We start from the raw sequence: 45001 nt of genomic DNA, 5'->3' as shown, positions 1-45001 counted from the left end.
TTCGAAAGAGCCGGGCTTTTTTACGTCTATAGAAAAGTAAAATTAAGCATTTCTCTCTCTAAAGCGCAGCGTCTCTTTGTGAAAAGTGTTTTGGCTATCGAATGGATTGGCCATGATAGTACCCCATTCCACTGTGACCTTCCAACGCGGTGAGCCCTATGGCATTGCAAAGCTCCAAATAAGAAAAACCCGTTACAACAATGTGATGGGTCTTTGGCTGTTTGGACTAAAGTAGATAGATTAAACCAAGCCATATTCGCTCATCTATTTCATCATAACTACTAAATACATAACATAATTAGATGTAGAGTATTGCCCTAGTTAACTCCATATTTCTCAATTGGACTAAATGCAGCAAGGTAATAACGTGTATGGTATTAAAAATAGAGCGCCTGTTTTAGATGCTCTAATTTAGATTTCAACACGTTCCTTATATCTATCATCGACTCTTAATAGTTATTGATTTAAGCTAATTAAAATTTAATCGTGCGTACTACGTTTTAAGAGTATGCCTAATATAAAAATAACAAAGGCTTCAATATGGACAATTATCCACAAGGTATTTTTTGCTGGTCAGAGCTATGTACACATAACTGGAAAGAGGGTAAGGCTTTTTATATGTCTTTATTTGACTGGGGTAATGATGATCAACCTATAGGCGATGATCTATTTTATACTATGTTACAAAAAGAGAATGACGACATTGCCGCTATGTATGAAATGCCAAAAGAGCAAATTCAAGAGGGTATTCCAAGCAGTTGGTTAACATATATTGCGGTAGACGATGTGGATGAATGCGCATTAAAAGCGAAACAATTCGGAGCTGAAATAATTGCAGGTCCTCATAATGTTATGAATGCTGGCCGGATGTTAATGCTTACTGATCCGGGGGGAGCAACCGTTGCATTATGGCAAGGAAAAGATCATAAAGGATGTAAACGTTTATCAGAGCTATCAACGCCTTATTGGCATGAGTTAGCTACACGCAACAGTAAAATTAGTAACGAGTTTTATTGTGCTTTACTGGGATGGAAAAGTGAAATAAAACCAATGGATGGTATGGATTACACATTATTCATGGTGGATGGTAAGCCTGTTGCTGGAATGCTTGAAATGAATAATGAATGGCCTGAGGAGGTTCCTCCTCATTGGATGATTTATTTTTTAGTTGATAACTGCGATTCAACAGCCAACAAGGCACAGGAACTAGGAGCTCAAGTGTGTGTACCTTCTACTACAGTACCTGAAGTTGGTCGGTTTGCTGTTCTTTGCGATCCTCAAGGTGCTGTTTTTTCCGTGATCCAAGCGCAAGATTAACGCGTTTATGGCGTATGAGTGAGTGCATGCGAAGACTAACTTGTACTGAACTACTTTGGCTATTAGCTTTAGCGTTTAATTACTCGTTATTTTGCTATAATGCCAGTCATATATAATATCTATGCATGTTGAGCAGACAATGGAATTTGAACAAAATAGCAATTTAACCCTTCCTTTATTTCTATTAAATGAGTCTTTAAGTGATAGAGATTTAGAACAGCCTGATTTTGAAATATTAATACCACTTGATGATGATTTACTTGCTCAAATTTGCCAAAACCCTTCAGAGGATAGCAGCATAGCTATTACAGTGACAGATTATGAATTATTGATTACAGACCCTGCTTATACTCCTGTGTTAGAGCAACCGCACAGTGCGCAAATAACATTAATTCATGGTCCTGTTCTAAGTGTTGTACTCAATACTGAGAACCAAGATGTATTTATATCTCCGCAAATGGATATGATGCCGACCTTTGATTTGGGTGATGAAGACGAATGAACAAACTCATAGGTATCGTTATATTAGTTATTCTCAGTGGTTGTGCGTACTTAGGTAATGCTCATTACAATGAGATATTTGGCACTGAACAACCTCAGCGGAGAATTGTTTCTCATAATACAGGCGAAGGGGCTAATTTTTTACAAAATGTAAAACCTGTGCTTGATACTCGCTGTGTTGTTTGTCATGGTTGTTACGATGCACCTTGTCAGTTAAAACTATCATCCCCTGAAGGGATAGATAGAGGTGTAAGTAAAAACCTTGTTTATGATGGTACTCGTTTACTTGCTACAACCCCAAGTCGGCTATTGTTTGATGCGACAACCACGCAGCAATGGCGTGAAAAGAACTTCACCCCTGTTTTAAATGAGCGAGTACAAACTGAGGAAGCTAACTTAGCTGGTAGCGTCTTGTTTAATAGTTTAGTACTGAAACAAAGCCATGAATTGCCTGCAAATGAAATATTAGGTGATGAGTTTGATTTTTCGCTGAGCCGCTCTCAAACCTGTGCCACTATGGGAGAATTTGATCAATTAGCGGGTGAGCAGCCTCATGCTGGTATGCCTTATGGATTACCGGGCGTATCCCGTGATGAATTTAATCACTTGCAGAAGTGGCTCAAAGCAGGCGGTAAAATGGCGCATATTGACCCGCCAACAGAGTATGAACTTGAGCAGGTAAAGCGTTGGGAAGCATTTTTAAACCAAGATGATTTGAAGTATCAGTTATCGGCTCGCTATATATACGAGCATTGGTTTTTAGCTCACATATATTTTGGCCAAAAGACCCCAGATAACTTTTTTAAGCTTGTTCGTTCGAGCACACCTCCAGGCGAAAAAATAAAATTAATAAGCACACGTCGACCTTATGACGACCCTAAAGTTAACCGTGTTTACTACCGATTTTTGCATGATCGCAGCACTGTTTTATCTAAAACTCACTTACCTCTTAAGCTAAATGATGAAAAGTTGACGCGCTTGTACCAACAGTTCATTGCACCAGAGTATACGGTTAAAAGCATGCCAAGCTACAAGGCAGAGTCTGCATCTAATCCGTTTAAAACGTTTGAAGTGATCCCTATTGATTCTAAATATCAATTTATGCTTGATGAAGCAGAGTTAATTATTATGGGCTTTATTAAAGGGCCAGTATGCCGTGGTCAAATTGCGTTAAATGTGATTAACGACCACTTTTGGGTTGCTTTTGCTGACCCCAAAAAGGTGGCAACCCCAGCGGTTGGACAAATGATAATGCAGCATGAGGACGCACTTGAATTACCCGCCGCAGAGGAAAGTAATGCATTTCCTATTGCTAACTGGGTTAAATACTCAGCTCTGGAGCAAAAATATTTAAAAGCAAAGGTCAATTTAGCTAATGAGATGTTTAAAGGTGGCGAGCATTTAACAACAGATCTATTGTGGAAAGGAGATGGCCACAATAAAAATGCAGCACTGACTATATTTCGTCATTTTGACAGCGCCACCGTGGTGAAAGGTTTTATTGGTCAAGAGCCAAAAACAACTTGGATTTTAGATTATGCCTTATTTGAGCGAATTCATTATTTGCTGGTTGCTGGTTTTGATGTTTACGGCAATATTGGGCATCAACTGGTAACGCGTTTGTATATGGATTTTTTACGCTTAGAAGGAGAGCAAAACTTCTTAGCATTATTACCTGAAAGTAAACGAGATAAAATTAAAGGCCAGTGGTATCGAAAATCACCCCCAAGCCTTGCTGAGTTTTTTAAAAATAATCGTGAGTTTAGTCAGCCAAGCGGTATAACTTATAAAACAAACAATCCTCAAAAAGAGTTATATGCACTAATTAAAGAGGCGCTAAGCCCAGTGCTAAGCGAGCACTACGATTATAAACAAGTACCTAAATCACTAAGTGCCATTAATGCTATGCCTGCAAAAGCAGTAAACTTACTACCGCAGTTATCGTTTGTGTTAGTAAAGCAAGATGACGATAGCCATAAGGCTTACACGATTATTCATCATAACGCACATTACAATATTTCGAGCTTATTAAATGAAGACGGTCAACGAGCTTTTGACGAAGACACGGCAACAATCGTCCCCGGTTTTATAGGTGACTACCCAGCTTCCATTTGGTATTTGAATAATGAACAACAGGTTGAGGCTTTTGCTGAACAGTTACCTATGATGCAAGTTGAAGCTGACTACGCAGCTTTAAAAACTAAGTTTGGTATTAGACGTTCTCATCCACAGTTTTGGCAATACAGCGATATTTTGCACGCTACAGCAAAAAAATACCGTGGTATTGAATACGGGTTGTTCGATTACAATCGTTTAGAAAATAGATAGTAAATCCTCTTATATAGCCCAGCTTTGAGTTGGGCTTTTTTATATTTATAGATTAAGCATAGATATTGATGTAATTGGACTACACTTAAACCAAAAAATTAGGCTAACTATGTTTGAAGTTGTTGCAAATATTCGCCTACGTAATCGGTGGGCATTAATCGCTATTGCGCTATTAATTAGTGTTTCTGTATCACTAATGCAGTACTTTTTTTCAGTACAAAAAAATGATGCAAACATTATTAACATTGCTGGTAAACAGCGAATGCTGTCGCAAAAAATTGCATGGCATGGTGATAAGTTATTAACCTCGCAAGTACCTAGTACAGATCATCAGCAGTCTTTAGATGCATCGCTCAGCCTATTTAAAGCAAACCATCAATATTTATTGTTAAAAAACGATAATGGTCAATATAAATACCTCAGCCCTGAGCTTATCAAGTTATATATACAATCACCTATTGAGCTAGATTTGCGCGTGCAAAAATTTATCCAGCGGGTAGAAGGGCTACTGTATAAACAGGAAAAAATAGACCCCAATGTGTTTTCTGTTAAGCGAATGGAAGAGTTACTAAAGTATTTAGATCAAGCTGTTGGCTTATTTGAAAAAGAGTCCGTAAAAAAAGTGGCGTGGGTGTCTTCAGCCGAGCTATTTTTTTGGTTGCTAACTATGTTATTGCTTATTGGTGTATTACGCTTTGTGTTCATACCGATGGAAAAGCAGATCACTAAGGCGTTATCAAAGTATCAACAGCAAAAAGATTTTGCGCAGCAAGTGAGCAAAAATAAAGAACACTTTATAGCTCGAGCAAGTCATGAGTTTAGAACGCCTCTACAAGGCTTTATTGCCTCGATTGATTCGTTAGAGGTCAGTAATAGCCAAAAATCGATTAAAACACAGGCCTCTTATTGCGCATCAAGAATAATAGCAATGCTTGACGAGCTACAAGATTTACAGGCGCTTAGTTTAGGTCGTTGGGCATTGAAACCGTCAAATGAAAACTTACTTCAGTCATTCAATAAAGTGCTTTTAGGGTATGAATTTGGTTACAGTCAAAAAGGCATTACCTTAGTTACAACTCTTGATTCGACACTTGATCAAGCTATAAAACTAGATCATCAACGCTTTCAGCAAGTGTTAGCTGAGTTAGTTGGCAACGCATTAAAGTTTACAGAAGAGGGGGCTGTTACTGTTAAGGCTTGTGTTAGCAATAAGCAATTAACAGTAAGAATCACGGATACAGGTTCAGGATTAACCAAGCCAGTCAGCAAGTTAACTTTTAATTCATCTAACCAAAATAATCACTTTCAAGGGTTAAGAACAGGCCTTGCAAGGGTGCAGTACATTGTTGATGCTTTTGACGGAAATATTGTGTTTGAAAATACATCGCCAAATGGGGTGCGCGTTACGCTGAAAATGCCCGTTGTGATTGATGAAAGTGCACCTTCGTTAAGTGCGCTGTTACCTCAAAATCTGCATTGTTTAGTTGTTGAAGATAACCCGTTAAACATGCACTTATTAACGCGAATTCTTTCACAACTTAACTATAGCTATGAATGTGCAGAAAACGGAAAGGTCGCCTGCGAGATGGCCACTAAAAATGAATACCAGGTTATTTTTATGGATTTAAATATGCCAATAATGGATGGCTTTGAGGCTATTAAAAAAATACGCATTTTTGACGCTAATACGCCTATTATTGTGGTTACCGCTAATACATCTACAGAGGATATGAAGTTAGTTTATGAGTATGGCGCCAGTGGGCATATTCATAAACCAATTGGTAAGCAAGCAATTGTCGATGCGCTAGTTAATGTATGTATGAGCAGTGAAATAAATTAAAAATGTGTAAAATACGCTGACTTACATAATTAGCCTGATGTTAACTTGGCAGTACAGTAAGTGCTATGATGTAGGCAAATCGACACTGTTTGCAGTGCTAATTGATAAGGTTAAATTAGTACTGCAAGCATAGAAGCACCTTACCCAAATGAAGTTATTGCTACCTGAGATACAATTTTTTTAGGTTTTAGAATGTTTTTTATATTTTTTATTAATACTTTCTATTGCGTAAATAATAATTTCGATCACAAGAAGTAAAGAAGCAATGATTAACCCACCACTTGGTTTAAAGTGTCCCTCTTGATAGTAATATATTCCACTTATAAAAAGCATGGAGAGAAAAAATAAAATCTCGAATTGAATACGTTTCATAATCCACCTAAATATTATTAGCTTACGCAGGGTAACTATTTACGTAAGCTTTATTGGAGTTCTTAGTTTTAAAGACGAGTAACACTAAAACCTTTGTCTTTTAGCTGCTTAATTAAGCCATGTTGCTCTGGTAAGTGCAGTGCACCTACCGCAATAAATAGTTTTTCGTTACTTAAGCGAGGCACTAATTGCTCAACCCATTTATTATTGCGATTAACCAGCATGACTTGCTCGCTTATTTCACCGTAATTACTATCGTCAAAGCTCATATTGTAGTACTCGGTAAGCGTATCCATATCGCCATTTTTCCACGCGTTTACTAGCTTAATAAAGTAAGTATTAATGTCGGCAAGCTGCTCGAAGGTTTCTTCAATCATTTCGTTACTTAATAGCGCCATACCATCAAACATTTGTAACTGCTGCTCTAAGGTTTCTAGTTCGCTTATTTTTATATTTTGCTCTTTAGCGTAAGCAAGTACTTGCTTGTCTATGCCTGTTTGATCAGAAAATCCTGCATTTTGAAATTCAATTTGCATCATAGTTACCATTACAGCCCACGGTTTGAAGGTGTTAAACATGGCAATATCAATCGACTTTTTTGCAAAGTAATCTTTAAGCTTTTTGTAGTTTTGTTTTGATAGTTCTGTTTGTAATGTTTTGCCATTTTTTAGCATCATTAATGGCATAGAGCGCTGTTGCATCTCAAATGGAGTAAGTTTACTAATATCCACTTCCACAACCACTTCATTACTTTGTTCAATGGCTTGAGTTATATTTTCAGGCAAGCCTTTCATACTGGCATCACCTACGTGAACAGTGCCAAATAAATAAGATGTTGTGCCGTTTTTTTCTACTTTATATAAAGCTGGTGTTGCAAGGCTATTAAAGCTTAGTACTGTAAGCAGCACCATAATGAAAAAGTAACTAATACGAGGTATCGGTTTCATGGTTTGTCCTTCAAATCCTGTTGTTGAGTTAAACAAATACTAACCTAAATTTGCCTATACAGCAGTGCTAAATTCAGTATTTATCAAACGTCTTTTGTGAGGGTATTGGTACTAATGTGCGCTGAGTGGAGTGTCTGTTCTATTTACGTTTTTTGATTTTGTACAGTCGCAAGCCATAATCATTAAAACTATTCGGAAGAGCTAAATACTATCTGTATAAAAAAATTAATTTAATTTTTACTAAAACTCAAAAATTAATCAAACCATAAATGGGGAATATAAGAATAGTGAATTTCTATACTTTAAATTAAAACATAAAAATTCCTTTACGGTTGTATTTAGTGAATTTTAAAACCACTTAATTTGGGTTTTAGTGCTTTTTTTGAATTGAGTTTGGTGTTGACTTAAGCCGCTCAGCGCGGTACTAATACATAACAGAGCGAAAGATGAGCTTTCGCAACAGATTATTTAAATTTGGTGTTAATTACATGCTTACAACTGCACTTAAACTAGTCCTGATTATTATCGTGGTGATTATTCCCGCGAGGGCTTTGTAGTGCTGTAAACTTGAGCATTAAAAAGCCCTCCGCACTTAACAGTTCGGAGGGCTTTTTAGTTTTAAGGGTAAAAATTAATTAGGTTGTCACTGAAGAATGAGGATTTATTAATGACAGGCGCAGAACTCACAATCGACTTATTAGCCAAACACGGCGTAAAAGAGGTATTTGGCTACCCTGGTGGAGCCATTATGCCAATTTACGATGCGCTGTATGGTGCGCCAGTCAAGCATTACCTCACTCGCCACGAGCAAGGTGCTGGTTTTGCTGCTGTAGGTTATGCCCGCAGCACAGGTAAATTAGGCGTATGTTTAGCAACATCAGGCCCTGGGGCAACTAATCTAATAACAGCACTTGCCGATGCAATGATGGACTCAGTACCATTATTAGCAATTACTGGCCAAGTACCTACTGCAGCTATTGGCTCTGATGCATTTCAAGAAGTAGATGTGCTAGGTATGTCACTTTCGTGCACAAAACACAGTTACATGGTAGAGCGTCCAGGAGATTTAGCCGAAATACTGCAAGAGGCTATGCACTTAGCCCAAAGTGGTCGCCCAGGTCCTGTACTTGTCGATATTCCAAAAGACATTCAAATGGCGCAAGTGCCTTTTAAACCTTGGCTCGCCGCTGATGAATACTTACCACAGCTTGATTTAAACCAAGTTGCTATTGCAAATCAGTTATTAAGTGAAGCAAAGCAGCCAGTTGCATATGTTGGCGGCGGCGTGCAAGCCGCTGATGCGCAAAATGAGTTAATGCAGTTTTTAAATAAAACGCAAATGCCAGCAGTATCAACACTTAAGGCATTAGGCAGTGTATTACCAGATTACGAACATTACTTAGGTATGCTAGGTATGCACGGTACACAAGCCGCTAATATAGCCGTGCAAGAGTGCGATGTATTAGTGTGTATAGGCGCTCGTTTTGATGACCGCGTAACGGGTAACTTAGCTAAATTTGCAGCCAAAGCAAAAGTAATCCACTTAGATATAGATGCAGCTGAAGTAGGTAAACGAAAACCTGCTAAGGCCTCGTTAGTTGCAGACTTAAAAACATCATTACCGGCACTTGAGTGCTTTGTAACCCCTAAAGCATGGTGCGATACAAATAAGCAGTTAAGCGTAAAACATGCGTGGCGCTACGATTACCCAGGCGAAAAAGTATTTGCCCCGTATTTATTGAACCAATTAAGCCTGCGTATGCCAAAAACAGGCGTAGTGTGCTGTGATGTGGGTCAGCACCAAATGTGGGTAGCGCAACACATGAAATTTAGCCACCCGAGCAACCATTTAAGTAGTGGTGGTGCAGGCACAATGGGCTTTGGTTTACCAGCAGCCATAGGTGCACAAGTAGCGCGCCCGGATGATTTTGTAATAACGGTCTCGGGTGATGGTTCAATCATGATGAATATCCAAGAACTCGCCACTATTCGCCGTAACAATTTACCAGTAAAAATACTGATATTAGATAACCAACGCTTAGGTATGGTTCGCCAATGGCAGGAGCTATTTTTTGAAGGACGTTACTCTGAAACAAACCTTTCAGATAACCCTGATTTTGTTCAGTTAGCCGCTGTATTTGGTATTCCTGGGCAAACAATTACACATGCAAATCAAGTTGATGATGCAATAACCGCATTAGTTAACAACAAAGGGCCGTACATAGTACATGCCTGCATAGACGATAAAGAAAACGTATGGCCACTTGTACCACCAGGGGCTGCAAATGACGAAATGATTACGGAGAAAGCACAATGAAACACAGCCTAACTATTGCATTAAAGAGCCAAAGTATAGCGGTCGAGCGTTTTTTGCGTGTAGTGCGTCACCGTGGTTTTGATCTTACGCATTTTCAGCTCAATATGGATGATGGCCACTATAATGTAGCGATGACAGTAGATAGCGATAAACCAATCCACCTTTTAACAAGCCAGTTAAATAAGCTGGTGGACGTTAAAGAAATCACTTTACAAAATTTACAGCAACAAGCTGTGTAATTGCTAACAACACAAATTTACGAGTAATTGAACAACAGTTACTCACCAATTTTTAGAATGAGGAATGCCCGCTTACAGAGCGGCAAAACAGAGGTAACTATGGCTAAATTAAGAAGTGCAACAACAACTGAAGGACGTAAACGCGCAGGTGCACGTGCATTATGGCGCGCAACAGGCATGACCGACACAGACTTTGGTAAACCAATTATTGCTGTAGTTAACTCGTTTACGCAATTTGTACCAGGGCATGTTCACCTTAATCAGCTTAGTGAGCTAATGGCTGAAACAATCACTCAAGCGGGTGGTGTACCAAAAGAATTTAATACCATCGCTATTGATGACGGTATCGCTATGGGCCACGGTGGCATGCTCTACTCACTCCCATCACGCGACCTAATTGCCGACTCGGTTGAGTACATGGTTAACGGCCACTGCGCCGATGCGATGATCTGTATTTCTAACTGCGACAAAATTACCCCAGGGATGATGCTTGCAGCGCTACGCTTAAACATACCGGTTATTTTTGTATCGGGCGGACCAATGGAAGCGGGTAAAACAAAACTTGCTAACATTGATATCAAATTAGATTTAGTCGATGCCATGGTTAAAGGCGCTGATGAGTCAGTAAGTGATGCAGATTCAGAGCAAGTAGAGCGCTCTGCATGTCCTACTTGTGGGTCGTGTTCAGGCATGTTCACTGCAAACTCAATGAACTGCTTATTAGAGGCTATTGGCCTTGCACTACCGGGTAACGGTACAACGCTTGCAACTCATAAAGATCGTAAGCAACTATATGTAGAAGCGGGTGCGCGTATTGTTGATTTATGCCGTGAGTACTACCAAAAAGATAATCAAGACGTACTGCCTCGCGCTATCGCTAACAAAACAGCGTTTATGAACTCTATGGTTGTTGATATTGCCATGGGTGGGTCATCTAATACGGTATTGCATTTATTAGCTGCGGCACAAGAAGCCGGCGTCGATTTTGACATGTCGCACATTGATGAGTTATCTCGTAAAACCCCATTTTTATGTAAAGTTGCCCCAGCAACAGCGCAGTACCACATTGAAGATGTGCATCGCGCTGGTGGCATGATGGCTATTATCCGTGAGTTGGGTAAAGGCGGTTTAGTTGATTTATCGGTAAACCACGTGGCGGGTATGACCATGGGGGAGCTTGTTAAAAAGTGGGATGCGACAGATCCAACAAACGAAGCCGCACAAAAGTTTTACCGCGCAGGCCCTGCTGGTATTCGTACTACAAAAGCAATGAGCCAAGAATGCCGTTGGGATGAAGGCGATAACGACCGTGAAAACGGTTGTATCCGCAGTGTTGAGCACGCTTTTCGTCAAGATGGCGGCTTAGCTGTGCTCTCAGGTAACTTAGCGGTTGACGGTTGTATTGTTAAAAGCGCAGGCGTAGTTGACGAAATGCTACATTTTGAAGGCACTGCAGTGGTGTACGAATCACAAGATGATTCAGTAGAAGGCATTTTAAACGACGAAGTAAAAGCCGGTGACATTGTTGTTATCCGTTACGAAGGCCCTAAAGGCGGCCCAGGTATGCAAGAAATGCTGTACCCAACGAGCTACTTAAAATCAAAAGGCTTAGCTGAAAAGTGTGCATTGATCACCGATGGACGTTTCTCAGGTGGTACATCAGGCTTATCTATTGGCCACGTATCGCCAGAAGCGGCAAGCGGCGGTGCCATTGCGTATGTTGAAAATGGCGACAAAATTATTATTGATATTGCAACGCGTGAGATTACGCTTGCATTAAGCGATGAAGAACTTGAAGCGCGTAAGCAAAAGCAACTAGCACGTGGCAAGCTGGCGTACAAACCGGTTGATCGTGAGCGCTATGTATCGTCGGCATTAAAAGCGTATGCATTACTTGCAACCAGTGCAGACAAGGGTGCAGTGCGTGACTTAGAAAAGTTGGAGGAGCTTAGCTAATTATGGTTTCTCAAGAGCTCGATTATTTTCGTGCAATTATTCAAGCAAATATGGAGCCCTTGGCTAAAGTCACTGAGGTCAGTAAAATGCCCGACCTCAGTGCGAAGTTAGGTAATCATGTTTGGTTAAAGCGTGAAGATCAGCAGCCGGTGTATTCGTTTAAACTACGGGGCGCTTTCAATAAACTTAATAAGTTGCCCAAAGGCTCGGTTGTCATTACGGCATCGGCGGGTAACCATGCTCAGGGTGTTGCATTAAGCGCTTCGCATTTAGGGCACAAGGCAACGATTGTGATGCCTGTTACAACGCCAGAAATAAAAGTTAACGCCGTACGTGCTTTAGGCGCAGAGGTGGTATTACATGGTCATCAGTTTGATGTAGCTAAAGCTCATGCGCTTGAACTTACAGAGCAGCGTAATGGCATTTTTGTTCCACCATTTGACGACCCCGACGTTATTGTTGGCCAAGGCACTGTAGCACGAGAGCTAATGCAACAACTCAATGAGCTTGATGCAGTATTTATACCTGTGGGTGGCGGTGGTTTACTGGCAGGCATGGCTGTTTATATAAAGTCACTTCGTCCTGATATCAAAGTTATTGGCGTTGAAGCCGATGAGAGCGCCTGTTTACAAGCTGCACTTAAAGCGGGTGAACCGGTAGAGCTTGACCGAGTTGGCAGTTTTGCCGATGGAGTCGCTGTTAAAATTATTGGCAAAGAAACATTTCGCTTGGCTCAAAAGTTTTGTGATGAAGTGGTGACTGTAACCAGTGATGAAATATGCGCCGCCATGCAAGACATCTTCGTATCTACACGCGCTATTGCTGAGCCTTCTGGCGCTCTTGCAACAGCAGGGCTAAAAAAGTGGAGTCAGCAATCAGGTCTTAAAGGGTTAAATTTAGCAGCTGTACTTTCGGGTGCTAATTTAAACTTTGATCGTCTTCGTTACGTAGCAGAGCGCACTGCGCTAGGTGAAAAAAACGAAGCGTTATTAGCCGTTACCATTAAAGAAGAAAAAGGCAGTTTTAAACAGTTTTGTGCGTCTTTAGGTGGCCGTGCTATTACTGAGTTCAACTACCGTTATGCAGGGCCTGGTGAAGCGCAAATTTTTGTAGGTATTGCACTGCGTCAAGGAGAGCAGGAACTCAATGAGCTTAAACAAGATCTAACTAAAAATGATTACGCGTTTTGCGACTTATCAGACAACGAGCTCGCTAAATTGCACGTACGGTATATGGTTGGTGGTAAAGCACCTGAAAAACTGCATGAACGGTTGTTACGTTTTGAGTTTCCCGAATATCCCGGTGCATTAGCGCGTTTTTTAGATACACTTGGTAACGATTGGAATATCACGTTATTTCATTATCGGAGTCAAGGTGGCTCAATGGGCTATGTTTTAGCTGGCTTTGCTATTGAGCCTGAGCAATTTGAGACCTTTAACGAGCATCTAAATGACTTAGGTTATAGCGCGCAAGATGAAACGCATAACCCGTGTTTTACACAATTTTTAACGACGCAATCTCTCTCAGACAAAACCGCAAAGCTCGCTTCAGTTTAACAGCGACTCAACAGCAAGCCCCTTACAAGGGGGCTTGCTTTATCATTTGTTTTACATATAGTTACAGGTAACCACTATATTTTTGAGGAAACTTGGTTGCTACTTAAAGGATTAATACTTGGATTGTGTTGTTTTTGTTGCCAAATCGCGGCGCAAGAATCGGTCACTTTACAATTAAAATGGACACATCAGTTTCAGTTTGCTGGTTACTACATGGCCAAAGAAAAAGGGTTTTATAAAGATGTGGGTCTTGATGTAACCATAAAGCCCGCAGATCTAACAATACCTGATGCGTTTAGTGCTGTGGCTAATGGCCAAGCAGAGTTTGGTGTAGGTCACTCGGGTATTTTAAAAGAACGTATAAACGGCCAACCTTTCGTAGCAATGGCGCCTATCTTGCAATATTCACCTTATTGTTGGATGGTAAGAGACACTTCTGATATTTTTCATCCTCGTGATTTTGTAAATAAGCGCATTAGTAAAGTGAGCCACAACGATAGCAATGAGTTAATGGCTATGCTTACTCGCAGCGGAGTAAATACGCGCTTGCTTAGCGTATATAACGGTGACAACCCAAGCCAAGCCTGGACTGAAAATAGGCTTGATGCAATGCAAGTTTATTTATCTACTGAGCCCTACAATATGACTCAGAGAGGTATATCACATCGCCTAATATGTCCTCAGCGTTACGGCATAGACGTCTATGCAGATATCTTATACACCACCAGGAAAATGTTAAACACATCCCCAGAAACGGTCGAAAGATTTTATCAAGCCAGCCTTAAGGGGTGGCGCTACGCAATGATGAATATGGACGAGGCCATTGCGGTAACCCAAATACTTTACGCACCTAACAAAAGTTTCCATGAATTAGCATACGAGGCTGAAATGCTAAAAGAGTATATTATGCCAGCAACAACCAGTTTGGGGCATATGTCTATTCCAAAGTGGCGCCTAATTGCAGACTTGTACGGTATTCACCAAACTGAGTTTGACAAGGTTAAAGCCAGTTTTATTTATAAATATCAGCGGCCGGAACAAATGGAGCTATCATGGATGTTAATTGCAGCGATGATTGTGAGTGTTATTTCTATACCTCTGTATTTGCGTTTAATGTTTAGTAAAAAAATAACCGTTTAATGGCTGTTAATGTTACTGATACAATTGGCCGCCTTTTAATAAATTAAGCTGTTATGACGTTAGCCGAGCAATTTACTTCACTTGATTCTATTTTAAAGCGGACTCGCGCCTATTGGCAGTGCACCGCTTTTGACTTTGATGCGATCCCTTGGCCTGAACTGCAAGGCATATTAAACAGCCTAACCGATGAGCAAGTAGCGACACTTGATACCAAGCAGAATGAATTAATAGATTTTTTTAATCCGCATATTAAGTTACTTGATGAATTACAGCTATTATGTGAATTACCCCAAGCAGATACCCGCCGATATGATTACCCTTTTTGGATTAGTAATGGCATAAAAGGGCGTAAGTTCGAACAACTTCAAGACTTTGTGTCTGCGTTGCCAAACACAAAATTACCGGTATTAGAATGGTGTGCGGGTAAAGGGCATTTAGGTCGCATGCTGGCATTCAACGGTGCTACACATATTAATAGCCTTGAGCTGCAGGCAAATTTATGCGAACAGGGTCAAAAAAGCGCAAAGCAACAAGGCTTGGCGATGCAATTTAGCCAAGTAGATGTATTACATGATGACACTACATTATTCTTTAATACTGATATGCATGCTGTGGCGCTTCATGCATGCGGCGCTTTACATCAAGCTATGATACACAAAGCAATAGCTGCAAACGTAAAGCAAATTAGCTTCTCACCTTGTTGCTATCATTTATTCACACCGAACGATTACTTGCCAATGAGCGAGCTTGCCAAGCAAAGTCAGCTTAGGTTAACTCACCGTGATTTAAAACTGGCTCTGCAAGAAACAGTAACAGCACCATCTCGAGTTGATAAAATACGAAAAATAGAACTTGAGTGGCGATTGGGCTTTGATGCGCTGAGGAGGTCAATTACCAATGAGCCGTACTACGTTAGTGTCCCCTCAGTTAATAAGGCGGTATTCTCAGGTTCATTTAAATCATTTTGTGAGTGGGCGGGGGATAAAAAAGCATTAAAAATACCGCAAGGTATTGATTATGGCCGTTTTTTATCTGAAGGCGTCGCTCGAAAAAAGGTGACTGACAGAATTGAACTGGTTCGACATGTGTTCAGAAGAGCAATTGAGGTTTGGCTTGTGCTCGATCGTGCTTTATATTTGCAACAGCATGGCTATCAAGTAAGTATTAAAACCTTTTGTGAAAAGCAGTTAACGCCTCGGAATATTTTAATTCTTGCCAATAATAACCCTTCCACCCAATAAATAGTCGTTTTGGCTTAATAAGAGATGCAATGAGAAAATTAAAAAATTTGTTCGATAATAATAAAAATTGGGCTGCGCGGACAAGCGAAGCGAACCCAGAGTTTTTTAAAATTTTGTCTATGCAGCAAAACCCAGAGTACTTATGGATTGGTTGTTCAGACTCTCGTGTACCAGCTAATCAAATAGTTGATTTATTACCGGGTGAGCTATTTGTACACCGCAATGTCGCCAATGTAGTTGTACATACTGACCACAATTGCTTATCAGTGATGCAATACGCAGTCGAAGTTTTAAAAGTTAAACACATTATGGTCGTTGGCCATTATGGGTGTGGTGGTGTTCAAGCGGTCCTGAACGATGCAAAGTTTGGCTTTATTGATAATTGGCTTCGTCATGTTGGCGATGTAAAAGAAAAGCACATAGAGCAACTCAACAGTATAAATGAAGAACAGCGATTAAGCCGCTTGATAGAGCTTAACGTAATAGAGCAAGTTCGTAATGTATGTCGAACCAATATTGTGCAAGATGCATGGGAGCGAGGCCAAGACTTAACGATTCATGGATGGGTTTATGGTTTAGAAAACGGCCATTTACATGACTTAGAAGCGGTTGTAACGTGTGCAGAGGAAGAGTCAGACAGTTACAAACGTGCAATCCAACATGTATTTAAAAAAGCAGGTTGTGAGTAAATAAATGACGAAAACGGCGGTTGTTATTGGCGCAACAGGTTTAGTAGGATCTGAGCTTTTGACGGCATTACTCAGCTGTGCTGAGTATAGTAAAGTTGTTGCTATAACACGCCGAGTGTTACCACTTTCCGATAAAAAGTTAACTAACCATATTATTGATTTTGAAAAGCTGACTCAATACAGTGAGTTATTTAAAGGTGATGTGTTTTTTTCATGTTTAGGTACGACACTTAAACAAGCAGGCTCTGTTGAGGCACAGCGTAAAGTCGACTTTGATTATCAATTTATTGCCGCGCAACTTGCTTCATGTAATGGTATGAAACACTATTGCTTAGTGTCATCAAGTGGTGCAAATGCAAACAGCAGCAGTGCTTATTTAAAAATGAAGGGGCAGTTAGAGCAAGCGGTTATGCCTTTGGCGTTTAATAAAACGAGTGTTTTTCAACCGTCACTGTTATTAGGGGCGCGGGATCACTTTAGGCTAGCTGAAAAAATAGGCAGTGTTATTTTACCATTGCTTACAAAAGTTGGCGTTTTAAAGCGTTATAAACCCATAACAGGCAAGCAAGTTGCTGTAAAAATGTTATTGGTGAGTTTAAAGCAAGAAGAGGCGCATAAATATTATGTGCTTGATGAGCTATTTGAATAGATATTAATTTCATGTATACATAATAATGTAAAAAAAGCAGCTTAGGCTGCTTTTTTATGCGTTAAATTAATTATTCAACGTCTGTTTTTTCGCTTAGTTGCTGTTCAAGAACTGCCACTTTAGCTTCTAGCTCAGTTAGTTTTTCGCGTGTACGGATAAGTACTTGGCTTTGAATATCAAATTCTTCTCGGCTAACAAAGTCCATCTCAGCAAGCTTGTTTTGTAAAACTTGCTTTGTTTTACCTTCTAGCGTGTCTGCTAAATTTTTTACACCTTGTGGCATATTACTCGTAATTTGCTTAGCAATTTCTTCTAGTTTTGCTGGGTTGATCATAATTGTCCCTTCGGCATTGCCTAAAATGATAATAACTAATATTACCTTATACCCACTTCATTTAACACATGATCATGTTTGCGTAATTAATTATGGCAATCGCTATGCCTGTAGTAATGGTTACGTTAAAATTGCGCGTCTTTTAAATCATTCTGGTCGTTATGAAACTTAATCCAAAACAAGATGAAGCGGTAAAATATATCAGTGGCCCATGCTTAGTTCTTGCTGGTGCTGGCTCTGGAAAAACCCGCGTTATTACAAATAAAATTGCTTATTTGGTACAAAAGTGCGAGTACAAAGCACGTAATATTGCGGCTGTTACCTTTACTAATAAAGCGGCTAAAGAAATGCGTGAGCGCGTATTACAAACGCTTAGTAAGCAAGAGGCTAAAGGGTTATGGGTATCGACGTTTCATACACTGGGTTTAGAAATAATAAAAAAAGAATTGAGCACACTCGGCTTTAAACCTGGTTTTTCGTTATTTGACGATCAAGATACCAATCAGCTGTTATCGGAACTCACCGAAGATGAATTAAAAAAAGACAAAGATTTACTTAAGCTGCTAAAGATGGAAATTGGTAGCTGGAAAAACGAGCTAGTGCTGCCAGAGCAAGCAATACGTGAAGCGCGTGACGCGCAAAAATCGTTATTTGCACAGCTTTATGCCCGTTATCAAACCCAATTGCGTGCCTATAATGCATTAGATTTTGACGATCTGATTATGATCCCCACATTACTACTTACTAGTAACGCAACATCTCGTGAGCGCTGGCAGCAACGCTTTAAATACTTGCTGGTGGATGAATATCAAGATACCAATACCAGCCAGTATCAGCTTGTAAAGCTACTCGTGGGTGAGAGAGCGCGTTTTACTGTGGTGGGCGATGATGATCAATCTATTTACTCTTGGCGTGGTGCGCGTCCGCAAAATCTTGTTCTTTTGAGTAAAGATTACCCCGGACTTAGGCTTATAAAGCTCGAACAAAACTACCGAAGTGCACAGCGAATACTTAAATCTGCCAATATACTCATTGCCAATAACCCGCACGATATAGAAAAAAAGCTATTTAGTGAGTTAGGTTATGGTGAGCCGATAAAAGTGATTGGTTGTCGCGACGAAGAGCATGAGTCAGAGCGTGTAGTTGCTGAAATTATTTCGCATAAATTTATGAAGCGCACAAGCTACAAAGACTACGCTATTTTGTATCGTGGAAATCACCAAGCACGCGGCTTTGAAAAATCATTAATGAGCAACCGTATCCCTTATAAAATAAGTGGCGGCATGTCGTTTTTCGCGCGTTCAGAAATTAAAGACATAATGGCGTACTTGCGCTTACTCGTGAATCAAGATGATGACAATGCTTTTTTAAGAATTGTGAATACCCCTCGTCGAGAAATAGGCACAGTAACGCTCGAAAAGCTGGGTACTTTAGCCAACGAAAAACATCAAAGTTTGTTTGCTACCTGTTTTGATAACGACCTAGGCTACAGATTAAAAGGGCGAGGTTTTAACGCTTTAGCTGGGTTTGCTCGATGGATTGTCGAATTGTCAGACAACGCGGTACGCAGTGATACGTTAGAGGCGGTGAAAGATTTAGTGCGTAATATTAATTACGAAGCTTACCTTTACGAAACATCGCCTAGTGCTAAAGCAGCCGAAATGAGAATGAAAAATGTCTCTGAATTGTATCGTTGGATCACAGACATGCTAACTGGAGACGCTGATAACGAGCCGATGACGCTTGCCGAAGTGGTTAGTAAACTGACACTGCGCGATATGTTAGAGCGTAATGAGGAAGAAGATGAATCCGATGCTGTTCAGTTACTTACATTGCATGCCTCTAAAGGTTTAGAGTATCCGTATGTGTTTATGGTTGGTATGGAAGAGGGGTTGCTACCTCACCAGGTTAGTATTGACGAGGATAACGTAGACGAAGAGCGTCGACTCGCTTACGTTGGTATTACTCGTGCGCAGCAAGAGTTAACACTTACATACGCAAAGATACGCCGTCAGTTTGGTGAAACCTCTGAAACAGAGTTAAGTCGATTTGTGCAAGAGTTGCCGCAAGATGATTTGGCATTTGAAAACAAAAAAGCGCCAAGTTCTCAGGCAGAGCGAATGGAAAAAGGGCAGGCCAGAGTCGCAAATTTACGAGCTATGTTTAAAAAACCTGAGTGAAATCAGGCTTTTTTATAACCAAAGCTGGGCTTAAACTGATTGACTGACGTGTTCTGGCTGTGACTCAGGGCAAGCTAATGTGTGTTGTTTACCAACAAAAAATGACAAACCATGTTTATCTAATAAAGCTCTAAAATTAAGTATAGAAGGCCCTTTCGCTATTACCTTTATTTTTTTGAGCTTAGTGATAGGAAGCACACCTTGCAGTTGCAGATCGTAGCTTTCTTGCTGCAGTATACGTTTACTGAAGGTGGAGCTAAGTAGTAGATAGTCAAAGTTAACATCGGTTAATAAATTCAGTTCACATCTGTCTTTAGCAAAATTATTTAGGCCGACTGAGTACCCTAACAACGATAATTGCTTAAGGTTTTCTAGCTGGGTAGCACATGCATGGCGAATCTCTTGCTCATCAAAAAGTAAACAAAGCTGGCTTGGGCCACGTTGTTTGTTTAATACATCAATAAATAAAGTAAATTCGTGTTTTTCGAGTAATAAGGCAGAGCAGGGTACTAGTGCCATTGCCACATTGGCGTTTATGGCCTGCGCATAAGCACACTCTAGCAGTTGTAACTCGACTTTGAGGTGCTGCTCTTTGTCGGTGGCAAATTTTTTCAAAACCTCAAAACTGGTAAACCCTAAAATAGGGTGTTCACCAAATGCTTCAAATAGCGATTCAGATTGTTGTTGCTCATTTAAAGTAATAATTTCTGAGCTTCTAAAACTCATCGGCATTACATCAAGATGATGCAATGCTTTTTGCCCTACATCAGCAATCGATTGAGTGAGTAGCGGATGAAATAACTCGTAACGATTTTTCCCTGAATTTTTTGCATGGTACATTGCGGCATCGGCATCACGAATAATTTCATCTGTGTGTTTATAGCTTTGTTTAGAGTAATTTATACCAATGCTCGCACCGCTTTGCAGTAAAGTACCTTTAATATTAAAAGGCTTTTTCATTAAATCGATAATGCGATTAGCCACATCTTCGGCTTGTTGTGGTTCGGTTAAATGCGTTAGTAAAATAACGAATTCATCTCCACCCAAACGGGCTAATAAATCGTGCTCACGAATACATTGTGAAAAAAGTTCACTCACATTAATTAAGAACTGATCGCCAGCCTGATGGCCGAGTTGGTCGTTAATATCTTTAAACTTATCCAAGTCGATAAATAGCACAGCAAAGTGGCGGTCTGGGAAACGTTGAAAGTGCTGAAGTGTTTTTTCTAACTGAGTTAAAAATAAACTGCGGTTTGGCAAGCTTGTTAACGAGTCGTGATGGGCGTCGTGATAAAGCTGTTGCTCTATTTTTTTACGTTCTTCAATTTGCATTTGCAAATGCATATTGGTTTGTTGCAGTTCTTTTGTTTTTTCGTTTACTCTAAACTCAAGCTCTTGATGGCTTTTTGCAATGGCCTGATTAGCTAGTTTAGTTTGCAAAACAGCCGCTATTTGGTGCGATACAAAGGTAATTAATTCGTTATCGTCTTGACTGAAAATATGCTTATTATTATATGCCTGGCACACAATAAGACCAATAACACCCTGCGATGTTTTTAAAGGTGCGCCTAGCCAGCTTGTGGCTTTTTGTTTGTTAGGAACGGGGGCTGAACGTTGTACTACGCCACTGTTTAATAGCGCTTGTGCCTTATCAGGATTTATAAGCTGCGTTTCTTCTGTACTTATTACTAATTCGCTGTAGCCTTTGGCAAACTGACGGGGCTCAGTGTTTTCTTTGTATTCGTCAACACAGTAAGGGAATGTTATCCAACCTGAGTCTCTATCATATAAAGCAATATAGAGGTTTTCTGCGTAGGTAATTGTTTTTATTATGTCATGTATTTTAACGTAAGCGTCATCAAGGTTTTTAGCTTGGGTAGCAATTTCAGATACTTTAAATAAAATTTGCTGACGTTGAAGTGCACGTTTGCGATTGGCAACTTCAAGATTAAGAGCATCGTTACTTTGAGTGAGTGCGCGTGTACGAATTTTTACTTCTGACTCTAAATACTCACGTTTTTTTACACGCTCTATTGCCGTCGCTAAATAAAGCGACATAACTTCAAGAAGTTGTATTTGCTGAGAGTTATAACTTTGATTTACATCATAGCTTTGCGCGGCTAACACACCAATAATATTTTTTTCTTGGTACACAGGTACCCCCACCCAATGCTCAGCGGGTGTCCCTAAAGCTTTGAATAAACCATCAGCGGCTGCGTCTTGCATTTGTTGTTTTGTAAAGTAAGTGGTTTTACCTTCTTTAAAAACGTAACCGGTGGCGCCTTCATCAAAGCTATTAGAGTGATTTAGTGGTACTGCAATGCCATCTTTTTCGTCTGAAAAATAAGAAAGCTCTAACGATTGGCATTGTTGGTTTTGTAAAACAACATAAAAGCTTTTACTAGGCACATACTTTTGTAAAATATCGTGTATAGCGGGATATAATAAGGTTAGCTCTGCAACGGTGCTCGCGCGCTCAGATAATTGGATAAGCGCATTTTGCAAATGGTGTGATTGCTTGTACTTTTCGAGTAGCGTTTTGAGGCGTTTATTTTGGTACGCTAATTTACTCAATGCAGGGAGTTTATCTTCCAATGATGTAACCGATATTATTATTGTATAGTTATTAGGCTTATACTTTCACTTTTAGTGCTTAGCGTCAAGCTGATATTCCAATAAAAATAATGGTTAAAGCCGTATTTTAGGTATAAAAAAAGGCTTAACAAGTTAAGCCTTTTTTTATGTACAACGGATAATTATTTTGCTGTCATGAAATCGATTGCTGCGCTTATTTCATCGTCAGAACAATCCATACATGTGCCTTTAGCAGGCATTGCATTAAAGCCGTTAATAGCATGCTCAAGTAGTGTATCTTTGCCTTTGGCAATACGCGGTGCCCAATCGTCTGCAGATTTAGGTGCTCCTAAAGCTCCTGTACCATGACATGCAAAGCACGCAGCCTGATAAACTTGCTCGCCAGAACGAGGCCCTGTAGGCGCAGCAGCTACTGCAGCTTTATCACCTTCAAGGTATACAGCACCAACGGGTGCGAGACGTTTTTTGATTGCATCTTCAGTCATAGAGTTATCATATGGCTGTGCGTATGCTGTAGTTGCTAACACTAATAATGCTAATGCTGTTAATTTTTTCATTTTGCCTTGCTCACTTCGATTTGAACGTGATCAATCACGATATAGATGACGGAAATTACGCCGATTATAACTCTCTGAGGCAATTTATAAAATGCTAAGAGGTATTTTTATTACTAAAAACTGACTACTTTTTGCGTTAGCTCAATAAATACCAGTGGCTTAGCGCAATTTTATTACCCATTGAGCTTGTTCAAATAGTAAGTAAATGCCCATCACGACTATAGTCAGTTTATTTCTAATACGCGATTAACGAGCTTAGCGATCCCGGCATCGGCTTCAATAATTGATTGAGCAAGCATATAAGCAGGTGTAGTCACAATTTTATTGTGCTGGTCAATCACAACGTCATCAACGTCACAGTTTAAATGTGTTGCGCCAAGCGAAGTGAGTGCGGCAGCCGTGTCATTATCATTGCCAATAGTGAGCTTTGCATTATCGTAAATAAATGGAATTAACGCAGGCGCAATACACATATAGCCAGCTGGTTTATTAGCAGTAGCGAATTTTTTACACGCGTTTAATACGTCACTATTAATAGTCGCTTGCGCACCTTTTACAGCAAAGTCACACAAGTTTTTTGCAGCGCCAAAACCACCTGGAACTATTAACGCATCAAACTCATCAATATTGAGGTGGTTAAGCGCTTTTATATCGCCTCGGGCAATACGTGCGGCCTCAACTAATACGTTGCGTTTTTCACTCATTTCCTCACCCGTTAGGTGATTAATAGTGTGAAGTTGCTCTACATCTGGAGCAAAACACTGGTAGGTTGCGCCGTTTTTAGCTATGTGTAAAAGCGTTAAAATAGCTTCATTAATTTCAGCACCATCGTAAACACCATTTCCAGCTAATAACACTGCTACTTTTTTCATGCTTTTGTGCTCCTTGATTAAATTTATTCAGCCTATAGTTTGAATTTTAACACGAGTTAAATTGTCTCTTTAAATTAATTTTTGTGTGAAAATTATCCGCGAAGTAAGTTGCAATGCGGTATATGCCATTTCACAATTAACACCAATAAAAAAAAGTATAAAGGATCGCTATGATCTTCGATCCATTATGCTAGAATACTCCTCCGGTTATTTAAATGGACGAGAATAACTAAAGTAGGTGATGGCATCAGCAGCCATAAAAAACCTTTTTCCACATTGGTTTAAAAATAATAAAAAAAGAACTTCGTATTATCTTTTTTAAATTAAAACATATAGTTAATTATTTTTCTAGGCGTTTAAATATGCTTTGGAAGGATTGTTTGTGTCTGTTATCTACATACTTATCCACAGCTTGCTCTTACTTAAATAAAATACCTAGCATTAATTGATAGTCGTTTTATTTTAACCCTTGTGGCATGCTTACAATTATCATAATTTTTAGCATTTAGGATCCAATTTCACCATGGCTCAGATCCCCGAAAACCCACTTATTTTAGTTGATGGTTCGTCGTATTTATTCCGTGCTTATCATTCTCCTCCGCATCTAACTAATTCTAAGGGTGAGGCTACGGGCGCTATTTATGGCGTTATTAATATGCTTAAAAGCCTGATCAGACAATATGATCCTTCGCATATGGTGGTTGTGTTTGACGCGAAAGGTAAAACATTCCGTAATGACATGTACAGCGAATACAAGGCTAATCGTCCTCCTATGCCTGATGATTTACGCACGCAAATAGCACCTATTCACAGTATTATTAAAGCAATGGGTTTTCCGCTTATTAGTATTGAAGGGGTTGAAGCCGACGATGTCATTGGGACCTTTGCGCGAATTGCATCTGAACAAAAACGCCATGTACTGGTTTCGACCGGTGATAAAGATATGGCTCAGCTTGTGAATGAGCATGTGACACTTATTAATACCATGACTGACAGTATTTCAGATCCTGACACTGTGGTTGAAAAGTTTGGTGTTGGTCCTGAACTGATCATTGATTACCTGGCTCTTATGGGCGATAAAGTTGATAACATTCCAGGCGTTGAAGGCTGTGGCCCCAAAACAGCCGTAAAATGGTTGCAAAAATATGGATCTCTGCAAGGTGTAATGGATAACGCAGGCGAAATTAAAGGCAAAATTGGTGAAAAATTAGCAAATGCATTAGATCATTTACCTTTAAGTTATGAGTTGGCGACCATTAAGTGTGACGTTGAGGTTGAATCAGATCTTGATACGTTTAAATTACAAGAGCCAAATAAAGACGAGTTAATTGCGTTATATGGTGAATGCGAATTTCGTCGTTGGTTAGCTGAGCTGCTAGATAACCCAAGTGATGCACAAACTCATTTAGCGGTTCCATCTGATGAGACAGAATTACCAAAAGTTGAAGAGGCTCATTACGAGACTATTCTAACAGAGGCGCAGTTTAATACGCTAATAGAGCAGCTCAATAGCGCTGAGCTTTTTGCATTTGATACAGAAACAACTAGCCTCGATTACATGCAAGCTCAACTAGTAGGCATGAGCTTTAGCGTTAAAGCAGGCGAGGCGGCATATTTACCGGTCGCGCACGATTATCCTGATGCGCCAGAACAACTAAGCCTTGAATTTGTGATGCAAAAGCTTGGACCAATTTTAGCTGACCCTAATAAAGCAAAAGTAGGACAGAATCTTAAATACGACAAAAGCGTATTAGCCAATGCTGGCTATGAACTTAATGGTATTAAATTTGACACTATGCTTGAGTCTTATGTTTTTAACAGCGTAGGTACGCGTCATGATATGGATTCGTTAGCACTAAAATACCTAGGCCATAAAAATATTAGCTTTGAAGATATTGCAGGCAAGGGTAAAAAGCAGCTAACATTTAATCAAATTGAACTCGAAAAAGCAGCGCCTTATGCAGCTGAAGATGCAGACATAACACTTCGCTTACACGAAGTGCTATGGCCTAAAATTGAGGCGGATGAAAAGCTTAAATCAGTATTTGAAGATATTGAAATGCCATTGGTAAGCGTCATTTCAGATATTGAGCGAACAGGGGTTGCGATTGATAGCAACATGCTTGGCGCGCATAGCCAACGCTTAGGTGAGCGCTTAATTGAACTTGAAAAAGAGGCGTTTGAAATTGCAGGTGAACCTTTCAATTTGAGTTCACCAAAACAGTTACAAGTATTATTGTTTGAAAAACTAGAGCTGCCAATAATTAAAAAAACGCCTAAAGGTGCACCTTCAACAGCTGAAGAAGTACTTCAAGAGCTCGCTCATGATTATCCGTTACCTAAAGTGATTATTGAGCACCGTGGTTTATCAAAACTTAAATCAACATATACCGATAAACTACCCCTTATGGTTAATGAGAGAACGCAACGTGTGCATACGTCATATCATCAGGCTGTAACAGCAACAGGGCGTTTAAGTTCTACCGATCCTAACCTGCAAAATATTCCAATTCGTTCAGAAGAAGGTCGCCGTATTCGAGAAGCCTTTATTGCAGCCGATGGGTATAAGATAGTTGCAGCAGATTATAGCCAAATTGAACTGCGTATAATGGCGCATCTTTCACAAGATAAAGGTTTACTTAATGCTTTTGCGAATGGCCTAGATGTTCATAGTGCGACCGCCGCAGAAGTGTTTGGTGTTGATTTAGATGACGTAACAACAGATATGCGCCGTAAAGCAAAAGCCGTAAACTTTGGTCTTATTTATGGTATGTCGGCTTTTGGTTTAGCCCGTCAGTTAGATGTTCCACGCCATGAAGCTCAACATTATATTGATAAATACTTTGAACGTTTTCCTGGCGTATTAGAGTACATGGAAACAACACGCGAAAAAGCAGCAGAAAATGGTTATGTTGAAACAATATTTGGACGCCGACTACATTTACCTGAAATAAATGCGCGTAACGGAGCCCGTCGTAAAGGCGCAGAGCGCGCAGCTATTAATGCGCCAATGCAAGGCACCGCTGCTGATATAATTAAAAAGGCCATGTTAAGTGTTAATAAGTGGGTGTATGAGCAATCTCCAAATACTGTTAAGTTACTCATGCAAGTGCATGATGAATTGGTATTTGAAATCAAAACTGATTGTGCAGAGACTTATACTGCAAAAATTTGTGAGCTAATGTCACAAGCTGCTTCACTCGATGTACCGCTAATAGTAGAGGCTGACGAAGGTGAAAATTGGGAACAAGCCCACTAAATTCTATAAACAATAAAAGCGCCGATAGGCGCTTTTTTTATGTGTATTAAAAATATGAGTAACTTATTCTTCAATTTTTTATAAACAGAATTTAGTTAAAAATAGGTTAAAATAGGTAATTATTTATGCTAAATGGTTACATGTTCGTCAATTCTAACTATTAATGCAGAATATGATTGTATTTTTATGCGTGCTTTTGTTAAAGTCCCGCCCGTCCTACTCTGTGGGACATCCTGTTGATGATGCGTCTGTAAAGATGCAACAAATTGTTAGCAACTCCCCAGTTTGCTATATCGGCCTAATAACCTTTTATTAGGCCGTTTTTTATCATGCGCTTTTCAGTTTTCTTGCTTCATTCTAATGTGATCATTCTTATGCTCAAATGTCGTAGTTATATCGGGTATTAATTGCGATATTGTAATCTCATGTTTTAGTATGGTTTAAGCTATTTCTAAATGATAGTATCCAATGAGATTTCTCTTGATTTATATATTTAAAGGAGTGCGTTATGTTTAAAGCGTTAGCTATTACAGGCCTTTCGTTATCAAGTTTATTTATGTCTAATTTTACCTGTGCCAATTGGCAGTTAGACAACGATAAAAGCCAGATAAGCTTTGTTTCTATAAAAAAAGACACCATTGCTGAAGCTCATCACTTCACTGCGATCGAAGGAAAGCTTAGCGACGAGGGTGAGTTTAATATTCATATAGATTTAGCATCGGCAGAGACGTTTATACCTATCCGTAATCAACGGCTTACAAGCCTGTTATTTGAAGTAAATACTTTTCCAGAAGCCGTACTAACAGCTAATTTGAAACAGTCGTTATCAACAATTAAAAAACCGGGCAGTTACGTGCTAAAAGGAATTAGTGCTGAGCTTGATTTTCATGGCAACAAAAAATCACTCGTAATTGATGTGCTCGTAAATAGCAACAAAAGTGGTGATTTGACGCTGGCTTCATTTACGCCAGTTATTATAAATAGTGGCGACTTTGGTGTGACAGAGGGGGTTAAACAATTACAAGAACTTGCTGGGTTACCTTCTATTGCAACCGCTATCCCCGTTACATTTGCATTAACACTTAAAAAACAGTGATTTCGCTTAATGAGCTCAGTAAACAGTTAAGTGAGCAGAGTAAGCCCTTTGATAGCTGGCAACCCTCGCATTGTGGTGAGTTGCCAATAGTTATTAACGACCAAGGTGAGTGGTTTTACGGTGGTAGTAAAATAACAAGGGCGCCTATGGTTAAGTTGTTTGCTTCTGTGTTGTGCAAAGAAGATGAATATTTTTATTTAAAAACACCTATCGAAAAAATTAAAATTACAGTAGTAGATGCGCCATTTATTATTGTTGACTGGTTTTTAGAACAGACATCTGAAGGCGAGGCATTATGTTGTATTGATAATTTAGCCAGGCAGTGGGTTGTTAGTCAGCAGCAGCCTCTGCAGGTAAAAAGTTATAAAGGCGCTAAAGTGCCTTATTTAATTTTACCTTTTGGCTGTAGTGCACGCATTTCAAGAAGTGTATTTTATCAGTGGGCTGAAAAAGCCAAGTCTGATGAGCTCGGCTATTTTATTCGATCTTCGGGTGAGGCGTTTTACTTAACTTAGCTTGCAGTACGGGTGTCTGAACTACTTTCGTCAGATGCTTTGTCTGCTGGCGGTACTGCGATCACGGGTCCTAAAAACCACTCGTCTAGTTTTTTCGCAACTTCTGGTAATCCAGTGCCTTTTAAGGACGAAAAAGCATGAACAGTAATATCGCCATCAAGTGCGCTTAGTTCACGTCGTACCTGAAGTACTTGGGCTTTGCGCGCACCTTGTTTTAGTTTGTCTGCTTTAGTTAATAAGGCTAATACAGGAATCTCACTGCCTATTGCCCAGTTAATTAAGTCTCGGTCTAAATCTTTTAACGGATGACGAATATCCATTAAAACAACAATCCCTTTTAAGCTTTGGCGCTTTTGAAGATATTCACCTAGTGACTTTTGCCACTTTTTTTTCATTTCAATTGGTACTTTAGCAAAGCCGTAACCGGGTAAATCTATTAACCGCATGTTGTCAACGTCGGCTAACTCAAACGTATTAATTAATTGAGTTCGGCCAGGGGTTTTACTTGTACGTGCTAATTTTTGATCGGTTAATGCATTTAGCGCACTTGATTTACCTGCATTAGAACGACCCGCAAACGCAACTTCAATTCCCGTATCAGCAGGTAATTTAGTGATGTCTGGAGCGCTTGTAACGAAAGACGCAGTATTATATTTGATACGAGATTTGAGCACAGGCTCTCCTAAAACTTTAAAAGTAACGTTAAGTAAACCAAATTTACTTAGGGTGCGTATTTTATACTATAAAGTATGTATTAAAAAGCGTATTTGAGTACCTAAAAGCACTGGCTGTGGTACATTTAAAGCATATTAAAGCTTCACCTTAGTCAAAACCCTGTAAATTATAAGCTTAATATGTGTAGAAAACGTGCCAGAGAATTTATTATCGTGTAGAATATGTGTATTGCAACATCATGATTGTAGATGATACAGGGTCGGGAACAGAGAATTCACCATGAAAAAAATAGCACTATCTTTAACAATACTGCTTGGTGCGTTGTCAGCAAGCAACGCAACAGCATTTGATGGCGATGTAAACGCAGGTAAACAAAAATCAGCAACGTGTGCGGCATGTCACGGCCCAGACGGCAATGCGCCGGTTAATATTTACCCTAAAATTGCAGGCCAACACCCAGATTATATCCTCAAGCAATTGCAGGAATTTAAACTAGGTATGACTTCAGGCGGAAAAGAAGGCCGTATGGATCCTGTTATGAGCGCAATGGCAATGCCATTAAGCGAACAAGACATGAAAGATCTGTCAGCTTATTTTTCGTCATTAAACATGTCAGAGGGTTCAACACCTAAAGACGTCGTTGAAGTAGGCGCAATGCTTTACAAAGCGGGTGATGCAGAGCGAGGAATTCCTTCATGTGCTTCATGTCATGGTCCTCGTGGTAACGGTTCATCGTTAGCTAAGTTTCCAAAAGTATCTTTTCAGCACCCAGAGTACATCAAGTCTCAGCTTGAAAAGTTTCGTAATGGTACTCGTAATAATGACCTTAACGGTATGATGGGTGACATAGCTAAAAAGCTAACAGACAAAGACATTGAAGTGCTTTCTAAGTACTTAGGTGGTTTACACTAAAGTCGTATTTATCTAAATTTAGATACCAACTACAGTGTAATATGAAAAAAGCAGCCTCGGTTGCTTTTTTTATGTCTGAAATTGGCGATATTGTCTTTTACTTTGTGAGACATTGACCATGCCAATGTATGGTAAAAGTCTTATTTTAAACGTCTTTTTTTTGTTAAGTTATTGTTATTTATATAGGCTTTTATTTGAACATAGGTGCAATGTAAGAAAAAAGATATAAACCAGTTGTAACAAAATTATTAACGAGTAAATTAACACCTGTCGCAAAAAACAATAAAAAAATGGAAACAGCTATAAGGACAGTAGCGCGGCACGACTACATAGCACAATGATAGTGCTACTAAAGGAAATACTACAAAAGAGTCAGGATGACCGAAAATAATAAAATAACTCATGGAAGTTTAATAATAAAAACAAAATGGAATGAAACAAGGAACGTAAAAATAATAACAATACGGACTGATAATAATAAAAATAACAAAGACTAAAAAGTCGAAGGGAGAAGTGTCCATTCAATGGCGCTCAGATTAGTAGGCGGTAGAGATGTTTTCTCTACCGCCTTTTTATTTGTCCTGTTACAATACCCACCGTTTAGCAATTTGCTAGTGCGTAATTTTAAAGAGTAGCCCAACCTCTTAAGCGCAAACTGAATTCTTCTGGCTTTGCCAGCATTGCGATGCCTATTAATTTGCGCCTCGCTCAAAACCTCTTAAGTGAGATGATCAAGATATGAGTAGAAAGAAAAAGTCACGTAAAATCCCATCAAATGGACCTGTTCGCTTAAGCCAAGATAAGCTTAAAGAAATGCGTGCGTTAAAAGAGCAGCGTGTTAAAAAAACCAAAGGTGCTAAGCCCGGTTCGCGTAATGCGCCAGATTTGCTTGAAGAACAAAGCCAAGCATCGCATTCAAGTTCAAGAGATAAGCGCATTGGTAGTAAAAAGCCGGTGTCTTTAGTGCCTGTTGCTGCTGAACCAAAAGTAGAAATGAAACGTAACTTAAAACCAGCTGTTGAACTTAAGAAAGTTATTCAACCAGAGCTTTCGCCAGAGCAAGAGCTTGAAGAGCTTGAAAATGATGTGCGTTTACTCAAGTTAGTGGAGCGTCATGAAGGCGGTGAGATGCTGACTGGTAAAGATGCGAAGTACTTCAATAGCCGCATTGCTCGTCATCAGGTTCTATGTAAGTTATTAGGCCTTGAAGACGAAGATGAGTTTGATGATGAAGATGCTTTTGGCGAAGAGAGCAATTCAGACTTCGACCAGTATTTATCAAATGATCTTGCCAGTGAATGGTTAGACGATGATGAAGACGAAGATAAGTAATTAAGGGTATTTAATGAGTACTGCAGTTATCGTGGCTTTATGTTTAGGCGCTATCATTATAGCTGGTTTGGCATTTTATGCGGGTCAGTTGTTATATAAGTTAAGTGCGCAAAAAAAGTTAATAGCTAAAACACAAGCTGAGCAAAAGCAAAAGCTTGCAGCGTCTCGTTTAAAGCGAAATGCTAAGCTTGCCGACAGTATTCATTTAATCGCACGTGCAATGAATGAAGAGCAGTGTGAGTTTTCAGAGGGATGTTTGCGCGTTTGGGTGCTTATGTCGCAATACGGTTTTGAAGACGAACGAGATTTAACCACACAGTATCCTGGTATTTATAAAATGTACCAAGTGGTAAAAGAAATGCCGACACACGACGCACGTAAAAAATATTCTAAAAAAGAAATTTTTAAGCAAGACACTGCGCGCTGGCGTGCAGAGGAAAGCTACAGTGATGAGATTAAGGCCGATTGCGTTAAAATTATTTCTGAGTTCAAAGCTGCCCCAGGTAGTGAAAACGTGGTATTTAATTAAAGTAGCGTAAAAAACATAAAAAAGCATACCTAGGTATGCTTTTTTTGTGCCCATATTATACCAATCCGCAATAATACTTAATCATTTTACGGGGCTAAACGTGTCGTTAAATGCGGTAAATAATTCTTATTTATAACAACTAAATAGCGAGTTTTTTGCCTAGCTATCAACACGTTTTTCCAGCCTCAAAATAGATCGCTTAATTAAGCGAATTGGTATTATTTGATGAGTGGATTAAATCACCCTGGAAAAACGCGTTGCGTTGATTTGATTTTGTAAGTGAGCATCAAAGCACATGCAAATGATACGAATAAATAAGTTCCCCCTTGGTGTGACACGTATGTGGTTGTTTTCAATAATCACCATTTTATCGTCTATAAGTGGTTTAAGTGAAGTCAATGCGCCTGCAAAGTAGCTATCAAACTCAATATGATACTTGTTAGCAAACTCATCTATATTTAGCTCAAACTGACAAATAAGCTGCTTAATAGCATCAGCTCGAATAACATCATCATGAATTAAATGCATGCCTTTACTAAGTGCGCAGCCGCTTTGCGTTTCAATACTATGGTAGTAATGCTTCAGCTCTTTTTTATTTTGCAAAATAGCCGTGCCAATTTGTGAAATAGACGATGCACCTAACCCTAATAAATCACAATTACCATGTGTGGTATAACCTTGAAAATTTCGATGCAATTTGCCTTTATTTTGTGCGACAGCCAGTTCGTTGTCTACTTTCGCGAAGTGATCCATACCAATAAACTGATAACCCGCTTTTGTCATCTGCTCTAAGGTATTTTTAAACATAGTTAGCTTATCGTGCGCATCTGGTAAGTCATGCTCTTTAATTTTGCGTTGTGCGGCAAATCGCTCTGGTAAGTGAGCATAATTAAATACCGACACACGATCAGGGCTAAGCTCGATGAGTTGCTCTATTGTTTGTTTAAAGCTGTCGGGTGTTTGCAGTGGTAAGCCGTAAATCATATCGGCGTTAATTGATTTAAAGCCCAATTCACGTGCCTGAGTAATTAACTGTTTAACGGTATCTGCATGTTGAGGACGATTAACTGCAAGCTGCACGTCGTCATTAAAGTCTTGAATCCCAAACGACACTCGGTTAAAGCCAAGCATTCTTAAATCAACCAGCATATTTTCAGCAAGCGAGCGTGGGTCGACTTCAATACCGCGCTCAGTTGTGCTGGTAAAGTTAAAATGCTGTTCAAGTAGCGTAATTAAGCGCTTCATTTGTTGGGGTGTTAAAAAAGTCGGGGTACCTCCACCTAAATGCAGTTGCTCAACGCTGTAGTGCTTAAATAAAGGTGCGTGTGCGGCAATTTCTTTTGCTAAAAAGTCTATATAAGTATCGGCTTTTGATTGGTGGCGAGTAATAATTTTATTACAACCACAGTAGTAACAAAGCTGACTACAAAATGGAATATGGATATATAAAGAAAGCGAACGAGATTGAGATGACTCTACGGCGCTGATTAAATCGTGTTTATCGTATCCTTCACTCAGAGATAAAGCGGTAGGATAGGATGTATACCGCGGACCAGATACATTGTATTTATTAATGAGAGCTTGGTCCCATTGAGGAAGTTTTATCATCACGCACACCTGAGTTTTAAGTAGAGCCGTGATTATAAAAAAGTAACTGAGGGGGGATGTTGATCTATAACAAAAAAGGTGCCAAAGCACCTTTCAATCACAACGTATTACACTTTAATACGTGACAGTATGCGCATCTTTTAAATACTGAAAAAGCTCTTTATAGCCTTTACCTGGCTTTTCAGCTTTTACTTCTTTTGCAGCATTGCGCACTAATTGACGCATTTTTTGACGATCTAGCGAAGGGAACTGCTCAATAGTTTCGTTTATCAGGCTGTCGCCTTGTTCTATTAAGTCTGAGCGCAGTTGCTCTATTTTTTTAACCAATACTTCAGCTTGGTTATTTTTATTAAGCATTACATCGATAATAGCTTTTATATCTTCAATGTTTTCTACTGTGCGAAGCGTTTTTGCGATGTAATTTAAGTGACGGCGGTATGCATCACTTTTGTTGCTAATTTTATCAGCAACAACCATTGCTTCTTTTAAATCGTCATTTAATGGTAGGCGCTCACGCTGCTTTTTACCCATTTTGGCAATTTCAGAACCTAACTGATGAAACTCTTGCGCTTCGCGCTTGAGCTCTGTTCTTGATACGTATTCAATTTCTTCTTCAATTTCAGCAGGCTTGCCTTTTTTCTTCGCCATGGGGTGCTCTTAAATAAAAATAACTGGCGCCATTATACGCGATTCTTTTAGTGATTAATATTAGCTGATGTGGTGCAGTGAGTGTGTTAGCATTTAACTATAAGAAATGCATGCATTATGCCTCTAAGGCTCAGGACTTAATTTATGAAAAGCCAACAAAACGATCCAATTTATTCTCAAATATCGCAGGTTAAAGATGCGGTAGCCGAAGTACTCGAACATGCTAAAAAATTAGGAGCTACAGCAGCTGAAGCTGCAATGTCTAGCACGTCGGGTTTATCGGTGAGTACACGAATGGGTGAAGTAGAAACCATTGAGTTTAACCAAGATGGTGGCCTGGGCATTAGTGTTTATGTTGGCAATAATAAAGGCTCTGCCTCAACGGCTGATTTAAATCCTAAAACATTGCGCACAGTAGTAGAAAAGGCCATTGATATTGCAAAGTTCACATCAGACGATCCATTTAATGGGGTTGCCGATAAAGAGCTACTTGAGTTTAATCCACAAGATCTTGATTTATACCATCCGTGGGATGTTAGCCCAGAACAAGGTATTGAGCTTTGCCATACTGCCGAGCAAGCAGCTTTAAATGCTGATGAACGCATTGTAAATTCTGATGGCGCCAGTTTTTCATCGCATCAAGGGCTTCGTGTTTATGGAAACAGCCATGGTTTAATTGCTGGCTTTCCGCGTACTCGTCACAGTATCAGCACCATGGTGATTGGTAAAGATGGCGAACAAATGCAACGCGATTCAGCATACACGGTTGCCCGCGATCAAGCAGGTTTAACTGATGCTGCGGCAGTCGGGCTTGAAGCTGCATCAGAAACATTGGCTAAACTAAACAGCCAAAAATTAGGAACAATGAAAGTCCCTGTTGTATTTAGGGCTGATATTGCAAACTCATTATTTGGCCATTTAGTGTCAGCGATTGGTGGTGGCGCACTTTATCGTAAGTCGAGCTTTTTACTCGATAGTTTAGGAACACACGTATTTAGTCATTGTGTAAATATTGCTGAACGTCCACACATGTTAAAAGGGTTAGCTTCATCACCGTTTGACAGCGAAGGTGTTAAAACGGTTGATCGTGAAATAATCCAAGGTGGTGAGTTACAAACTTATTTATTAGCAAGTTACGCCGCGCGTAAAATGAACATGACCCCTACAGGTCATGCAGGCGGAATTCATAATTGGTTAGTAGAACAAACGCATAACGATTTAAAAGCAGTGTTAAAAACAATGGGTACCGGCTTGTTAGTTACCGAGCTTATGGGGCAAGGTGTAAACACAGTAACAGGTGATTACTCTCGCGGTGCTGGTGGTTTTTGGGTTGAAAACGGAGAGATTCAACATCCCGTTAGTGAAATTACGATTGCCGGCAATTTAAAAGATATGTTCAAAGGTATTTCTGCTATTGGTGGCGATATTGAGCGCAGAGGTGGTATTCAAACTGGCTCTGTTTTAATTGAGCAAATGCAAATAGCAGGTGCTTAATACCTAATTTACGCTTACTTATGGGCACACTTATATTTACTGCAATGCCGCTAAATTTAAGTGTGTGAATAAGTACGATTTGAGATGTTTAATGGCTAAAGATAGATACGCACCAAAACCACTCACCGATATTATGGCGGGCCTAAACAACCGTCTGTCGGCTTATGCTGGTAAAAGCCAAGCTCTCGATACTCAGCAAACTTTACTTAAAGACTTTTTAGGCCCTAAATTAGGAGATAAATGTCGCGTAAGTAATTATCGCGATGGCACGTTGATGATTGAAGCGGTATCGGCCCCGATAGCGCTTAGGCTTAATTATTTAAAAATGGATATGCTATCGCACTTTAGGGCCGCAGGTATGGCTGAACTGGGGCAAATTAAAATTACAGCTAATCCTCAGGCCACTCAGCGATTAAGTACGTCAAACAAAACAGCTTCAGCCGCCGTCACCAACTCGCGTAAAATGAGCGAACAAACAGCCGATTATTTAAATGCGATTGCCGACTCAGCACCTCCTTCATTAAAAGAGAAGTTACAACGTTTGGCCTTACACGGTAAAAATAAGAGCTAATTACCAACTGCTTTATTAAGCTATTGATAGGGTAATTTAGAGTGCTCATCTCATTCAAAATACTTTGTTACATATTCTATTTCAATGTTCTCAAAATCAGGTTTATTATAGCGCTATTGCACTCAATGATAAGTGTAAGTTGATGCCCATTCCATTAAGTAAAAGCTGACTGCTATCTTGTTAAAGAGCTTAATGGAGTTGGTATGAGCAATTTATAACATTGACTAACAAATGGATTAATTATGAATAAAGTAACAATGGCCGCTGCGAGTATTGCACTTGCGCTTGGCTTAGTAGGTTGTGGCGAAAAACAACAAGAAACTCAAGTAGCCGACACTCAAGCAGCAACAGCACCAGCAGAGAAACCGTTAGAGCTAGGTATTGAATTGGCTAATATGGACAGCTCAGTTCGTCCGCAGGATGACTTTTACTATCATGTAAATGGAACTTGGTTAGCAACAACTGAAATCCCAGGTGATAAGTCTAACTATGGGTCTTTTTCGCAATTATACGATGAGTCGCAAAAAGCGATGAAAACGGCGCTTGAAAACGCAGCGGCCAATAAGTCGGCTGAAAAAGGCAGCGACGAGTATAAAATTGGCGCATTTTATAAAAGTTATATGAATAAAAATGCCCGTAATGAGCTAGGTGTCACACCGCTGCAACCGTCGCTAGATAGTATTGATAGCATTGAGTCTAAATCTGACTTAGTTGGCCTTATGGCGTCTATTCAACAGCAAGGTGGCACTTTACCGTTTGGTTGGTTTATTAACAACGATGCTAAAAATTCAAGCGAATACGCATTGTACTTATCGCAATCAGGTCTTGGCTTACCTGATCGCGATTACTACTTAAAAGACGATGAGAAGTTTACTAAAATTCGCGCCTCTTACGAGCAATACATGACTGATGTGTTGGCTAAAGCGGGTGTAAAAGAGGCTGCACAAGCTGCAGTAAATGTACTTGCCTTTGAAAAAGCCATTGCTGATGCGCAGTGGAGCCGTGTACAAAGCCGTGATGCAACTAAGTCGTATAATAAAATGACTGTAGCCGAGGCGAATAAATTAGCCGGTGAGCTTGATTTAGCTGCGTTCTTTAAAAATGCAGGTGTAAACACCGCTGATATTATTGTGCGTCAGCCTAGTTATTTTGAAGCGCTGGGTAGTATTTATCAAAACACGGACTTAGAAACGTGGAAAAACTACCTTAAGTTTCATTTTGTAAGTGGCTATGCTCAGTTGCTAAATGATGATTTAGTTGATCTTAAATTTAACTTTTATAGCACCACTTTACGTGGCGTAGAAGAGCAAGCGCCACTTTGGAAAAAAGCCGTTGATGCCTCTAATAGTGTGCTAGGTGAAATTTTAGGTAAAGTATACGTTAAAGACAACTTTCCGCCTGAAGCTAAAGCGCGTATGGAAGAGCTGGTTGATAACGTAATTAAAGGTTACAGCGTTGCAATTGAAGGTCTTGAGTGGATGGGACCTGAAACAAAAATTGCAGCACAAGAAAAGCTAGACAAATTTATTCCTAAAATTGGTTACCCTGATAAGTGGAAAGACTACTCTGAACTAGAAATTAATTCAGACGAACTGGTAGGTAACTACATTCGTTACAGTCAATGGGCATATAAAGATATGATTGCCAAGCTTGGTCAGCCTGTTGATCGCTCTGAATGGTACATGACACCACAAACGGTGAATGCGTACTACAACCCGGTAAACAACGAAATTGTATTTCCAGCTGCTATTTTACAACCGCCATTTTTTAACTTAGAAGCCGATGATGCTGTCAATTACGGTGCAATTGGTGCAGTTATTGGGCACGAGCTTGGCCATGGTTTTGACGACCAAGGTTCTAAATACGACGGCGATGGTAACTTGCGTAACTGGTGGACTGAAAGCGACCTTAAGCAGTTTGAAGAGCGTTCAGGTGCGTTAGTTGATCAATTTAACAAGTACAAGCCGTTTGACGATGCGAATGTAAACGGCGAGCTTACGCTTGGCGAAAATATCGGTGATTTAGGTGGGTTAACTGTCGCGTATAAAGCATATCAGCTATCATTAGGTGACAATAAAGCACCAGTTATTGATGGTTACACTGGTGATCAACGCTTCTTTATGGGGTGGTCGCAAATTTGGCGTCGTAACTACCGCGATGAAGAATTACGTAACCGCTTAATGACCGACTCGCATTCACCAAGTCATTACCGTGTAATTGGTATTTTGTCTAATATGCCAGAGTTTTACGAAGCGTTTGATGTAAAAGAAGGCGACAAAATGTATATCAAACCAGAAGACCGCGTAAAAATTTGGTAATTGGTATTCTTTTTGGCTAACTTAGTAAAAACCAGCAAGTGTTTAGCTTGCTGGTTTTTTATACTAATAACATTGCTGCTATTGCATGAGGGTTTTATACATCCAGCTTTCATTACTTAAAATGTTTTTATATAAAGCCAGTTGGTTTTGAGCCCGCTCTAAATTATGCTCTGCATGAGCGGTTTTAAAGTACACATCGTTATTTAAGTAATCAGTTAAAAAACGCACGCTAAGCATCAAAGGCATAATTTTAGCACCAAGCAACAAGCTTGATTGCTCTGTATTACTCATAAGAGGCTGAAGGGGAGCGAGGTAACCCTTAACGAGCGCCTCAAAAATCTCTTTTCGAATAATAACCTTATCAAGATTCGTCGAATCCTCTGCTTCTGCAGAGCAAAATGTACGTACCATATCGCCAAAATCATACAGTAAAAAACCAGGCATGCAGGTGTCTAAATCAATAACAGCTTTCGCTTTATGGGTTTTACTGCAGTACAGCATATTATTTATTTTAGTGTCGTTGTGGCAAACGCGAACGGGTAAATGTTGAGTTATGGTTTTAAGTTCGTTCACTAAGTGCTGCTGCGATAAGCAATATTCTATGTCGTTTTTACAGCGGTTAAGCCTTCTTTTATTACTATTCGTCATTGCTGTATTTAGCTGCTCAAAGCGCATTGTCAGATTATGAAAATCATCAATAACAGTATGTAGTGTGGCTGTATCAAAGTCGTGTAAGGCGCTTGCAAAAGTACCAAAGGCTAAAGCGGCTTGATGTGCTTGCGCTGGATTTTTAACCACATCTTCACTGTAACTGTGCTCAATAAAGTTAAGTACACGATACGGCTCTTCATTAAGCATGGTTAAATATTCGTTGTTGCATGTATTGATGTGCTTAACAATATCGAGTGGATAGTTATTTTGCTGCTGCTTAGTATTCAGATGTTGCTCAATAAGTTGTGCGTTACTGACAAGTTGAGCAGGGTGTTTAAATACATGGGTGTTAAGTTTTTGCACAATAAATCGCTGATCAAAATGTGTTAGTAGCCATGTGCTGTTGATATGGCCGCTACTTATGGTACTCAACTGAGTTGATTCAGGGTTGAGTTTTAGCAGTTTACTTAACGTATTTTGTACAGTGGTATTCATTGTAACTCACTTAATCAGGCGTATCGAGATTGCAGTTTTTCAATTATTTCAGCATTAGCTGCGGGGAAGTCATAGTTAGTTAACTCACTAATATTTACCCATTCACTAGGTTGCCCTTCAGCGCCATGTGCTTGACCGCTAAAGTTACTGACAACGTGGATATCGAGTCTCACGCATTTGTCGCCATAATCGTGTTCAATTACCATGAGTTGGCTAGAGCTGTGGATAGTAATACCTACTTCTTCAATTAACTCACGTTTTAGCGCTGCAAATACACTTTCACTTGCTTCAACTTTACCACCAGGAAACTCCCATAAGCCACCTTGATGCTGCTCGTTTGCACGTTTACAGATAAATATTGCATTATTTTTTTTAATTACACCAACGGCTACATTTATTATTTTTGTTGTCATGTTTTTATCCCATAAAAAAAGCGACGCAAGCGCCGCTTTTTAATTACTTACAATGCGTCGTTATTTTAATTTACCACAACATTGCTTGAATTTTTGACCCGAACCACAAGGACACGGATCGTTGCGGCCAACTTTTGGCTCTGTTCTTGCCATAACCGTAGCACTTGGAGGTGCTTCGCCGCCTACGTGCTCAGCTTCTTCGTGTTGGTACTCGCGAGGTGCATTTTCACTCTTACGGTGTTGCTCTTCTACTTTTTCAACATCTTCTTCAGCGCGCACTTGTACTTTACTTAAAATACTCACTACATCAACTTTTAAGTTTTCAAGCATTTCAGAGAACAGTTCAAACGATTCGCGCTTGTATTCTTGCTTAGGGTTCTTTTGTGCGTAACCACGTAAGTGAATACCTTGGCGTAAGTGATCCATCGCCGCAAGGTGATCTTTCCAGTGTTGATCAAGACTTTGCAGCATAATTGCTTTTTCGAATTGACGTAGAACTGAGTCACCAACCTGCTGCTCTTTTTGCTTGTAAGCTTGATCAACGGCTTCTTCAATACGCTCACGAAGCTTTTCTTCGTATAGCTTATTGTCGTCTGCTAACCATTGAGTGATAGGCAGCTCAATTAAGAAATCTTGTTTTAAGCGCTCTTCAAGACCCGGTACATCCCACATTTCAGCAAGGCTTTGTGGAGCAATGTATTGATCTATTGTATTGCTCAGTACGTCACCACGAATTGCAGTGATAGTTTCTGAAATATCACCTTCTTCAAGTAACTCGTTACGCTGAGAGTAAACAACACGACGTTGATCGTTTGCTACGTCATCGTACTCAAGTAGTTGCTTACGAACATCAAAGTTACGTGCTTCTACTTTACGCTGTGCGTTTTCAATTGCGCGGTTAACCCATGGGTGTTCAATTGCTTCACCGCGTTGCATGCCTAGTTTACGCATCATGTTAGTCATGCGCTCGCCGGCAAATATACGCATTAGCGCATCGTCCATCGATAGGTAAAAACGGCTAGAGCCTGCATCACCTTGACGACCAGAACGACCACGTAATTGGTTATCTATACGGCGCGATTCATGGCGCTCAGTGCCAATAATATGCAAACCGCCAGCGTCAATAACAGCATCATGACGAAGTTTCCATGCAGCTTTAATTTCAGCAATTTTTTCATCAGTTGGGTTATCAAGTTTTTCAACTTCGCTATTCCAGTTACCACCAAGCACAATATCGGTACCACGACCGGCCATGTTAGTTGCAATAGTTACTGTACCAGGTAGGCCAGCATCTGAAACGATATCGGCTTCTTGTGCGTGGAATTTAGCATTAAGCACGTTATGCTTAATTTTCTCTTTGCGTAAAAACTGCGATAAGTACTCAGAGCTTTCGATTGATATAGTACCTACAAGTACAGGCTGTCCGCGTTCTTGGCAGTCTTTGATATCAACTAAAATAGCTTCGTATTTTTCTTCTTGCGTTAGGTACACTAAATCAGCGCGATCATCACGGATCATTGGCTTATTAGTTGGCATAACAACGGTATCTAAGCCGTATATTGACTGAAATTCAAATGCTTCAGTGTCGGCCGTACCAGTCATACCCGCTAATGTTTCGTACAAACGGAAATAGTTTTGGAATGTAATAGAGGCCAATGTTTGGTTTTCGTTTTGAATTTTTACACCTTCTTTAGCTTCAACAGCTTGGTGTAAACCTTCAGACCAACGACGACCTTCCATTGAGCGACCGGTATGTTCGTCAATGATGATAACTTCGTTTTCTTTAACAACGTAATCAACATCTTTTTGATATAATTTGTGTGCGCGAAGGGCAGCGTAAACATGGCTTAATAACGTGATGCTGGCGGCAGAATAAAGCGAATCGCCTTCTTCAATTAAACCACGTTCACTAAGTAATTCTTCTACTTTAACTTGGCCACGTTCAGTTAAGTGAACTTGCTTAGATTTTTCATCAATGGTGTAGTCGCCATCGCCTTCTATACCTTCCTCGTCTTCTTTATCTTGTAGTTCAAGTAAAGGAACGATGGTATTTATTTCAGTGTATAGTTCTGAACTGTCTTCAGCAGGGCCTGAAATAATAAGCGGCGTACGAGCTTCATCAATTAGGATTGAATCTACTTCATCGACGACGGCGTAAAATAATGGACGCTGAACGCGCTCATCAATACTAAATGCCATGTTGTCGCGAAGGTAATCAAAACCAAACTCGTTGTTTGTACCGTAGGTAATGTCAGCAGCATACGCTTGCTTTTTTTGTTGTGGCATCATGCCAGGAACATTACAGCCCACAGTGAGGCCTAAAAATTCAAATAACGGACGGTTAGTTTCAGCATCACGCTTTGCAAGGTAATCATTCACGGTAATAACGTGAACCCCTTTGCCTGTTAAGCCGTTTAAATAAGCTGGAAGGGTTGCTGTGAGTGTTTTACCTTCACCGGTGCGCATTTCTGCAATACGGCCTTCGTGTAAAACCATGCCGCCTAGTAGCTGTACGTCAAAGTGGCGCATGCCATTAACACGCTTAGATGCTTCACGAACTACTGCAAATGCTTCAGGTAGAATATCGTCAAGGCTTTGTCCGTTATCGTAACGTTCTCTGAATTCTGCTGTTTTAGCGCGTAAGTCTTCATCAGAAAGCGCTTCTAGCTGCGTTTCAAGCGCATTGATTAGCGCGACCGTCTTTCTAAAGTTTTTAATAGTGCGGTCATTGCGACTACCAAAAATCTTGGTAAATAAATTAGATATCATGATAAAACCGTTACAATCAATTCTTTGTTAGCCGCGTATCGGCTAACCCATTTTTAACAATTGGTAATTAATATGTGCTTTTAAGTAACACTTAGTACATATTAATTAGCAATTTTGTATTAAACCGTTCAAAAAGCACTGTTTATTACGTGCGCTACTATACCAGACTCTGCCAAACAACAAACTACCTCAGCCAAAAGATCTGTATATAAAATAGAAAAATTTGATCTGCATTCTAAAAAAGCTGTGGTACTGACTGGTTGCTACAAAATTAGTAGCAAGCTGTAAATATATGGTGCTTAAAAAATTAAAAACAAGGGGGGCGTTACATTTGTGAACTTTGGCTATTTATGCTCAGATAATAACATTGAGTAACGATGTGTTTAACATGAAGGTGTGTGTCAACATGCAAAATAAAGTGAATAAATTAGTGGTATTGGGTGCTGGCTGGTTAGGTCATGCGCTATGTGCGAATGCACAGCAGGCAGGTTGGCAGGTGCAAGGCACTCGTCGGTCCGATACGCAGGAGTTTAATTTTGAACGCCAGTTTATAGTAGAAAATAATCAGCTAACCCATCAGCTTGATTTAGAGGGAGCGTATTGGGTGTGTGCCATTCCACCACGAAGTAGGCACAGTGAAAGCAACTACCCAGAAACACTTACTGCGGCCTTGACGTTGTCTAAAAAGTTAAATGCAAAAGGATTTGTATTGTGTTCATCTACAGGGGTTTATGACCAAGAACCCGGTGTATACAGTGAAAGTAGCGATATTGCTTGCGCCAACCCAAGGCAAACAAAGTTGTATCAGGCTGAAGAGCAGGTTCTTGAGCAAAATGGTAAGGTACTTCGTTTAGCAGGATTACTTGGCCCAAATAGAGAGCCTGGTAAGTTTGTTGCGGGAAAAGAGCTAAATACTTCAAGTCAGCAAGTAATTAATATGGTGCACCAGCAAGATGTAATAAATGCTATTTTTGCGGTAATAGCACATTGGCAAGTTGGACAAAATATTTACAATGTAGTCAACCCTGACCACCCAACAAAAGCCGATTACTATGCGTTAAAGTGTAAGCAGCATGGTGGTGAAATGCCAAAATTTACAAGTGATGAAAAAGCTGAGCGCAAGGTTATTGGCTCAGCTATAGAGGCGTTAGGCTTTACTTACCAATACGGTATTTAAGGCATGTTTTTAATAAGATGGTAGAGGGTTGCGCTCAATAAAGTTGCACAATTTACCTTCGCTCAATAGCGCGTTAGTTTGCTCTATATCGGGGGCAAAATAGCGATCTTTATCGTAATAGGTTACGTGTTCGCGTAATAAATTTTTTGCCTTTAAGACTTTTTCACACGGGTTTAGCGGTTTTCTAAACTCTAAGCCCTGTACCGATGCAAGCCATTCTATAGCCAAAACACCTTGTGTATTATCGGCCATTTCTTGTAATCGCCTCGCAGCGAACGTGGCCATTGAAACGTGATCTTCTTGGTTGGCAGATGTTGGTAAGCTATCTACAGACGCGGGATGTGCAAGCGACTTATTTTCAGATGCCAATGCAGCTGCTGTCACTTGAGCAATCATAAAGCCAGAGTTTACTCCACCATTTTCCACCAAAAAGGGTGGTAATTTTGATAAGTTAGAATCAATAAGCAGGGCTATTCTGCGCTCTGCTAAAGCGCCAATTTCTGCAATTGCAATAGCGAGGTTGTCGGCCGCCATGGCGACAGGCTCAGCGTGAAAGTTTCCGCCAGAAATAATATCGCCCACATCGGCAAATACGAGTGGGTTGTCGGTTACCCCATTTGATTCGCACAGTAATACTTCTGCTGCTTGACGTATTTGTGTTAAACACGCGCCCAATACCTGAGGTTGGCAGCGCAAGCAATAAGGGTCTTGTACTTTTTCACAGTTAACATGAGAGTCGCTAATTTGTGATTGAGTATCAAGTAAATCTCTAAACACTTGCGCGGTATCTATTTGACCACGTTGTCCACGAATTTCGTGAATACGTGAGTCAAAAGGTGCGCGGCTGCCCATTGCTGCCTCAATACTTACCGCGCCAATTACACAGCTTTGTGCATATAAATCTTCTGC

The 45001-nt window shown here is 39.9% G+C and carries 36 protein-coding genes; 23 read left to right on the top strand and 13 right to left on the bottom strand.

What is annotated here, in order from left to right; translation table 11 throughout:
• Window positions 1-540 precede the first annotated feature (540 nt).
• The 4 genes from ATS71_RS05480 to ATS71_RS05465 all read left to right on the top strand — a co-directional run bounded on the left by ATS71_RS05480 (window position 541) and on the right by ATS71_RS05465 (window position 5986).
• Window positions 541-1317, top strand: coding sequence for a VOC family protein (locus ATS71_RS05480; protein WP_058403901.1), 777 nt, complete (start codon window positions 541-543; stop codon window positions 1315-1317).
• A gap of 139 nt (window positions 1318-1456) precedes the next feature.
• The gene (locus ATS71_RS05475) at window positions 1457-1819 is read left to right on the top strand and encodes a hypothetical protein (RefSeq protein ID WP_058403900.1); all 363 of its coding nucleotides are present in this window, start codon (window positions 1457-1459) and stop codon (window positions 1817-1819) included.
• Window positions 1816-4146, top strand: a complete 2331-nt coding sequence (locus ATS71_RS05470) for a fatty acid cis/trans isomerase (RefSeq protein ID WP_058403899.1) — start codon at window positions 1816-1818, stop codon at window positions 4144-4146. Before ATS71_RS05475 ends, ATS71_RS05470 begins: the two co-directional genes overlap by 4 nt.
• 109 nt (window positions 4147-4255) lie before the next feature.
• Window positions 4256-5986 (top strand): response regulator, encoded by a 1731-nt coding sequence (locus ATS71_RS05465; protein WP_058403898.1) that lies wholly within the window; start codon window positions 4256-4258, stop codon window positions 5984-5986.
• Window positions 5987-6166: 180 nt separating this feature from the next.
• Here the strand turns inward: ATS71_RS05465 and ATS71_RS05460 are convergent, their stop codons facing one another.
• Window positions 6167-6358 (bottom strand): hypothetical protein, encoded by a 192-nt coding sequence (locus ATS71_RS05460; protein WP_058403897.1) that lies wholly within the window; start codon window positions 6356-6358, stop codon window positions 6167-6169.
• Window positions 6359-6426: 68 nt separating this feature from the next.
• Window positions 6427-7305, bottom strand: a complete 879-nt coding sequence (locus tag ATS71_RS05455; protein ID WP_058403896.1) for a TraB/GumN family protein — start codon at window positions 7303-7305, stop codon at window positions 6427-6429.
• A gap of 667 nt (window positions 7306-7972) precedes the next feature.
• Here ATS71_RS05455 and ilvG point away from each other — a divergent pair.
• The 8 genes from ilvG to ATS71_RS05415 all read left to right on the top strand — a co-directional run bounded on the left by ilvG (window position 7973) and on the right by ATS71_RS05415 (window position 17092).
• A complete protein-coding gene (gene ilvG, locus ATS71_RS05450; RefSeq protein ID WP_058403895.1) occupies window positions 7973-9622 on the top strand; it encodes an acetolactate synthase 2 catalytic subunit in 1650 nt (549 codons plus the stop codon).
• Window positions 9619-9861, top strand: coding sequence for an acetolactate synthase 2 small subunit (ilvM, locus tag ATS71_RS05445; protein ID WP_006793049.1), 243 nt, complete (start codon window positions 9619-9621; stop codon window positions 9859-9861). The genes ilvG and ilvM overlap by 4 nt, the downstream gene beginning before the upstream one ends.
• A gap of 99 nt (window positions 9862-9960) precedes the next feature.
• Window positions 9961-11817 (top strand): dihydroxy-acid dehydratase, encoded by a 1857-nt coding sequence (gene ilvD, locus ATS71_RS05440; protein ID WP_058403894.1) that lies wholly within the window; start codon window positions 9961-9963, stop codon window positions 11815-11817.
• Between the two features lie 2 nt (window positions 11818-11819).
• Window positions 11820-13373: a threonine ammonia-lyase, biosynthetic gene (ilvA, locus tag ATS71_RS05435; protein ID WP_058403893.1), complete on the top strand. Its 1554-nt coding sequence runs from the start codon at window positions 11820-11822 to the stop codon at window positions 13371-13373.
• A gap of 96 nt (window positions 13374-13469) precedes the next feature.
• The gene (locus tag ATS71_RS05430) at window positions 13470-14513 is read left to right on the top strand and encodes an ABC transporter substrate-binding protein (protein WP_058403892.1); all 1044 of its coding nucleotides are present in this window, start codon (window positions 13470-13472) and stop codon (window positions 14511-14513) included.
• 53 nt (window positions 14514-14566) lie between these two features.
• Window positions 14567-15754 carry a methyltransferase gene (locus ATS71_RS05425; protein ID WP_058403891.1) on the top strand — a complete coding sequence of 396 codons (1188 nt, stop codon included), beginning with the start codon at window positions 14567-14569 and terminating at the stop codon, window positions 15752-15754.
• Between the two features lie 29 nt (window positions 15755-15783).
• Window positions 15784-16443: a carbonate dehydratase gene (gene can, locus ATS71_RS05420; RefSeq protein ID WP_058403890.1), complete on the top strand. Its 660-nt coding sequence runs from the start codon at window positions 15784-15786 to the stop codon at window positions 16441-16443.
• 4 nt (window positions 16444-16447) lie between these two features.
• Window positions 16448-17092: an NADH dehydrogenase gene (locus ATS71_RS05415; protein WP_058403889.1), complete on the top strand. Its 645-nt coding sequence runs from the start codon at window positions 16448-16450 to the stop codon at window positions 17090-17092.
• Window positions 17093-17162: 70 nt separating this feature from the next.
• Here ATS71_RS05415 and ubiK read toward each other — a convergent pair whose 3' ends face one another.
• A complete protein-coding gene (gene ubiK, locus ATS71_RS05410; RefSeq protein WP_058403888.1) occupies window positions 17163-17426 on the bottom strand; it encodes a ubiquinone biosynthesis accessory factor UbiK in 264 nt (87 codons plus the stop codon).
• Between the two features lie 161 nt (window positions 17427-17587).
• Between ubiK and rep the strand changes: the two genes are divergently transcribed.
• Window positions 17588-19606 (top strand): DNA helicase Rep, encoded by a 2019-nt coding sequence (gene rep, locus ATS71_RS05405; RefSeq protein WP_058403887.1) that lies wholly within the window; start codon window positions 17588-17590, stop codon window positions 19604-19606.
• Window positions 19607-19636: 30 nt separating this feature from the next.
• Here rep and ATS71_RS05400 read toward each other — a convergent pair whose 3' ends face one another.
• The 3 genes from ATS71_RS05400 to elbB all read right to left on the bottom strand — a co-directional run bounded on the left by ATS71_RS05400 (window position 19637) and on the right by elbB (window position 23630).
• Window positions 19637-22201, bottom strand: a complete 2565-nt coding sequence (locus ATS71_RS05400; RefSeq protein WP_058403886.1) for a bifunctional diguanylate cyclase/phosphodiesterase — start codon at window positions 22199-22201, stop codon at window positions 19637-19639.
• A gap of 161 nt (window positions 22202-22362) precedes the next feature.
• On the bottom strand, window positions 22363-22758 hold the full coding sequence (locus ATS71_RS05395) for a c-type cytochrome (RefSeq protein WP_058403885.1): 396 nt from the start codon (window positions 22756-22758) through the stop codon (window positions 22363-22365).
• Between the two features lie 224 nt (window positions 22759-22982).
• Entirely contained in the window at window positions 22983-23630 is a 648-nt protein-coding gene (elbB, locus tag ATS71_RS05390) for an isoprenoid biosynthesis glyoxalase ElbB (protein WP_058403884.1), read from the bottom strand.
• Between the two features lie 523 nt (window positions 23631-24153).
• On the opposite strand from elbB, the gene polA reads away from it, so the two are divergent.
• From polA to ATS71_RS05375, 3 genes are all read left to right on the top strand, one after another.
• Window positions 24154-26889: a DNA polymerase I gene (gene polA / locus ATS71_RS05385; RefSeq protein WP_058403883.1), complete on the top strand. Its 2736-nt coding sequence runs from the start codon at window positions 24154-24156 to the stop codon at window positions 26887-26889.
• A gap of 508 nt (window positions 26890-27397) precedes the next feature.
• Window positions 27398-27985: a YceI family protein gene (locus ATS71_RS05380; protein WP_058403882.1), complete on the top strand. Its 588-nt coding sequence runs from the start codon at window positions 27398-27400 to the stop codon at window positions 27983-27985.
• Entirely contained in the window at window positions 27982-28500 is a 519-nt protein-coding gene (locus ATS71_RS05375) for a DUF1285 domain-containing protein (protein ID WP_058403881.1), read from the top strand. Before ATS71_RS05380 ends, ATS71_RS05375 begins: the two co-directional genes overlap by 4 nt.
• Here the strand turns inward: ATS71_RS05375 and yihA are convergent.
• Window positions 28497-29174 (bottom strand): ribosome biogenesis GTP-binding protein YihA/YsxC, encoded by a 678-nt coding sequence (yihA, locus tag ATS71_RS05370; RefSeq protein ID WP_058403880.1) that lies wholly within the window; start codon window positions 29172-29174, stop codon window positions 28497-28499. The genes ATS71_RS05375 and yihA overlap by 4 nt on opposite strands.
• A gap of 280 nt (window positions 29175-29454) precedes the next feature.
• Here yihA and ATS71_RS05365 point away from each other — a divergent pair, with 280 nt between their 5' ends.
• The 3 genes from ATS71_RS05365 to ATS71_RS05355 all read left to right on the top strand — a co-directional run bounded on the left by ATS71_RS05365 (window position 29455) and on the right by ATS71_RS05355 (window position 31948).
• Complete coding sequence (locus ATS71_RS05365) at window positions 29455-30087, top strand: c-type cytochrome (RefSeq protein ID WP_058403879.1); 633 nt, start codon at window positions 29455-29457, stop codon at window positions 30085-30087.
• A gap of 738 nt (window positions 30088-30825) precedes the next feature.
• Window positions 30826-31419 (top strand): Der GTPase-activating protein YihI, encoded by a 594-nt coding sequence (yihI, locus tag ATS71_RS05360; RefSeq protein WP_058403878.1) that lies wholly within the window; start codon window positions 30826-30828, stop codon window positions 31417-31419.
• A 13-nt stretch (window positions 31420-31432) separates the two neighbouring features.
• Window positions 31433-31948, top strand: coding sequence for a DUF2489 domain-containing protein (locus ATS71_RS05355; RefSeq protein ID WP_058403877.1), 516 nt, complete (start codon window positions 31433-31435; stop codon window positions 31946-31948).
• Window positions 31949-32182: 234 nt separating this feature from the next.
• Here ATS71_RS05355 and hemN read toward each other — a convergent pair whose 3' ends face one another.
• Window positions 32183-33556, bottom strand: coding sequence for an oxygen-independent coproporphyrinogen III oxidase (hemN, locus tag ATS71_RS05350; protein WP_058403876.1), 1374 nt, complete (start codon window positions 33554-33556; stop codon window positions 32183-32185).
• Window positions 33557-33670: 114 nt separating this feature from the next.
• Window positions 33671-34204, bottom strand: coding sequence for a ribosome biogenesis factor YjgA (yjgA, locus tag ATS71_RS05345; protein WP_006793069.1), 534 nt, complete (start codon window positions 34202-34204; stop codon window positions 33671-33673).
• A 144-nt stretch (window positions 34205-34348) separates the two neighbouring features.
• On the opposite strand from yjgA, the gene pmbA reads away from it, so the two are divergent.
• The 3 genes from pmbA to ATS71_RS05330 all read left to right on the top strand — a co-directional run bounded on the left by pmbA (window position 34349) and on the right by ATS71_RS05330 (window position 38587).
• Complete coding sequence (gene pmbA / locus ATS71_RS05340) at window positions 34349-35698, top strand: metalloprotease PmbA (RefSeq protein WP_058403875.1); 1350 nt, start codon at window positions 34349-34351, stop codon at window positions 35696-35698.
• 91 nt (window positions 35699-35789) lie between these two features.
• On the top strand, window positions 35790-36269 hold the full coding sequence (locus tag ATS71_RS05335; protein WP_058403874.1) for a DUF721 domain-containing protein: 480 nt from the start codon (window positions 35790-35792) through the stop codon (window positions 36267-36269).
• 242 nt (window positions 36270-36511) lie between these two features.
• A complete protein-coding gene (locus ATS71_RS05330; RefSeq protein ID WP_058403873.1) occupies window positions 36512-38587 on the top strand; it encodes a M13 family metallopeptidase in 2076 nt (691 codons plus the stop codon).
• 78 nt (window positions 38588-38665) lie between these two features.
• Here ATS71_RS05330 and ATS71_RS05325 read toward each other — a convergent pair whose 3' ends face one another.
• The 3 genes from ATS71_RS05325 to secA are packed head-to-tail and all read right to left on the bottom strand — an operon-like array spanning window position 38666 to window position 42915.
• Window positions 38666-39733: a phosphotransferase enzyme family protein gene (locus tag ATS71_RS05325; protein WP_058403872.1), complete on the bottom strand. Its 1068-nt coding sequence runs from the start codon at window positions 39731-39733 to the stop codon at window positions 38666-38668.
• A gap of 14 nt (window positions 39734-39747) precedes the next feature.
• Window positions 39748-40146 carry an 8-oxo-dGTP diphosphatase MutT gene (mutT, locus tag ATS71_RS05320; protein ID WP_058403871.1) on the bottom strand — a complete coding sequence of 133 codons (399 nt, stop codon included), beginning with the start codon at window positions 40144-40146 and terminating at the stop codon, window positions 39748-39750.
• Between the two features lie 60 nt (window positions 40147-40206).
• Complete coding sequence (gene secA / locus ATS71_RS05315) at window positions 40207-42915, bottom strand: preprotein translocase subunit SecA (protein WP_058403870.1); 2709 nt, start codon at window positions 42913-42915, stop codon at window positions 40207-40209.
• Between the two features lie 406 nt (window positions 42916-43321).
• Here secA and ATS71_RS05310 point away from each other — a divergent pair, with 406 nt between their 5' ends.
• A complete protein-coding gene (locus ATS71_RS05310) occupies window positions 43322-44092 on the top strand; it encodes an NADP-binding protein (protein WP_058403869.1) in 771 nt (256 codons plus the stop codon).
• A 9-nt stretch (window positions 44093-44101) separates the two neighbouring features.
• Here the strand turns inward: ATS71_RS05310 and ATS71_RS18820 are convergent.
• Window positions 44102-45001, bottom strand: a 900-nt coding sequence (locus ATS71_RS18820) for an aromatic amino acid lyase (RefSeq protein ID WP_235591414.1), incomplete at its 5' end; no start/stop codon positions are given.

The organism is Pseudoalteromonas sp. H71, assembly GCF_001468485.1.
GTDB lineage: Bacteria > Pseudomonadota > Gammaproteobacteria > Enterobacterales > Alteromonadaceae > Pseudoalteromonas.
The sequence above is the reverse complement of the archived record's forward strand: the minus strand, read 5'-3'. Positions and strand labels throughout refer to the sequence as shown.

Bases quoted from the DNA above. Each gene is read 5' to 3' on its own strand.
- rep (WP_058403887.1), top strand. From the start codon at position 17,588: ATGAAACTTAATCCAAAACAAGATGAAGCGGTAAAATATATCAGTGGC.
- ATS71_RS05325 (WP_058403872.1), bottom strand. From the start codon at position 39,733: ATGAATACCACTGTACAAAATACGTTAAGTAAACTGCTAAAACTCAAC.
- secA (WP_058403870.1), bottom strand. From the start codon at position 42,915: ATGATATCTAATTTATTTACCAAGATTTTTGGTAGTCGCAATGACCGC.
- ATS71_RS05415 (WP_058403889.1), top strand. From the start codon at position 16,448: ATGACGAAAACGGCGGTTGTTATTGGCGCAACAGGTTTAGTAGGATCT.
- ATS71_RS05465 (WP_058403898.1), top strand. From the start codon at position 4,256: ATGTTTGAAGTTGTTGCAAATATTCGCCTACGTAATCGGTGGGCATTA.
- ATS71_RS05330 (WP_058403873.1), top strand. From the start codon at position 36,512: ATGAATAAAGTAACAATGGCCGCTGCGAGTATTGCACTTGCGCTTGGC.
- hemN (WP_058403876.1), bottom strand. From the start codon at position 33,556: ATGATAAAACTTCCTCAATGGGACCAAGCTCTCATTAATAAATACAAT.
- ilvM (WP_006793049.1), top strand. From the start codon at position 9,619: ATGAAACACAGCCTAACTATTGCATTAAAGAGCCAAAGTATAGCGGTC.
- elbB (WP_058403884.1), bottom strand. From the start codon at position 23,630: ATGAAAAAAGTAGCAGTGTTATTAGCTGGAAATGGTGTTTACGATGGT.
- yjgA (WP_006793069.1), bottom strand. From the start codon at position 34,204: ATGGCGAAGAAAAAAGGCAAGCCTGCTGAAATTGAAGAAGAAATTGAA.
- ATS71_RS05475 (WP_058403900.1), top strand. From the start codon at position 1,457: ATGGAATTTGAACAAAATAGCAATTTAACCCTTCCTTTATTTCTATTA.
- yihI (WP_058403878.1), top strand. From the start codon at position 30,826: ATGAGTAGAAAGAAAAAGTCACGTAAAATCCCATCAAATGGACCTGTT.
- can (WP_058403890.1), top strand. From the start codon at position 15,784: ATGAGAAAATTAAAAAATTTGTTCGATAATAATAAAAATTGGGCTGCG.
- ATS71_RS05335 (WP_058403874.1), top strand. From the start codon at position 35,790: ATGGCTAAAGATAGATACGCACCAAAACCACTCACCGATATTATGGCG.
- ATS71_RS05460 (WP_058403897.1), bottom strand. From the start codon at position 6,358: ATGAAACGTATTCAATTCGAGATTTTATTTTTTCTCTCCATGCTTTTT.
- ATS71_RS05455 (WP_058403896.1), bottom strand. From the start codon at position 7,305: ATGAAACCGATACCTCGTATTAGTTACTTTTTCATTATGGTGCTGCTT.
- pmbA (WP_058403875.1), top strand. From the start codon at position 34,349: ATGAAAAGCCAACAAAACGATCCAATTTATTCTCAAATATCGCAGGTT.
- ATS71_RS05380 (WP_058403882.1), top strand. From the start codon at position 27,398: ATGTTTAAAGCGTTAGCTATTACAGGCCTTTCGTTATCAAGTTTATTT.
- ATS71_RS05470 (WP_058403899.1), top strand. From the start codon at position 1,816: ATGAACAAACTCATAGGTATCGTTATATTAGTTATTCTCAGTGGTTGT.
- mutT (WP_058403871.1), bottom strand. From the start codon at position 40,146: ATGACAACAAAAATAATAAATGTAGCCGTTGGTGTAATTAAAAAAAAT.
- ATS71_RS05480 (WP_058403901.1), top strand. From the start codon at position 541: ATGGACAATTATCCACAAGGTATTTTTTGCTGGTCAGAGCTATGTACA.
- ATS71_RS05365 (WP_058403879.1), top strand. From the start codon at position 29,455: ATGAAAAAAATAGCACTATCTTTAACAATACTGCTTGGTGCGTTGTCA.
- polA (WP_058403883.1), top strand. From the start codon at position 24,154: ATGGCTCAGATCCCCGAAAACCCACTTATTTTAGTTGATGGTTCGTCG.
- ATS71_RS05355 (WP_058403877.1), top strand. From the start codon at position 31,433: ATGAGTACTGCAGTTATCGTGGCTTTATGTTTAGGCGCTATCATTATA.
- ATS71_RS05395 (WP_058403885.1), bottom strand. From the start codon at position 22,758: ATGAAAAAATTAACAGCATTAGCATTATTAGTGTTAGCAACTACAGCA.
- ilvA (WP_058403893.1), top strand. From the start codon at position 11,820: ATGGTTTCTCAAGAGCTCGATTATTTTCGTGCAATTATTCAAGCAAAT.
- ubiK (WP_058403888.1), bottom strand. From the start codon at position 17,426: ATGATCAACCCAGCAAAACTAGAAGAAATTGCTAAGCAAATTACGAGT.
- ATS71_RS05425 (WP_058403891.1), top strand. From the start codon at position 14,567: ATGACGTTAGCCGAGCAATTTACTTCACTTGATTCTATTTTAAAGCGG.
- ilvG (WP_058403895.1), top strand. From the start codon at position 7,973: ATGACAGGCGCAGAACTCACAATCGACTTATTAGCCAAACACGGCGTA.
- ATS71_RS05310 (WP_058403869.1), top strand. From the start codon at position 43,322: ATGCAAAATAAAGTGAATAAATTAGTGGTATTGGGTGCTGGCTGGTTA.
- ilvD (WP_058403894.1), top strand. From the start codon at position 9,961: ATGGCTAAATTAAGAAGTGCAACAACAACTGAAGGACGTAAACGCGCA.